This is a genomic window from Pseudomonas sp. NY8896 (genome assembly GCF_039634505.1).
The window spans coordinates 6,589,469-6,645,400 of the sequence record NZ_CP132350.1 but is presented as its reverse complement, the minus strand read 5'-3'; the positions used below and the strand labels follow the sequence as shown (position 1 = coordinate 6,645,400).

General features: G+C 62.9%; 51 protein-coding genes and 2 pseudogenes (1 of these 53 running past the window's edge). 31 read left to right on the top strand and 22 right to left on the bottom strand.

Going from position 1 to position 55,932, the window contains the following annotated elements; all coding sequences use genetic code 11:
• Nucleotides 1-67: 67 nt before the first annotated feature.
• Both Q9451_RS30065 and Q9451_RS30060 read left to right on the top strand, forming a co-directional pair.
• Nucleotides 68-700: a 2OG-Fe(II) oxygenase gene (locus Q9451_RS30065; protein ID WP_041166805.1), complete on the top strand. Its 633-nt coding sequence runs from the start codon at nt 68-70 to the stop codon at nt 698-700.
• The gene (locus tag Q9451_RS30060) at nt 687-1,190 is read left to right on the top strand and encodes a DUF523 domain-containing protein (RefSeq protein WP_012274705.1); all 504 of its coding nucleotides are present in this window, start codon (nt 687-689) and stop codon (nt 1,188-1,190) included. The genes Q9451_RS30065 and Q9451_RS30060 overlap by 14 nt, the downstream gene beginning before the upstream one ends.
• A gap of 61 nt (nt 1,191-1,251) precedes the next feature.
• On the opposite strand, the gene Q9451_RS30055 is transcribed toward Q9451_RS30060, so the two are convergent.
• Nucleotides 1,252-1,743, bottom strand: coding sequence for a transporter substrate-binding domain-containing protein (locus tag Q9451_RS30055; protein ID WP_012274704.1), 492 nt, complete (start codon nt 1,741-1,743; stop codon nt 1,252-1,254).
• 223 nt (nt 1,744-1,966) lie between these two features.
• On the opposite strand from Q9451_RS30055, the gene Q9451_RS30050 reads away from it, so the two are divergent.
• Entirely contained in the window at nt 1,967-2,443 is a 477-nt protein-coding gene (locus tag Q9451_RS30050; RefSeq protein ID WP_012274703.1) for a DUF4399 domain-containing protein, read from the top strand.
• Nucleotides 2,444-2,489: 46 nt separating this feature from the next.
• On the opposite strand, the gene serA is transcribed toward Q9451_RS30050, so the two are convergent.
• Nucleotides 2,490-3,719: a phosphoglycerate dehydrogenase gene (gene serA / locus Q9451_RS30045; RefSeq protein WP_012274702.1), complete on the bottom strand. Its 1,230-nt coding sequence runs from the start codon at nt 3,717-3,719 to the stop codon at nt 2,490-2,492.
• 171 nt (nt 3,720-3,890) lie between these two features.
• Between serA and Q9451_RS30040 the strand changes: the two genes are divergently transcribed.
• From Q9451_RS30040 to Q9451_RS30025, 4 genes are all read left to right on the top strand, one after another.
• Nucleotides 3,891-5,288: an FAD-binding oxidoreductase gene (locus Q9451_RS30040; RefSeq protein ID WP_012274701.1), complete on the top strand. Its 1,398-nt coding sequence runs from the start codon at nt 3,891-3,893 to the stop codon at nt 5,286-5,288.
• A gap of 21 nt (nt 5,289-5,309) precedes the next feature.
• Complete coding sequence (locus Q9451_RS30035) at nt 5,310-5,975, top strand: fumarylacetoacetate hydrolase family protein (RefSeq protein ID WP_012274700.1); 666 nt, start codon at nt 5,310-5,312, stop codon at nt 5,973-5,975.
• A gap of 181 nt (nt 5,976-6,156) precedes the next feature.
• Nucleotides 6,157-7,074 carry an SdiA-regulated domain-containing protein gene (locus Q9451_RS30030; protein ID WP_012274699.1) on the top strand — a complete coding sequence of 306 codons (918 nt, stop codon included), beginning with the start codon at nt 6,157-6,159 and terminating at the stop codon, nt 7,072-7,074.
• A gap of 90 nt (nt 7,075-7,164) precedes the next feature.
• Complete coding sequence (locus Q9451_RS30025; RefSeq protein ID WP_012274698.1) at nt 7,165-8,067, top strand: SdiA-regulated domain-containing protein; 903 nt, start codon at nt 7,165-7,167, stop codon at nt 8,065-8,067.
• A gap of 115 nt (nt 8,068-8,182) precedes the next feature.
• Here Q9451_RS30025 and rpiA read toward each other — a convergent pair whose 3' ends face one another.
• Nucleotides 8,183-8,857 (bottom strand): ribose-5-phosphate isomerase RpiA, encoded by a 675-nt coding sequence (rpiA, locus tag Q9451_RS30020; RefSeq protein ID WP_012274697.1) that lies wholly within the window; start codon nt 8,855-8,857, stop codon nt 8,183-8,185.
• 133 nt (nt 8,858-8,990) lie between these two features.
• Here rpiA and ilvA point away from each other — a divergent pair, with 133 nt between their 5' ends.
• Nucleotides 8,991-10,505 (top strand): threonine ammonia-lyase, biosynthetic, encoded by a 1,515-nt coding sequence (gene ilvA, locus Q9451_RS30015; RefSeq protein ID WP_345960835.1) that lies wholly within the window; start codon nt 8,991-8,993, stop codon nt 10,503-10,505.
• A 38-nt stretch (nt 10,506-10,543) separates the two neighbouring features.
• Nucleotides 10,544-10,969, top strand: coding sequence for a DUF2269 domain-containing protein (locus Q9451_RS30010; protein ID WP_012274695.1), 426 nt, complete (start codon nt 10,544-10,546; stop codon nt 10,967-10,969).
• 116 nt (nt 10,970-11,085) lie between these two features.
• Here Q9451_RS30010 and Q9451_RS30005 read toward each other — a convergent pair whose 3' ends face one another.
• Nucleotides 11,086-11,742 (bottom strand): HAD family hydrolase, encoded by a 657-nt coding sequence (locus tag Q9451_RS30005; RefSeq protein ID WP_012274694.1) that lies wholly within the window; start codon nt 11,740-11,742, stop codon nt 11,086-11,088.
• A 141-nt stretch (nt 11,743-11,883) separates the two neighbouring features.
• On the opposite strand from Q9451_RS30005, the gene Q9451_RS30000 reads away from it, so the two are divergent.
• Nucleotides 11,884-12,363, top strand: coding sequence for an RNA pyrophosphohydrolase (locus tag Q9451_RS30000; protein ID WP_003249017.1), 480 nt, complete (start codon nt 11,884-11,886; stop codon nt 12,361-12,363).
• Between the two features lie 22 nt (nt 12,364-12,385).
• Nucleotides 12,386-14,665: a phosphoenolpyruvate--protein phosphotransferase gene (ptsP, locus tag Q9451_RS29995; protein ID WP_012274693.1), complete on the top strand. Its 2,280-nt coding sequence runs from the start codon at nt 12,386-12,388 to the stop codon at nt 14,663-14,665.
• A 32-nt stretch (nt 14,666-14,697) separates the two neighbouring features.
• Here ptsP and Q9451_RS29990 read toward each other — a convergent pair whose 3' ends face one another.
• Nucleotides 14,698-15,444: an NRDE family protein gene (locus Q9451_RS29990; protein ID WP_071984744.1), complete on the bottom strand. Its 747-nt coding sequence runs from the start codon at nt 15,442-15,444 to the stop codon at nt 14,698-14,700.
• 129 nt (nt 15,445-15,573) lie between these two features.
• Here Q9451_RS29990 and Q9451_RS29985 point away from each other — a divergent pair, with 129 nt between their 5' ends.
• From Q9451_RS29985 to Q9451_RS29975, 3 genes are read left to right on the top strand one after another with little or no spacing between them, the layout of a single operon-like run.
• Nucleotides 15,574-16,356 (top strand): sulfite exporter TauE/SafE family protein, encoded by a 783-nt coding sequence (locus Q9451_RS29985; RefSeq protein WP_012274691.1) that lies wholly within the window; start codon nt 15,574-15,576, stop codon nt 16,354-16,356.
• A gap of 16 nt (nt 16,357-16,372) precedes the next feature.
• Nucleotides 16,373-17,179, top strand: coding sequence for a prolipoprotein diacylglyceryl transferase (lgt, locus tag Q9451_RS29980; protein WP_003249027.1), 807 nt, complete (start codon nt 16,373-16,375; stop codon nt 17,177-17,179).
• Between the two features lie 51 nt (nt 17,180-17,230).
• A complete protein-coding gene (locus Q9451_RS29975) occupies nt 17,231-18,202 on the top strand; it encodes a thymidylate synthase (RefSeq protein ID WP_012274690.1) in 972 nt (323 codons plus the stop codon).
• A 42-nt stretch (nt 18,203-18,244) separates the two neighbouring features.
• On the opposite strand, the gene cadR is transcribed toward Q9451_RS29975, so the two are convergent.
• Nucleotides 18,245-18,688: a cadmium resistance transcriptional regulator CadR gene (gene cadR / locus Q9451_RS29970; protein ID WP_012274689.1), complete on the bottom strand. Its 444-nt coding sequence runs from the start codon at nt 18,686-18,688 to the stop codon at nt 18,245-18,247.
• Nucleotides 18,689-18,770: 82 nt separating this feature from the next.
• Between cadR and Q9451_RS29965 the strand changes: the two genes are divergently transcribed.
• From Q9451_RS29965 to Q9451_RS29940, 6 genes are all read left to right on the top strand, one after another.
• Nucleotides 18,771-21,023: a heavy metal translocating P-type ATPase gene (locus Q9451_RS29965; RefSeq protein WP_012274688.1), complete on the top strand. Its 2,253-nt coding sequence runs from the start codon at nt 18,771-18,773 to the stop codon at nt 21,021-21,023.
• Nucleotides 21,024-21,032: 9 nt separating this feature from the next.
• A complete protein-coding gene (locus Q9451_RS29960) occupies nt 21,033-21,902 on the top strand; it encodes a LysR family transcriptional regulator (RefSeq protein ID WP_012274687.1) in 870 nt (289 codons plus the stop codon).
• A 234-nt stretch (nt 21,903-22,136) separates the two neighbouring features.
• Nucleotides 22,137-23,195, top strand: coding sequence for a putative 2-aminoethylphosphonate ABC transporter ATP-binding protein (locus Q9451_RS29955; protein ID WP_012274686.1), 1,059 nt, complete (start codon nt 22,137-22,139; stop codon nt 23,193-23,195).
• A 1-nt stretch (nt 23,196) separates the two neighbouring features.
• A complete protein-coding gene (locus Q9451_RS29950) occupies nt 23,197-24,921 on the top strand; it encodes a putative 2-aminoethylphosphonate ABC transporter permease subunit (RefSeq protein WP_012274685.1) in 1,725 nt (574 codons plus the stop codon).
• A gap of 18 nt (nt 24,922-24,939) precedes the next feature.
• On the top strand, nt 24,940-25,965 hold the full coding sequence (locus Q9451_RS29945; protein ID WP_012274684.1) for a putative 2-aminoethylphosphonate ABC transporter substrate-binding protein: 1,026 nt from the start codon (nt 24,940-24,942) through the stop codon (nt 25,963-25,965).
• Nucleotides 25,966-26,039: 74 nt separating this feature from the next.
• A complete protein-coding gene (locus Q9451_RS29940) occupies nt 26,040-26,588 on the top strand; it encodes a phosphonate degradation HD-domain oxygenase (RefSeq protein WP_012274683.1) in 549 nt (182 codons plus the stop codon).
• Nucleotides 26,589-26,605: 17 nt separating this feature from the next.
• On the opposite strand, the gene Q9451_RS29935 is transcribed toward Q9451_RS29940, so the two are convergent.
• Both Q9451_RS29935 and Q9451_RS29930 read right to left on the bottom strand, forming a co-directional pair.
• Nucleotides 26,606-27,970, bottom strand: coding sequence for a GTPase/DUF3482 domain-containing protein (locus Q9451_RS29935; RefSeq protein ID WP_012274682.1), 1,365 nt, complete (start codon nt 27,968-27,970; stop codon nt 26,606-26,608).
• Nucleotides 27,963-29,354, bottom strand: a complete 1,392-nt coding sequence (locus Q9451_RS29930) for a DUF2868 domain-containing protein (protein ID WP_012274681.1) — start codon at nt 29,352-29,354, stop codon at nt 27,963-27,965. Before Q9451_RS29930 ends, Q9451_RS29935 begins: the two co-directional genes overlap by 8 nt.
• Nucleotides 29,355-29,408: 54 nt before the next feature.
• Between Q9451_RS29930 and Q9451_RS29925 the strand changes: the two genes are divergently transcribed.
• Nucleotides 29,409-29,924 (top strand): dihydrofolate reductase, encoded by a 516-nt coding sequence (locus tag Q9451_RS29925; RefSeq protein WP_012274680.1) that lies wholly within the window; start codon nt 29,409-29,411, stop codon nt 29,922-29,924.
• Nucleotides 29,925-29,959: 35 nt separating this feature from the next.
• On the opposite strand, the gene Q9451_RS29920 is transcribed toward Q9451_RS29925, so the two are convergent.
• Nucleotides 29,960-31,351, bottom strand: coding sequence for an L-cystine transporter (locus tag Q9451_RS29920; RefSeq protein ID WP_012274679.1), 1,392 nt, complete (start codon nt 31,349-31,351; stop codon nt 29,960-29,962).
• A 244-nt stretch (nt 31,352-31,595) separates the two neighbouring features.
• On the opposite strand from Q9451_RS29920, the gene Q9451_RS29915 reads away from it, so the two are divergent.
• The 3 genes and pseudogenes from Q9451_RS29915 (at nt 31,596) to Q9451_RS29905 (ending at nt 34,424) form a co-directional block, all read left to right on the top strand.
• Nucleotides 31,596-32,651: a phosphorylcholine phosphatase gene (locus Q9451_RS29915; RefSeq protein WP_012274678.1), complete on the top strand. Its 1,056-nt coding sequence runs from the start codon at nt 31,596-31,598 to the stop codon at nt 32,649-32,651.
• A gap of 166 nt (nt 32,652-32,817) precedes the next feature.
• Nucleotides 32,818-33,336 (top strand): annotated as a pseudogene (locus Q9451_RS29910) (DUF4433 domain-containing protein); the annotation flags it as partial.
• Nucleotides 33,336-34,424, top strand: a pseudogene (locus Q9451_RS29905) (macro domain-containing protein). The pseudogenes Q9451_RS29910 and Q9451_RS29905, both read left to right, overlap by 1 nt.
• Nucleotides 34,425-34,485: 61 nt before the next feature.
• On the opposite strand, the gene ilvD reads toward Q9451_RS29905, so the two are convergent.
• Entirely contained in the window at nt 34,486-36,327 is a 1,842-nt protein-coding gene (ilvD, locus tag Q9451_RS29900) for a dihydroxy-acid dehydratase (RefSeq protein WP_012274676.1), read from the bottom strand.
• A 271-nt stretch (nt 36,328-36,598) separates the two neighbouring features.
• Nucleotides 36,599-37,795 (bottom strand): class I SAM-dependent rRNA methyltransferase, encoded by a 1,197-nt coding sequence (locus tag Q9451_RS29895; protein ID WP_012274675.1) that lies wholly within the window; start codon nt 37,793-37,795, stop codon nt 36,599-36,601.
• Between the two features lie 182 nt (nt 37,796-37,977).
• Between Q9451_RS29895 and Q9451_RS29890 the strand changes: the two genes are divergently transcribed.
• A complete protein-coding gene (locus tag Q9451_RS29890) occupies nt 37,978-38,796 on the top strand; it encodes an HDOD domain-containing protein (protein ID WP_171577246.1) in 819 nt (272 codons plus the stop codon).
• A gap of 3 nt (nt 38,797-38,799) precedes the next feature.
• The gene (mutM, locus tag Q9451_RS29885; protein WP_012274673.1) at nt 38,800-39,612 is read left to right on the top strand and encodes a bifunctional DNA-formamidopyrimidine glycosylase/DNA-(apurinic or apyrimidinic site) lyase; all 813 of its coding nucleotides are present in this window, start codon (nt 38,800-38,802) and stop codon (nt 39,610-39,612) included.
• Nucleotides 39,613-39,760: 148 nt separating this feature from the next.
• On the opposite strand, the gene Q9451_RS29880 is transcribed toward mutM, so the two are convergent.
• The 5 genes from Q9451_RS29880 to Q9451_RS29860 form a co-directional block, all read right to left on the bottom strand.
• Nucleotides 39,761-40,012 (bottom strand): YfhL family 4Fe-4S dicluster ferredoxin, encoded by a 252-nt coding sequence (locus Q9451_RS29880; protein WP_009683359.1) that lies wholly within the window; start codon nt 40,010-40,012, stop codon nt 39,761-39,763.
• A 107-nt stretch (nt 40,013-40,119) separates the two neighbouring features.
• Nucleotides 40,120-40,599, bottom strand: a complete 480-nt coding sequence (gene coaD / locus Q9451_RS29875) for a pantetheine-phosphate adenylyltransferase (protein ID WP_012274672.1) — start codon at nt 40,597-40,599, stop codon at nt 40,120-40,122.
• Nucleotides 40,600-40,711: 112 nt separating this feature from the next.
• A complete protein-coding gene (locus Q9451_RS29870) occupies nt 40,712-42,310 on the bottom strand; it encodes a GMC family oxidoreductase (protein WP_012274671.1) in 1,599 nt (532 codons plus the stop codon).
• A 20-nt stretch (nt 42,311-42,330) separates the two neighbouring features.
• Entirely contained in the window at nt 42,331-42,816 is a 486-nt protein-coding gene (locus Q9451_RS29865) for a hypothetical protein (protein ID WP_012274670.1), read from the bottom strand.
• A 10-nt stretch (nt 42,817-42,826) separates the two neighbouring features.
• Nucleotides 42,827-44,257, bottom strand: a complete 1,431-nt coding sequence (locus Q9451_RS29860) for a coniferyl aldehyde dehydrogenase (RefSeq protein WP_012274669.1) — start codon at nt 44,255-44,257, stop codon at nt 42,827-42,829.
• Nucleotides 44,258-44,408: 151 nt separating this feature from the next.
• Here Q9451_RS29860 and Q9451_RS29855 point away from each other — a divergent pair, with 151 nt between their 5' ends.
• Nucleotides 44,409-45,074: a TetR/AcrR family transcriptional regulator gene (locus Q9451_RS29855; RefSeq protein WP_012274668.1), complete on the top strand. Its 666-nt coding sequence runs from the start codon at nt 44,409-44,411 to the stop codon at nt 45,072-45,074.
• Nucleotides 45,075-45,109: 35 nt separating this feature from the next.
• Nucleotides 45,110-45,964 carry a sulfurtransferase gene (locus Q9451_RS29850; protein ID WP_012274667.1) on the top strand — a complete coding sequence of 285 codons (855 nt, stop codon included), beginning with the start codon at nt 45,110-45,112 and terminating at the stop codon, nt 45,962-45,964.
• Nucleotides 45,965-45,976: 12 nt separating this feature from the next.
• Here Q9451_RS29850 and Q9451_RS29845 read toward each other — a convergent pair whose 3' ends face one another.
• From Q9451_RS29845 to Q9451_RS29820, 6 genes are all read right to left on the bottom strand, one after another.
• On the bottom strand, nt 45,977-46,969 hold the full coding sequence (locus tag Q9451_RS29845) for a hydrolase (protein WP_012274666.1): 993 nt from the start codon (nt 46,967-46,969) through the stop codon (nt 45,977-45,979).
• Nucleotides 46,970-47,029: 60 nt separating this feature from the next.
• On the bottom strand, nt 47,030-48,403 hold the full coding sequence (locus tag Q9451_RS29840; protein WP_012274665.1) for a pitrilysin family protein: 1,374 nt from the start codon (nt 48,401-48,403) through the stop codon (nt 47,030-47,032).
• The gene (locus tag Q9451_RS29835; RefSeq protein ID WP_012274664.1) at nt 48,396-49,697 is read right to left on the bottom strand and encodes a pitrilysin family protein; all 1,302 of its coding nucleotides are present in this window, start codon (nt 49,695-49,697) and stop codon (nt 48,396-48,398) included. Before Q9451_RS29835 ends, Q9451_RS29840 begins: the two co-directional genes overlap by 8 nt.
• Nucleotides 49,698-49,789: 92 nt before the next feature.
• The gene (gene rsmD, locus Q9451_RS29830) at nt 49,790-50,392 is read right to left on the bottom strand and encodes a 16S rRNA (guanine(966)-N(2))-methyltransferase RsmD (protein WP_012274663.1); all 603 of its coding nucleotides are present in this window, start codon (nt 50,390-50,392) and stop codon (nt 49,790-49,792) included.
• Entirely contained in the window at nt 50,392-51,882 is a 1,491-nt protein-coding gene (locus Q9451_RS29825) for a pitrilysin family protein (RefSeq protein WP_012274662.1), read from the bottom strand. Before Q9451_RS29825 ends, rsmD begins: the two co-directional genes overlap by 1 nt.
• Nucleotides 51,875-53,230, bottom strand: coding sequence for a pitrilysin family protein (locus tag Q9451_RS29820; RefSeq protein WP_012274661.1), 1,356 nt, complete (start codon nt 53,228-53,230; stop codon nt 51,875-51,877). The genes Q9451_RS29825 and Q9451_RS29820 overlap by 8 nt, the downstream gene beginning before the upstream one ends.
• 231 nt (nt 53,231-53,461) lie before the next feature.
• Between Q9451_RS29820 and ftsY the strand changes: the two genes are divergently transcribed.
• The 3 genes in view from ftsY to ftsX are tightly spaced (at most 2 nt apart) and all read left to right on the top strand, a layout consistent with a single transcriptional unit that may run on beyond the window.
• Complete coding sequence (ftsY, locus tag Q9451_RS29815) at nt 53,462-54,994, top strand: signal recognition particle-docking protein FtsY (RefSeq protein ID WP_012274660.1); 1,533 nt, start codon at nt 53,462-53,464, stop codon at nt 54,992-54,994.
• Nucleotides 54,995-54,996: 2 nt separating this feature from the next.
• A complete protein-coding gene (gene ftsE / locus Q9451_RS29810) occupies nt 54,997-55,668 on the top strand; it encodes a cell division ATP-binding protein FtsE (protein ID WP_012274659.1) in 672 nt (223 codons plus the stop codon).
• Nucleotides 55,665-55,932 carry the start of a permease-like cell division protein FtsX gene (ftsX, locus tag Q9451_RS29805; protein WP_012274658.1) on the top strand. The gene runs 758 nt beyond the window's last position, so the window shows 268 of its 1,026 coding nt (coding positions 1-268); its start codon is at nt 55,665-55,667; its stop codon lies beyond the right edge, outside the window. The genes ftsE and ftsX overlap by 4 nt, the downstream gene beginning before the upstream one ends.

Below are 55,932 nucleotides of genomic sequence, written 5' to 3'. Positions count from 1 at the left end.
GTTTGTCGAGATATGCGCGTGTTTCTCGGCCAAGTGGCGCTGTGCGGCGACAGGGCGAATGGATATGATGCGCGCCATGCACATCTCCCCTGAACACCCGATGGTTACGGCCGTCGTCGACGATCTGGCCACCCAAGGCTGGTCCCAGCAGGCGCTCTTTCTGCCTGCCGAACTGGTGCGCGCGCTGGCGGCCGAGTGCCGACGCCGTGATGCCGAAGGCGAACTCAACCCTGCGGGGGTTGGGCGTGGTGCTACCCAGGAGGTGCGCGAAGCCATACGCGGCGACCAGATCCAGTGGATCGACCCGGGGCAGGCCGAGGCCTGCGACCAGTACCTGGCGGCCATGGACCAACTGCGGCTGGCGATCAACCAGGGCCTGTTCCTGGGCCTGGAAGACTTCGAATGCCATTTTGCCTTGTACCCACCGGGGGCGTTCTATCGCCGGCACCTGGACCGTTTTCGCGACGATGACCGGCGCATGGTCTCGGCGGTGCTGTACCTGAACGAGGGGTGGCAGTCGGAGGACGGCGGCCAGTTGCGCATGTTCCTGGCCGAGGGTGTCGAGCACGATGTGGAGCCAGTGGCGGGTTGCCTGGTGATATTCCTGTCCGGCGAAGTGCCCCACGAGGTGTTGCCGGCCAGGCGTGAGCGGTTGTCGTTGACCGGCTGGTTCAGGCGGCGTGGCAATGACCCGTTCTGATGTGGCCAAGGTGCTGGTCAGCGCCTGCCTGTTGGGGCAGCCGGTGCGCTATGACGGCCGGGCCAGTGGGCACCCGGGCCTGTTGCAGCAGTGGCAGGCCGAAGGGCGCGTTGTGGCTTTGTGCCCGGAGGTAGCCGGTGGCTTGCCGACCCCGCGCCCGCCAGCGGAGATACCAGGCGGGCAGGGCGGGGCGGTGCTCGATGGCGGCGCGCAGGTGCTCACAGTGACGGGCAGCGATGTCAGTGCCGAGTTTCTGGCTGGGGCGCAGCTGGCGCTGGAACTGGCGCAGCGGCATGGCATCCGCGTGGCGGTGTTGAAGGCGGGTAGCCCTTCGTGTGGTAACCGGTTGACCTATGACGGCACGTTCAGCGGTGTGAAGGTAGCGGGGGAAGGGGTGACCACGGCGCTGTTGCGGCGGGCTGGGGTGCAGGTGTTCAGCGAATTGGAGCTGGAGCAGGCGGCGCAGGCGCTGGCTGAACTGTCACTGTAAGCCTGTACCGGCCTCCTCGCGTGTTCACCCACGAAGAGGCCGGTACAGGCAGCAATAAATCTTACTGCCCGGCCGCAGTCTCCTGCACGCCCTTGAACCACTTCTGCTCCAGCTCGGCAGTGCGTCCGCTTTCTTTCAAGCGCTGCAACGCATTGTTCACCGCGCTTTCGAACGCCGGATTGTCCTTCTGGAACGGGATCACCAGCTTTTTTTCGCCAATCGGAAGGCTTACATCGAGCGGGCCGTCGTCGCCCTTGAGCGCATCGGTCGATGGCGTGAGCGCGATGTCGTACTTGCCGCTCTCGACACCCGTCAGCACTTCTGTTGCAGGGGCCTCGACGAACTCGGCGCGCAAGTCCAGCTCCCTGGCCAGGTCCTGGCCAAATTCGATGTCGAAACCCGTCAGGTGGTCGTCTTGTTTGAATGCGTACGGCGAATTATCAGCCTGTACGGCAATGCGCAGTTCGCCCCGGTCGGCGATTTCGTCGATCAGCTCCGCCTGGGCCAATGGACTGATCAGTACTGCCAGCAGTACCCCTATGGTCGAACGCATGAATGCCCCTTTTCTTTTAGCAGATTGAATACTGTCGCCACGGCTTTCTTCCTCGCCGTGATCGAACGCAGCCTATGACCTTGAAGCCTCGGCATTGTTTAACCCTGACCGAAATATTTCTGTCAGACAATGTGAACACCTTGGCGAATAATTCAACTAATGTGAACTACCGCCGCCGTCGGATCCCAGGCTGCGGTCAATAAGTGAATCACAGGAGAAGTGAATGAACAGCCTAATTTCGCGTGCTGCCGTTGCCGGTCTGTTGATGGGCGCGTCGGTGTTCGCCAGTGCCGCGGACGCCCTGAAGAGCCAGGAGCCGCCCAAGGATGCCAAGGTCTTCATCGTTTCCCCCGCCGATGGCGCTACGGTCGACAAGACCTTCACCGTCAAGTTCGGCATCGAGGGTATGGCCCTCAAGCCTGCGGGTGATCAGACCCCGCACACCGGGCACCACCACCTGCTGGTGGATGTGGACAAAGAGCCAGTGGCTGACATGCCGCTGCCGACCAGCCTGATGCCGGAGGCTGGCACCGCACTGCCGGCGGGCCCGCAGGTGCTGCACTTCGGCAAGGCGCAGACCGAAACCAGCATTACCCTGACGCCGGGCAAGCACACCTTGCAACTGATCCTGGGGGACCAGTATCACGTGCCGTTCAAGCCAAGCGTGGAATCGAAGAAGATCACGGTTGAAGTGAAATAAAAAAAGGGAGGCCCAAGGGCCTCCCTTTTTCATGCAGCAAGCAAACTTAGAACAGCACGCGGGAACGGATGGTGCCCTTGACCTGTTGCAGTTTTTCTTGCGCAAGGTCCGAGTACTCGGCGTCAACGTCGATTACCACGTAACCGACTTTCTCGTTGGTCTGCAGGAACTGACCGGAGATGTTGATGCCGTTCTCGGCGAAGACCTTGTTGATCTCGCTGAGTACGCCGGGAATGTTTTCGTGAATGTGCAGCAGGCGGTGCTTGCCTGGGTGCGCCGGCAGGGCCACTTCCGGGAAGTTGACCGAAGATACCGAAGTACCGTTGTCGCTGTACTTGACCAGCTTCTCGGCCACTTCCAGGCCGATGTTGGCCTGGGCTTCGGCGGTGGAACCACCGATGTGCGGGGTCAGGATCACGTTGTCCAGGCCGCGCAGCGGGCTTTCGAACTCTTCGTCGTTGGAGCGCGGCTCGATCGGGAACACGTCGATGGCGGCGCCGATCAGGTGCTTGTCCTTGATGGCAGCGGCCAGGTGGTCCAGTTCGACCACGGTGCCACGGGCGGCGTTGATCAGGATCGCGCCTTTTTTCATCGCGCGGATCTCCTTCTCGCCGATCATCCACTGGGTGGACGGCAGCTCAGGCACGTGCAGCGAGACGATGTCGGCCAGGCCCAGCAGCTCGTTCAGGCTGGTAACCTGCACGGCGTTGCCCAGTGGCAGTTTGGTCAGCGGGTCGTAGAAGTACACCTGCATGCCCAGGTTTTCGGCCAGGACCGACAGCTGGGTACCGATCGAGCCGTAGCCGACGATGCCCAGTTTCTTGCCACGGATTTCGAACGAGTTGGCCGCACTCTTGATCCAGCCACCACGGTGGCAGGAAGCGTTTTTCTCTGGGATGCCGCGCAGCAGCAGGATGGCCTCGGCCAGTACCAGCTCGGCGACCGAACGGGTGTTGGAGTATGGCGCGTTGAACACGGCGATACCGCGCTGGCGGGCAGCTTCCAGGTCAACCTGGTTGGTGCCGATGCAGAAGCAGCCAACAGCGACCAGTTTCTTGGCGCAGTCGAAGATCTCTTCGGTAAGCTGGGTGCGTGAACGGATGCCGATAAAGTGGGCATCGGCGATCTTTTCCTTCAGCTCGGCTTCCGGCAACGAACCAGTGAGGTATTCGATGTTGGTGTAGCCGGCAGCCTTGAGGGTATCGACTGCGTTCTGGTGCACACCTTCAAGAAGAAGGAACCGGATCTTGCTCTTGTCGAGAGAAGTCTTGCTCATCTGCGTAAACCTGTATCCCGGAGAAAAAATGGCGAGGGGTGATGCCAGGCGCGAGGGCAGCCTTAGCATGAACAGCGGGAGGGCTATGCTAGCATACGCGACACAATCTGAGCTTATCCCGACAGGTGAAGAGTACTCAGGGTGACTATGAATAAGTCGAGAGTTCCAGCGATGACCCACCCCGCTGTTATTGAAGAACTGATGACCCTTGTCGACCCTGGCAAGGTCCTGACCGACGCGGCTTCCCTCGAAGCCTATGGCAAGGACTGGACCAAGCATTATCCGCCGGCGCCCAGCGCCATCGTCTTTCCCAAGACGGTCGAGCAGGTGCAGGCCATTGTGCGCTGGGCCAATGCGCACCAGGTGGCGCTGGTGCCGTCTGGCGGGCGCACTGGGCTTTCTGCCGGCGCTGTGGCGGCCAATGGCGAGGTTGTCGTTTCCTTCGATTACATGAACCAGATTCTCGGCTTCAATGCCTTCGACCGCACCGTGGTCTGCCAGCCAGGGGTCATCACCCGGCAATTGCAGGCCTACGCCGAAGAGCAGGGCCTGTATTACCCGGTGGACTTCGCTTCCAGCGGTTCTAGCCAGGTTGGCGGCAACATCGGCACCAATGCCGGCGGGATCAAGGTGATTCGCTACGGCATGACCCGCAATTGGGTCGCAGGGCTGAAAGTGGTCACCGGCAAGGGCGAGTTGCTGGAACTGAACAAAGACCTGATCAAGAACGCCACCGGCTACGACCTGCGCCAGCTGTTCATCGGTGCCGAAGGCACGTTGGGTTTCGTGGTCGAGGCCACCATGCGCCTGGACCGGGCGCCGCGCAACCTTACCGCGATGGTGCTGGGTACACCGGACTTCGACTCGATCATGCCGGTGCTGCACGCCTTCCAGGGCAAGCTGGACCTGACCGCCTTCGAGTTCTTCTCAGACAAGGGCTTGGCCAAGATCCTGGCGCGCGGCGATGTGCCGGCGCCGTTCGAGACCGATTGCCCGTTCTACGCACTGCTGGAGTTCGAGGCCAGCACCGAAGCGGTGGCCAACGAAGCCTTGGCCACCTTTGAGCACTGCGTCGAGCAGGGTTGGGTGCTGGATGGGGTGATGAGCCAGAGCGAAACCCAGCTGAAAAACCTGTGGAAGCTGCGCGAGTACCTGTCTGAAACCATCTCGCACTGGACCCCGTACAAGAACGACATTTCCGTCACCGTGTCGAAAGTGCCCGCGTTCCTGCGCGAAATCGACGCCATCGTCGCGGAGCATTACCCCGATTATGAAGTGGTGTGGTACGGCCATATCGGCGACGGCAACCTGCACCTGAACATCCTCAAGCCCGAGCACATGAGCAAAGACGACTTCTTCGCCTCGTGCACCAAGGTCAACAAGTGGGTGTTCGATATCGTCAAACGCTACAACGGCTCGATCTCCGCCGAGCATGGCGTGGGTATGACCAAGCGCGACTACCTGGGCTACAGCCGCTCGCCGGAAGAAATCGCCTGCATGAAGGCAATAAAGGCCGTGTTCGACCCTAACGGCATCATGAATCCGGGTAAGATCTTCGCTCCCGTATAAAAAGCAGTAGAGGAGTCGGCCATGAGTTACCAGCACCAGTACGTAGACGGCACGCGCATTCACTTCCCGCTGGGCAAGGTGGTGTGCATCGGCCGTAACTATGCCGAGCATGCCAAGGAACTGGACAACCCGATCCCCACCGAACCGCTGCTGTTCATCAAGCCAGGCAGCTGTGTGGTGCCGGCCGAAGGCGGCTTCAAGATCCCGGCCGAGCGGGGTTCGGTGCACTACGAGGCCGAAATTGCCGTGCTGCTGGGCAAGCCGCTGTCGGCCCACCCGAGCGAGGAAGAGGTGCTGGATGCCATTTCCGGCTACGCCCCGGCGCTGGACCTGACCCTGCGCGACGTGCAGGCCAAACTGAAAGAGAAGGGCCTGCCGTGGGAACTGGCCAAGTGCTTTGACGGGGCCTGCGTACTGCCGCCGTTCGTCTCGGCCGCCAGTTTCGAGGATGTCACCGACATCCCGGTGCGCCTGACCGTCAACGGCGAAGTGCGTCAGGACGGCAACAGCGCGATGATGCTGAACCCGATCGTGCCGATGATCCAGTACATGGCGGCGCATTTTTCGCTGCAGGCGGGGGATGTGATCCTCACCGGTACCCCGGCGGGTGTGGGGCCGTTCAATGTCGGTGACGAGCTGGTGCTGGAGCTGCCGGGTGTCAGCCGCTTCGAAAGCCGAGTGTTCTGACTCGAAACCGTGTTGCCTTCTTCGCGGGTAAACCCGCTCCCACAGGTACTGCACAAGGCTTGAGAGCTGTGCAGTACCTGTGGGAGCGGGTTTACCCGCGAAGAGGCCGGACCTGTTTACCGATTTTTCACACCCGATCAGGATAATGCGCGCACCCACGCCCATTTCCCAGGAACCGCGCATGCCATCACCCTCCGCCCCGGCAACACCCAAGCGTCGCTTCTTTCTGCGCTGGCCCTTCGGCCTGGCTGTGGCGGCGGTGATCGGTTATGGCGTATCGGTAGCCATGCACTGGGATGACCGTGGTGCGCTGTGGGTAAAGGAGAGCTTCGAAAGCACCGCCGAGCGCAGCGAAAGCGTGTGGCTGCCGGACTATCAGGTGGACATCGACGCCAAACCGCTACCGGGCATGGACGATGACGAAGCCTCGGACGTGGCCTTCAACCCGCATACCCGTACCCTGTTCGCGGTCATGGGCAAGAACCCGATCCTGGTCGAGTTGAGCCTGGAGGGCGATGTTCTGCGCAAGATCCCGCTCAACGGCTGGAGCAACCCGGAGGGTGTCGCCGTGCTGGAAGACGGCAACCTGGCCATTACCGACGAGCGTCTGCACGACCTGACCGTGGTCAAGGTGGACGCGCAGACCACGGCACTGAACCACGGCGACTTCCAGAGCCACGACCTGGGCCAGTCGGTGAAAAGCAACAAGGGTTTCGAGGCCATCGCCTGGGACCCGCTGCGTCAGCGCTTGATCATCGGCGAGGAGCGCCCACCCAAGCTGTACACCTGGAACACCGATGGTCGCAGCCCGCTCCAGGGTGAGAAGCAGCCGCTGCCCAGCGAAGAGCTCGACTTGCGCAACCTCTCTGCCCTGGGCGTTGACCCACGCACCGGCCACTTGCTGGTGCTGTCGGCCGATTCCAACATGCTGCTGGAGCTGGACGAGCAGGGCCAGCAAGTCAGTTTCATGACCCTGCTGGGCGGCTTCAACGGGCTTGAAGACACCATCCCGCGGGCTGAAGGGGTGGCCATGGACGATAAGGGCAACCTGTACATGGTCAGCGAGCCGGCGCTGTTCTATCGCTTCAAGAAGAACTGACAACACCATCAGATTTGCCTGATGCTGGCATTAAGCTTCGTTTCAGCCATTAATGATTAGATTCGCCACCCCTGTGTCGAGTCTGCTCTTATGCGCCGTTTTGTTCGCCTGTTCCTTGTTCTGGTTGCCCTTGGCCTGCTCATGCTTGGCTGGGCCGGGCAGGAGTTTCGCCTGTTCGAGCGTGGCTGGTTCAACCTGAAGACCTGGTGGCAGCCTGCCGAGCGGAGCATTGGCCTGGACCGCTACCGGGTAGTGCTGGAAGCGCAGCCGGTCGAAGGGCTGGATGATGACATTTCGGCGCTAACCTACGACCCCGACCGCAAAACCCTTTTCACCGTCACCAATGCCCGTTCGGAGCTGATCGAGCTGTCGCTGGACGGCCGCATCCTGCGCCGCGTGCCGCTGACCGGCTTCGGCGACCCGGAGGCTGTGGAGTACGTTGGGCCAAACAGTTATGTGATTACCGACGAGCGTCAGCAACGGCTGATTCGCGTAAGGCTGGAAGACGACACGATGTTCCTCGATGCCGGTGACGCTGAACAGCTCAGCCTGGGCATTGGCCTGAACGGCAACAAGGGATTCGAGGGCCTGGCATACGATTCGGCGGGCAAGCGGCTGTTCGTGGCCAAGGAGCGCGACCCGATGCTGATCTATGAGGTGCATGGCTTCCCGCATGACAACCCGGAAAAGCCCTACGCCGTGCATGTGGTACAGGACCGCAAGCGCGATTCACGGCTGTTTGTAAGGGACCTGTCGAGTTTGCAGTTCGATGAGCGCAGCGGGCACTTGCTGGCGCTGTCGGACGAGTCGCGGCTGGTGCTGGAGCTGGATGTAGAAGGCAGGCCGCTGAGTACCTTGTCGCTGCGCAAGGGGTCGCAGGGGTTGCAGGCGACGGTACCGCAGGCGGAGGGGATTGCGATGGATGAGGTGGGGACCATTTACCTGGTCAGTGAGCCGAACCTGTTTTATGTGTTCAAGCAGGTAACGGAGTGAGCAGGTGGGGCTGCTTTGCAGCCCATCGCGACACAAGGCCGCTCCTACAGGAGATGGCGTACCCCTGTAGGAGCGGCCTTGTGTCGCGATACGAGGGCAAAGCCCCCGCCGAAGCTTACTCGGCCTTCAGGCTCTTCACACCTTCAGAGGTGCCCAGCAGCAGCAGGTCCGCCGGTCGCGCCGCGAACAGGCCGTTGGTGACCACGCCAACGATGGCGTTGATCTGCGCTTCCAGCTCCACCGGGTTGGTGATCTGCAGGTTGTGCACGTCGAGGATCACGTTGCCGTTGTCGGTGACCACGCCTTCGCGGTACACCGGGTCGCCGCCCAGCTTGACCAGCTGGCGCGCCACGTGGCTGCGGGCCATCGGGATCACTTCAACCGGCAGCGGGAAGGCGCCCAGCACGGGCACCAGCTTGCTACCGTCGGCGATGCAGATGAAGGTCTTGGCCACGGCCGCGACGATCTTCTCGCGGGTCAGGGCTGCGCCGCCGCCCTTGATCAGGTTCAGGTGCGCGTCGCTTTCGTCGGCGCCGTCCACGTAGAACTCAAGCTCGCTGACGCTGTTCAGCTCGTACACCGGGATGCCATGGCCCTTCAGGCGCTGGGCAGTGGCTTCGGAGCTGGCGACTGCGCCGTCGAAGGCGGTCTTGTGCTGAGCCAGGGCGTCGATGAAGAAGTTGGCGGTCGAACCGGTACCGACGCCGACAACGCTCTTTTCATCCAGCTTGGGCAGAATGAAGTCGACAGCGGCCTGGGCGACGGCCTGTTTGAGTTGGTCCTGGGTCATGCGGGCTCCGAAAGGGGCAGGGCGGTTTCAAAGTTGCCTAGTATAACGGCTCGCACGGCTTTGCTGTGGTCGCCCGACGTAGCGCTGGGGTAGACTCCCAGCCCTTGTCCCGCGGCCCAGTGATGCATTCCCGATGCTCGAACAGTACGTCAAGAAGATCCTCACCTCGCGCGTCTATGACGTTGCCGTCGAAACCCCGTTGCAGAGCGCCGGGCAACTGAGCAAGCGGCTGGGCAACCAGATTTTGCTCAAGCGCGAAGACCTGCAGCCGGTGTTCTCGTTCAAGATCCGCGGGGCGTACAACAAGCTGGCCCAGCTGAGCCCAGAGGAACTGGCCCGTGGCGTGGTCACCGCCTCGGCCGGCAACCACGCCCAGGGCCTGGCCCTGGCTGCGCGCGAAATGGGCATCAAGGCCACCATCGTGATGCCCAAGACCACCCCGGAAATCAAGGTCGAGGGCGTGCGCTCACGGGGCGGCAAGGTGGTGTTGCATGGCGACTCGTTCCCCGAGGCGCTGGCCTATTCGCTGAAACTGGTCGACGAAAAGGGCTTTGTCTATGTTCACCCTTACGACGACCCGCACACCATCGCCGGTCAGGGCACCGTGGCCATGGAAATCCTGCGCCAGCACCCTGGCCAGCTGGACGCGATCTTCGTGCCGGTGGGTGGCGGTGGCCTGATCGCCGGTATTGCCGCCTACGTGAAGTACCTGCGCCCGGAAATCAAGGTAATCGGCGTCGAGCCGGATGACTCCAACTGCCTACAGGCGGCCATGGCCGCCGGTGAGCGCGTGGTGCTGCCGCAGGTCGGGCTGTTCGCCGACGGTGTGGCGGTGGCCCAGATTGGCCAGCACACCTTCGATATCTGCCGCCACAATGTGGACGAAGTCGTCACCGTCAGCACAGACGAGATTTGCGCAGCAATCAAGGATATCTACGACGATACCCGCTCGATCACCGAACCTGCCGGCGCCTTGGGCGTTGCGGGCATCAAGAAGTACGTCGAGCTGTATGGCGTGACCGGGCAGACGCTGGTGGCTATCGACTCTGGTGCCAACGTCAACTTCGACCGCCTGCGCCATGTGGCCGAGCGTGCCGAGTTGGGTGAAAAGCGTGAGGCGATCATCGCCGTGACCATTCCCGAGCGACCGGGCAGCTTCAAGGCCTTCTGCGAGGCCATTGGCAAGCGCCAGATCACCGAGTTCAACTACCGCAAGCACACCTCGGACGAAGCGCATATCTTCGTGGGCGTGCAGACCCACCCGGAAAACGACCCGCGTGCAGCGCTGGTGCAGCAACTGACCGAGCAGGGCTTCCCAGTTACCGACCTGACCGACAACGAGCTTGCCAAGTTGCATATCCGCCATATGGTGGGTGGCCATTCGGCCGGTGCCAGTGACGAAATGGTACTGCGCTTCGAGTTTCCCGAGCGGCCAGGGGCGCTGTTCAACTTCCTCAACAAGTTGGGCGGGCGCTGGAACATCTCGATGTTCCACTACCGCAACCATGGCGCAGCTGACGGGCGTGTGGTGGCAGGCCTGCAGGTGCCGGAGGATGAGCGCCACCTGGTACCGGCGGCGCTGGCCAAGATCGGCTACCCGTACTGGGACGAGACCGAAAACCCCGCTTACAAGCTGTTCCTGGGCTGAGCGGCTAAGCTTGGCTTATCGCTCAAGGATGTGAAGACATGGAACACCTGACCACCCTCAAGACCTTGCACATCATTGCCACCGCACTGCTGCTTTTGGGCGCCTTGGGCTTGGCGGCCTGGACCGTTCGCGCCCGCCGTCAGGGTGATGCCGAGGCTTATGCAAAGCTGCTGCGCCGGCCGTTGGTATTTGTCTGGCTGGTGATGGGCCTGTGCCTGGTGAGCATGCCGCTTACCGGTTGGTGGCTGGTGCATCTGGTGGGCTGGCCGCTGGGGCAGACCTGGGTGCTGGCGTCCAGCGTCATCTATACCTTTGGCGCGTTTGCCGTGTGGTGGCTGCTGGTACGGCTGAACCGGCTGCGCAAGGCCGAAGTGGTAGGGCTGCGGTTTACCCTGGCGCTGGCGGTGTTCAGCGGGGTGTGCTTCCTGTCCATTGCCGGGCTGATGGGTGCCAAGCCAGTTTGAGGCCAGAGGAGGGCTTCGCCCTCCATCGCGACGCAAGGCCGCTCCTACAGGGGAACGCGTATTCCTGTAGGAGCGGCCTTGTGTCGCGATAGGGCCGCAAAGCGGCCCCGGCAATCTCAATCCCTTAGCGAAACCACCGGCCACCCATGCTTCTCGGCCTCGGCCCGCAGGTTCGGGTCCGGGTCCACCGCCACTGCATGCGTCACCTGCTGCAACAGCGGCAAATCGTTCATCGAGTCGCTATAGAAGTAGCTGTCCTCCAGGTCGAAGCCATTCTCCAGCATCCACCGCTCCAGCCGCGTCACCTTGCCTTCACGGAAACACGGTATATCGGTACTACGCCCGGTATAGCGACCGTCGCGCATCTCGCACTCGGTTGCCAGCAGCACGCGAATGCCAAGACGCCGTGCAATTGGCGCGGTGACGAAGCGGTTGGTAGCGGTAATGATCACCAACTGGTCGCCCGCCTCGCGGTGCTGCTGCAGCAGGGCCAGGGCCTTGGGCAGGATGATCGGTTCGATGCAGTCGCGCATGAAGTCGCGGTGCCATTCGTCGAGCTGGGCCACGGGCGTTGCCGCCAGGATCTCCATGGAAAAGGCCAGGTAGGCCTGCAGGTCCAGGGTGCCGTTGAGGTAGTCCTGGTAGAAACCATCGTTGCGTTGCTTGTAGGCGAGTGGGTCGAGGATGCCACGCTCGCAAAGGTAGTCACCCCAGGCATGGTCGCTGTCGCCACCGAGGAGGGTATTGTCCAGGTCGAATAAAGCCAGGCGCATCGCGGTCACTCGCATCAGCCACAGGGTAGGCCCGCAGAATACGGAGTTTTCACGCTGCTGCACATAAGCTTGGCGGGCGCGTTGCTGCGCTCGCAAGCTTTGTGGAACAATGCGGGGACATGCGTTTGCGAGGTTGCTGCCGTGATCGACCCGGATGGTTTTCGCCCCAATGTCGGGATCATTCTTACGAATGATGCCGGGCAGGTGCTATGGGCTCGACGGATCAACCAGGATGCCTGGCAGTTCCCCCAGGGTGGTATCAACCCTGACGAGACGCCTGAAGATGCCCTGTACCGCGAGCTGAACGAAGAAGTTGGCCTTGAACGCGACGATGTGGAAATTCTTGCCTGCACCCGTGGCTGGTTGCGTTATCGTTTACCGCAGCGACTGGTACGTACCCACAGCCAGCCGCTGTGCATCGGCCAGAAGCAGAAGTGGTTCCTGCTGCGCCTGGTCAGCAACGAACAACGGGTGCGGATGGACCTGACCGGCAAGCCGGAATTCGACGGCTGGCGCTGGGTGAGCTATTGGTATCCGCTGGGCCAGGTTGTGACATTCAAGCGCGAGGTGTACCGACGCGCCCTGAAAGAGCTAGCACCGCGTCTACTGACGCGCGACTGACGACGGAGTTCGACCCCGAGCCATGCTCAATACGCTGCGCAAGATCGTCCAGGAAGTAAACTCCGCCAAAGATCTCAAGTCGGCGTTGGGGATCATTGTCTTGCGCGTCAAGGAAGCCATGGGCAGCCAAGTCTGCTCGGTCTACCTGCTCGACCCGGAAACCAACCGCTTCGTGCTGATGGCTACCGAAGGCCTGAACAAGCGCTCCATCGGCAAGGTCAGCATGGCCCCCAACGAAGGCCTGGTTGGCCTGGTGGGTACCCGGGAAGAGCCGCTGAACCTGGAAAACGCCGCCGACCACCCGCGTTACCGCTACTTTGCCGAAACCGGCGAAGAGAAATTCGCCTCCTTCCTGGGTGCACCGATCATCCACCACCGCCGTGTGGTCGGGGTATTGGTCATTCAGCAAAAGGAGCGCCGCCAGTTCGACGAGGGCGAGGAAGCCTTCCTGGTCACCATGAGCGCCCAGCTCGCCGGGGTAATCGCCCATGCCGAAGCCACGGGCTCGATCCGTGGCCTGGGTCGCCAGGGCAAGGGTATTCAGGAAGCGCGCTTCGTGGGTGTGCCTGGCTCGCCTGGCGCTGCCGTGGGGCGCGCGGTGGTGATGTTGCCGCCGGCCGACCTGGAAGTGGTGCCGGACAAGACTGTCGATGACATCGACGCTGAACTGAAGCTGTTCCAGAACGCCCTTGAAGGCGTGCGCGACGACATGCGCAAGCTGTCGGCCAAGCTGGCCACCCAGCTGCGCCCGGAAGAGCGCGCGCTGTTCGATGTGTACCTGATGATGCTTGAAGATGCAGCCCTGGGCGGTGAGGTGACCGAGGTCATCAAGACCGGCCAATGGGCTCAGGGCGCGCTGCGCCAGGTGGTTGGCGAGCACGTCAACCGCTTCGAGCTGATGGACGATGACTACCTGCGCGAGCGCGCCTCCGACGTCAAGGACCTTGGCCGGCGCCTGCTGGCCTACCTGCAGGAAGCCCGCTCGCAATCGCTGGTGTATGCCGACAACACCATCCTGGTCAGTGAAGAGCTGACGCCGGCCATGCTCGGTGAAGTGCCGGAAGGCAAGCTGGTAGGCCTGGTCTCGGTGCTGGGTTCGGGCAACTCTCACGTTGCCATCCTCGCTCGCGCCATGGGCATTCCCACGGTCATGGGCCTGGTGGACCTGCCGTACTCCAAAGTCGATGGCATTGAACTGATCGTCGACGGTTACAAGGGCGAGGTGTTCACCAACCCCAGCGAAGTGCTGCGCAAGCAGTACAGCGAAGTGGTCGAGGAAGAGCGTCAGCTGGCCCAGGGCCTGGATGCCCTGCGCGAACTGCCATGCGTTACCCCCGATGGCCATCGCATGCCGCTGTGGGTCAACACTGGCCTGCTCGCCGACGTGGCCCGTGCACAGCAACGCGGCGCCGAAGGGGTCGGCCTGTACCGCACTGAAGTGCCGTTCATGATCAACCAGCGCTTCCCCAGCGAGAAAGAGCAGCTGGCCATTTACCGTGAGCAACTGGCGGCCTTCCACCCGCTGCCGGTGACCATGCGTACCCTCGACATTGGGGGTGACAAGGCGCTGTCGTACTTCCCGATCAAGGAAGAAAACCCCTTCCTGGGTTGGCGCGGCATCCGCGTCACCCTCGACCACCCGGAAATCTTCCTGGTACAAACCCGCGCCATGCTCAAGGCCAGCGAGGGCCTGAACAACCTGCGCATCCTGCTACCGATGATTTCCGGCATTCACGAGCTGGAAGAGGCGCTGCACCTGATTCACCGCGCCTGGGGCGAAGTGCGTGACGAAGGCACCGACGTGCCGATGCCGCCGGTGGGTGTGATGGTGGAAATCCCGGCAGCGGTGTACCAGACCAAGGAGCTGGCGCGGCAGGTGGACTTCCTGTCGGTCGGTTCCAACGACCTGACCCAGTACCTGCTGGCGGTTGACCGCAACAACCCGAGGGTCGCCGACCTTTACGACTACCTGCACCCGGCGGTGCTGCAGGCGTTGAACACGGTTGTGCGCGACGCCCATGGCGAAGGCAAGCCAGTGAGCATCTGTGGTGAGATGGCCGGTGACCCAGCGGCGGCGATACTGTTGATGGCCATGGGCTTCGACAGCCTGTCGATGAACGCCACCAACCTGCCGAAGGTGAAGTGGATGCTGCGTCAGGTGAACATGAGCAAGGCCACGGAACTGCTGGCCGAGGCCCTGAGCCATGACAACCCGCAGGTTATCCACAGCTCGCTGCAGTTGGCACTGAAGAACCTTGGGTTGGCGCGGATGATTGGGCCTGGGGCCAATAAAACCCTGTGAAATTCGGGGGCCGCCCACCGGCCCCATGGCCCTCAGACCGTAAGCTCAACTTCCCCCAAGTGCCCACCAAAAGGCCCGAAGCTGCGCTCAACCAGTCGTCTTTTGCCCTGATCATCCACAATCAGCACCGTACTTGCCCGCGTCCCATAATTCTGGCTGGCAATAAACACACTCGACAGCAACTTCTCGGTCGCTACTCCCACGCCCGTCTCGGGTAGGTCACCCTCAGCCGCAGGCTCGTTATCTGCCAGCAACGCCAGCAACCGATGCGGCTCGGGCGCTTCCAGCAGGCCCTCCAGCCCGCTACGTGCCTTCACCAGCTTCGGCCATGGCGTATCCAGCCCGGCATTGGATAACCCGTACACCCCGGCATGCAGCAGGCGCGGCGTGGCTTCCCGAGCATTCAGATATCCCAGCTGCTGGCCATCACCCACCAGCAGGTTGAACCCCGAATACTGCCCACTTCGGCTGGCCACCTGGCCCAGGTAAGCCTCGACACCCATTTCACCCTGCAGGTACGCCGCCACCAGCTCACCCCGCGAGCGTGGCCCCAGCGCCTGGCCCGGGTCGCGGATGTTGGTCAGCGCGGCAAAGCGCCCCTGTGGGCCCACGCCCAGCCAGGTACCACCGGCTTCCAGGTCTCGCCCGGCGTGTACGCCGGGCGCATCGTCCCAGGCTGCCAGGGGCTGGGTGGGGCGGGCATAGAATTCGTCGCGGTTGGCCGCCACGATCAGCGGCAGGGCGTGCCCCGGCCGCCAGGCAAATACGATCAGGCACATCGGTTGGGCCTCTGTGTTTTCTGCCACTGTACCCACAGCAGCATGGCCGATCCATCCTGTCACAGAGTTCACTAGAGCCCCGAGCCCGGCTTCCGTTACCATGCCGGATTGATTTCTCGGGGACGCCGAATGGAATTCGTGCTCTATCTGCTGTTGGGCGCCTGTGCTGGTGTGCTGGCCGGGCTGTTCGGCGTGGGCGGTGGCATCATCATCGTGCCGGTGCTGGTGTTCAGCTTCACCTTGCAGGGCTTCGATGCCTCGGTGTTGACCCATCTGGCAGTCGGCACGTCACTGGCAACCATCGTATTCACTTCGATCAACGCTGTGCTCGAGCACCACCGCAAGGGTGCCGTGCAATGGCCGATTTTCGCCTGGATGACCCTCGGCATCCTGCTGGGGGCCGGCGTCGGTGCCAAGACCGCCTCGTTGATCCAAGGCCCGTTGCTGCAAAAGATCATCGGTGTGTTTGCCCTGGTCATCGCCGCGCAGATGGCACTGGGCCTCAAACCCAAGGCCAGCCGTGGCATCCCCGGTAAACCTGCATTGGTTGGGGCCGGTGGGGTGATCGGCTGGGCTTCGGCCATCTTCGGCATCGGCGGTGGTTCGCTGACCGTGCCGTTCCTGACCTGGCGCAGCCTGCCGATGCAGCAGGCGGTGGCCACGTCCTCGGCCTGTGGCCTGCCGATCGCCCTGGCCAGTGCCCTGAGCTTCATGCTGCTGGGTTGGCACGAAGAGCACCTGCCGGCCCATAGCCTGGGTTACGTGTACCTGCCGGCGATGATCGGCATTGCCGTGACCAGCATGTTTTTCGCCCGCTTTGGCGCGCGTCTGGCGCACAAGCTGTCGCCCCGTTTGTTGAAACGCCTGTTCGCAGCGCTGCTGTTCTGTGTCGGCCTCAGCTTTTTGATTTGAATCGAGAGGAAGTTCCATGCTGCCTTACCCGCAGATAGACCCCGTGGCCCTGGCCATCGGGCCGCTGAAAATCCATTGGTACGGTCTGATGTACCTGATCGGCATCGGCGGTGCCTGGCTGCTGGCCTCGCGCCGGCTGAACCGCTTCGATCCCACCTGGAGCCGCGAGAAGCTTTCCGACCTGGTGTTCTGGCTGTCGATGGGTGTGATTGTCGGCGGGCGCCTGGGCTATGTGCTGTTCTACGACCTGCACGCCTACCTGGCCAACCCGACGCTGATCTTCGAGGTGTGGAAGGGCGGCATGTCGTTCCACGGTGGTTTCATCGGCGTGATGTTGGCGGCCTTGTGGTTCGGCAAGCGCAACAACAAGTCGTTCTTCGAACTGATGGACTTCGTTGCCCCGCTGGTGCCGATCGGCCTGGGTGCCGGGCGTATCGGCAACTTCATCAACGCCGAGCTGTGGGGCAAACCCACCGACGTGCCATGGGCGATGATCTTCCCGCCGTTCAGCGACCCAGCCCAGCTGCCACGCCACCCGTCGCAGCTGTACCAGTTCGCCCTGGAGGGCGTGGCACTGTTCGTCATCCTCTGGCTGTTCTCGCGCAAGCCGCGGCCGACCATGGCGGTATCGGGCATGTTCGCGCTGTTCTACGGCATCTTCCGCTTCATCGTCGAATTCGTGCGGGTGCCGGATGCCCAGCTGGGCTATATCGCCTGGGGCTGGCTGACCATGGGTCAGATTCTGTGCGTGCCGATGATCCTGGCTGGCCTTGGCCTGATCTGGTGGGCTTATAATCGCAAGCCTACGGCGAAACCCGCCTGATTAATCCCACGGCAGGGGCGATCCCCCTGCCGTTTTTGCTACAGGTAAGCCATGAAACAGTATCTGGACCTGGTCCGCGACGTCATCGAAAACGGCACGATGCAGGGCAACCGCACCGGCATTCGCACCATCAGCCTGCCGGGCGCCATGCTGCGTTTCGACCTGCAAAAGGGCTTTCCGGCCATCACCACGCGCAAACTGGCGTTCAAGTCGGCAATCGGCGAAATGGTCGGTTTTCTGCGGGGCGTGAAAAACGCAGGTGAATTCCGCGAGCTGGGCTGCAAGGTCTGGGACCAGAACGCCAACGAAAACGCTCAGTGGCTGGCCAACCCGTTCCGCCAGGGCCATGACGACCTGGGCGAGATCTACGGCGTGCAATGGCGCCAATGGCCAGGCTACAAGCGCATCCCGCTGAGCAACTCGGCCGCCATCGAAATGGCCGAAAAGGCAGGCTTCCGCCGTATTGCCCAGGACGAAGAGGACGGCGTCGCCTTCGTCATCCTGTACAAGGCCATCGACCAGGTGCGCCAGTGCCTGGACACCATCGCCAACGACCCGGGCAGCCGCCGCATCCTGTTCCACGGCTGGAACTGCGCGCAGCTGGACGAAATGGCCCTGCCGCCGTGCCACCTGCTGTACCAGTTCCACCCAAATGTCGAGACCAAGGAAATTTCCCTGACCCTCTACATCCGCTCCAACGACCTGGGCCTGGGCACACCGTTCAACCTCACCGAAGGCGCGGCGTTGCTGTCGCTGTTCGGCCGCCTGACCGGTTACACCCCGCGCTGGTTCACCTACTTCATCGGTGATGCCCATGTGTATGAAAACCACCTGGACATGCTGCATGAGCAGCTCAAGCGCGAGCCGCTGGAGGCGCCGAAACTGGTGATCAGCGACCGCGTGCCGGCGTTTGCCGAGACGGGTAAGTACGAGCCGGAGTGGCTGGAGAAGATCGAACCGAGTGATTTCTGGTTGGAAGGTTATGAGCACCATGCGCCGATGACAGCGCCGATGGCGGTGTGATTTTCTAGATTGCCGGGGGGGCGCAAAGCGCCCCCGGCGATCTCAATGCCCGTGGCTGCGCCCCACATGCGAATGCTCGGTATCCGGTACCGATACCGCCCCGTTCGTCTCCAATCGCTGCAAAATCGCGCACTCACTCCCTTGCGCATTGCAGCGCCGCCGCAGCTCTACCAGCTGTTCCTGCAACGCCACCAAACCGTCGATACGCGCCTGCACATGCTCGATATGCTCGTCGATCAGCGCGTTGACACTGCCGCACGAGTCATCCGGGCTGTCGCGTAGGCGTAGCAGGCTGCGAATTTCGTCCAGGGTCATGTCCAGGGTGCGGCAGTTACGGATGAAGGTCAGCCGCTCGACGTGAGCCTGGGTATACAGCCGGTAGTTGCCGTCACTGCGCGCAGGCTCCGGCAGCAGGTTTTCCCGCTCGTAGTAGCGAATGGTTTCCACCGCACAGTCGGTGGCTTTGGCCAGTTCTCCGATTTTCATCACGAATCTCCAGCAATAGGCTTGACCCTATAGTGGCTACAGGGTGTTCACTTGGCAACAGGCTCACTTTAAGGATGACCCCATGAACCAGCCTGTCAGCCACGACCACAAGCACTCGCACGATCACGCCCATGGCGATGACGACCACGGCCATGCTGCCCACGGCCACAGCTGCTGCGGCTCCAAAGCCGCGCCATCGCTGGTGCAACTGAGCGAAACGGCCAGTGCCCAGGCGCAGCTCAGCCGTTTTCGCATCGACGCCATGGACTGCCCCACCGAGCAGACGCTGATCCAGGACAAACTGGGCAAGCTGGCCGGAATCGAGCAGCTGGAATTCAACCTGATCAACCGCGTGCTTGGCGTGCGCCATACCTTGAACGGTACGGCTGAAATCGAGCGGGCCATCGACAGCCTGGGCATGAAGGCCGAGCCGATTGCTGCCGAGGACGACGGCACCACCAGCGTGGCACAACCGGCCAAGACCCGCTGGTGGCCGCTGGCACTGTCGGGTATTGCTGCGATTACCGCCGAAATCGTGCACTTCGCTGCGCTGGCCCCGGAATGGGTGGTAGCGGGGCTGGCGCTGTTGGCGATCCTCGGCTGCGGCCTGGGTACCTACAAGAAGGGCTGGATCGCCCTGAAAAACCGCAACCTCAACATCAATGCCTTGATGAGCATTGCCGTGACCGGTGCGGTGCTGATCGGCCAGTGGCCGGAAGCAGCCATGGTGATGGTGCTGTTCACGGTTGCCGAGCTGATCGAAGCGCGCTCGCTGGACCGTGCGCGCAATGCCATCGGCGGGTTGATGCAGTTGGCCCCGGACATGGCCACGGTGCAGCAGGCCGATGGCCTGTGGCGCGAGCTGGACGTGCGTGAAGTGGCCATCGGTGCGTTGGTGCGGGTGCGCCCCGGCGAACGCATCGGCCTGGACGGTGAAGTGACCAGTGGGCAGTCCAGCGTCGATCAGGCACCGATCACCGGTGAAAGCCTGCCTGTAGAGAAGGCAGTGGGCGACAAACTGTTCGCCGGTACCATCAACCAGGCGGGAGCATTGGAGTTCCGCGTTACCGCTGCTGCCGGGCAGTCTACCCTGGCGCGGATCATCAAGGCCGTGGAGGAGGCACAAGGCGCGCGGGCACCTACCCAGCGCTTCGTCGACCGTTTTTCGCGCATCTATACCCCGGTGGTGTTCGCCATTGCCCTGGCCGTGGCGGTGATCCCGCCGTTGTTCATGGCCGGTGCCTGGTTCGACTGGGTCTACCGTGCTCTGGTATTGCTGGTGGTTGCGTGCCCCTGCGCATTGGTGATCTCGACCCCGGTGACCATCGTCAGCGGCCTGGCGGCTGCCGCGCGCAAAGGCATCCTGATCAAGGGCGGCGTCTATCTGGAGGGCGGCCGCCACCTGGACTTCCTGGCCCTGGACAAGACCGGCACCATCACCCACGGCAAACCGGTACAGACTGACGCCGAAGTGCTGGCGCCGCAGTTCGAAGCCCGCGCTCAAGCCCTGGCCGCCAGCCTGGGCGAGCGCTCGGACCACCCGGTGTCCCGCGCTATCGCTCAGTTCGGCAAGGCGCAAGGGCTGGCTCTAAGTGAAGTGGATGACTTCGCCGCCCTGGGCGGGCGCGGTGTGCGTGGCACCATCGACGGTGAGGTCTACCACTTGGGCAACCACCGCCTGGTCGAAGAGCTGGGCCTGTGCTCGCCAGCGCTGGAAGCCAAACTGGATGCGCTGGAGCGTCAGGGCAAGACCGTGGTGCTGCTGCTCGACCGTTCCGGGCCATTGGCGCTGTTTGCCGTTGCCGACACCGTGAAGGACAGCAGCCGCCAGGCTATCGCCGAGCTGCATGAACTGGGTATCAAGACTGTCATGCTGACCGGTGACAATCCGCATACCGCCCAGGCCATCGCCGCTGTGGTGGGCATCGACCGCGCCGAGGGTAACCTGCTGCCAGCCGACAAGCTGAAAACCATCGAGGCCTTGTACGCAGAAGGCCACCGGGTGGGCATGGTCGGTGATGGTATCAACGACGCGCCAGCTCTGGCCCGCGCCGAGATCGGTTTTGCCATGGCCGCCGCTGGTACCGACACCGCCATCGAGACCGCCGACGTAGCGCTGATGGACGACGACTTGCGGAAAATTCCGGCCTTCGTCAGGCTGTCGCGCCAAAGCGCGGCGATCCTCATGCAGAACATCGTTCTGGCGTTGGGCATCAAGGCGATATTCCTGGCCATCACCTTTGCTGGCATGGCGACCATGTGGATGGCGGTGTTCGCCGACATGGGCGTGAGCCTGCTGGTGGTGTTCAACGGCTTGCGCCTGTTGCGCAAATAGAGGACGTGCATGCTGAGTTCGGAGCTGAAAGCCTTTTACATGGTGGCCCGTCTGGGCAGCATCACCCTGGCGGCGAAGAAGCTTGGGCTCAGCCAGCCCACGGTAACCACGCAGATCCGCAACCTGGAAGGCCAGTACGCCGTGGAGCTGTTCTACCGTGGCGGTCGGCGCCTGGTGCTGAGCGAGGAGGGCGTGCGCCTGTTGCCGATGGTCAAGGCATTGCTGCAGCAGGAGGCCGACATCGAGTTCGAGCTGCGCAACAGCGGCCAGGCGCAGGGCAGCCTGCGCATCGCAGCCACGGCGCCTTACTACATCCTTGACCTGGTGAAAATCTACCGCGAACGGCTGCCTCAGGTAGAAGTGGCGGTGGAGATCGGCAACTCGCAGCAGGTGCTGGAAATGCTCGAAGACTACCGGGTGGATATCGCCGCGTCTTCGCAACTGGTGGAGGATGCGCGGTTGGTGCGGCGGGTACTGGGGACTGATCCGCTGGTGGTGGCGGTGCACCGCAACCACCCATTGGCCCATCGCCAGTCGGTGTCCATCGAGGGGGTAGCCGGGCATTGCCTGCTGATGCGCGAGAAGGGCTCGACCACGCGCAAGCTAACCGAACAGATGATGCAGGAGGCCGGAGTCAAGGCCGGCGCCTTGCTGGAAATCGGCAGCCGCGAGTCGATTCGCGAGGCGGTGCTGCGCAACATCGGCATCAGCGTGATTGCCCGCCATGAGGTGCCGCACAACCCTGAGCTGCGGGTGCTGGCGCTGGAGAATGCGCCGGTGATGCATGAGTATTTGTATTGCCTGAAGGAGCGTCGCCAGGCCCGTTTGCCGGCTGCCTTTCTTGGGGTGGCGCAGGAAGTGGCTGGCTCACACTTCTGATTCAGGAGTACACAGGCACTGTAGGAGCGGCCTTGTGTCGCGATGGGCTGCGCAGCAGCCCCGGGGTTTCAGCTCCGCCGCATGAATTGCCGGGGCTGCTGCGCAGCCCATCGCGACACAAGGCCGCTCCTACAAAATCTGCCTATATCACTATCATCGACTTTTGCCCAAACGCCACAGAACCTTCGCACAGCCTTCCTAGCATGGCCCCCATCTCTTCGATGAGGCCCTGCCATGAACCACACCACCCCCGGCGCACAAATGACCGTGCGCAACATCCACAAGCGCTTCGGTGCCTTCACGGCGCTGAACGATGTCTCGCTGGACATCGCCGCCGGCGAACTGGTGTGCCTGCTTGGCCCGTCCGGTTGCGGCAAGACCACGCTGTTGCGTTGCATTGCCGGCCTGGAGCGCCAGGACCGCGGTACGCTGTACATCGGCGAACGCGATATTTCCGAGCTGCCGCCCCAGGCCCGTGACTACGGCATCCTGTTCCAGTCCTACGCGCTGTTTCCCAACCTCACCGTCGAAGCCAACATCGCCTACGGCCTGACCGGCAGTGGCCGCGAGCAGGCCCGTCAGCGTGTGGCCGAAATGCTCGAGCTGGTGGGCCTTGCCGGCAGCGAGAAAAAGTACCCCGGCCAGCTTTCCGGTGGCCAGCAGCAACGTGTGGCCCTGGCCCGCGCGTTGGCACCGTCGCCTTCCTTGTTGCTGCTCGACGAACCGATGTCGGCGCTGGACGCGCGGGTGCGCGAGCACCTGTGCACCGAGCTGCGCCAGCTGCAACGCCAGCTGGGCATCACCACCTTGATGGTGACCCACAACCAGGACGAGGCCATGTTGATGGCCGACCGCATTGCGGTAATGAACAACGGCCAGGTCGAGCAGTACGCCACCCCGCAGGAAATCTACGACCAGCCGGCCACGCCGTTCGTCGCCGAGTTCGTCGGCCAGGGTAATTGGCTGCCGTTTCAGCGCAGCAGCGACAGCCATGCCCAGGTCGGCGGCATGAACATGCGCCTGGCGCCGGGTTCGGCCCAGGCCAGCAGCGGTCGGCTGTTCTGCCGCCCAGAGGCGATCACGGTCAACCCGGTGGTACACGAAGAAAACCTGTTCCCGGCCATGGTTCGCGAAATCACCTTCCTCGGTAATCGCTGTCGCATGAGCTTTGAACTCAAGGCCTTGCCAGGCCATGCCTTGCTGGCTGAACTGGCCCCCGAAGCCATGCCGCGCCTGGGTTCGCAGGACATCTGGGTGGCACTGCCGCCGCAGAGCCTGCAGGTGTTTGCCTGAGATGGCCGCGCCAATGTCCCTGCCACTGGGCCAGGCCAAAGCCGCGCCGCGTGCTGGCGTCGCCCTGGGTGACCGGTTGTTCGTCGTCGGCGGCAAGAGCCTGCTGCTGATCCTGTTGGTGCTGGCCGTGCTGATGCCGCTGCTGGCGATCTTCTGGCGTGGTTTCAGCGGTGAAGCAAGCCAAGGCGGCGGATTGCTGGCGGCCCGTGAACTGTTCGCCAGCGACAACTTCCACTGGTTGCTGGGCAACAGCCTGTCGGTGGCCTTGACGGTTGCGGCCATCGTGGTGCCGCTGGCCTACCTGTTCGCCTATGCCCTGCAACGCACGCTGATTCCGGCCAAGGGCCTGTGGCGGGGGATTTCGCTACTGCCGCTGTTGGCACCGTCGATGCTGCCGGCCATCGCCCTGGTCTACTTGTTCGGCAACCAGGGGCTGCTGCGCGGGTTGCTCAGCGACAACATCTACGGTTTCTGGGGCATCGTGCTGGGCGAGGCTATCTACACCTTCCCGCATGCGCTGATGATCCTGCTGTCGGCGCTGTCGCTGGCCGATGCTCGCCTGTTCGATGCAGCTTCCAGCATGGGTGCCGGCTCGTGGCGGGCGTTCACCAGCATTACCTGGCCGGCCACACGCCAGGCGGTGTTCGCGGCGTTGTGCCTGGTATTCACCCTGACCATCACCGACTTCGGTGTGCCGGTAGTGGTCGGTGGCGACTATCAGGTGCTGGCACTGGAAGCCTACAAGGCGGTGGTCGGCCAGCAACAGTTTGGCCGTGGCGCGTTGATCGGCATGGTGCTGCTGTTGCCGGCGCTGTTCAGCTTTACCGTCGACGCCTGGCTGCGCCGGCGCCAGGGCGAGGCCATGAGCGGCCGTGCCCAGGTGTTCGTACCCAAGCCATCGCGTGGCCGCGATGCCTGCTTCCTGGCCATCGTGCTGCTGGTGTGCGCGGCATTGTTGCTGGTGATCGGTATGGCGGTGTATTCCTCGCTAGTCACCTTCTGGCCATACAACCTCTCGTTGTCACTGCGTCATTACCTGTTCGACGACACCGCAGGTGGCGGCTGGCTGGCCTACCGCAACAGCGTGACCATGGCCATCGGCACCGCGCTGATCGGCAGCATCGTGATCTTCACCGGTGCCTACCTGATGGAGAAAACCCAGGGGCAACGCCTGCTCAACCAGGCGCTGCGCCTGCTCAGCTTCATCCCCATGGCCGTGCCGGGCCTGGTGCTGGGCCTGGGCTACGTTTTCTTCTTCAACCTCAACGGCAACCCGCTGCATGTGCTGTACGGCGGCATGGGGCTGCTGGTGGTGTGCACCATCGCCCATTACCTGACCACCGCGCAGATGACCGCCACCACCGCCCTGCGTCAGCTCGACGGCGAGTTCGAAGCCGCTGCGTTGTCGCTGAAGGCGCCGCTGTACAAGCACTTCCTGCGGGTGACCGTGCCAATCTGCCTGCCGGCGTTGCTGGACATCATCCGCTACCTGTTCGTCTCGGCGATGACCACCGTGTCGGCGGCGATCTTCCTGTACAGCCCCGACACCATTCTGGCTGCCGTTGCCGTGCTGAACATGGACGACGCCGGCAACGTTGGCGGTGCCGCCGCCATGTCCACCCTGATTTTGCTGACCAGTGCCGGCGCTTCGCTGCTGCTGGCCGCAGCCTCACGCGGCCTGCTGCGCCGCTCCCAAGCCTGGCGCCAACGCGCCGCGACCGTCTGACCTGTAAGGAACCTACCCATGTACAAGCACCTTGCACTTGCCGCTGCTGTTTGCGCCGTGTTCAGCCTGCAGGCTTCGGCCGCCAATACCCAGCTGACGGTCTACACCGCGCTGGAAGCCGAGCAATTGAAGAGCTACAAACAAGCCTTCGAAAAAGCCAACCCGGATATCGAGATAAAGTGGGTGCGTGATTCCACCGGCATCATCACCGCCAAGCTGCTGGCCGAGAAAGACCGCCCGCAAGCCGACGCGGTTTGGGGCCTGGCGGCGTCCAGCCTGGCGATTCTCGACCAGAACGGCATGCTTGAAGCCTATGCACCGAAAGACCTGGGCAAGATCTCCGGCAACTACCGGGACGCTGCCAACCCTCCGGCTTGGGTGGGTATGGATGTGTGGGCCGCGACCATCTGCTTCAATACCATCGAGGCCGAGAAGCAGGGCCTGAGCAAACCGGTGAGCTGGCAGGACCTGACCAAGCCCGAGTACAAGGGCAAGATCGTCATGCCCAACCCGGCCTCGTCCGGCACCGGTTTCCTTGACGTGAGTGCCTGGTTGCAGACCTTCGGTGAACCGCAAGGCTGGGCCTACATGGACGCGCTGCACCAGAACATCGGCCAGTACGTTCATTCCGGCTCCAAACCGTGCAAGCTGGCAGCGGCAGGCGAGTTCCCGATCGGTATTTCGTTCGAATACCCGGCCGTGCAGCTCAAGCGCCAGGGCGCCCCCCTGGACATCGTGCTGCCGAAGGAAGGCCTGGGTTGGGAGATCGAGGCGACTGCAGTGATCAAGGGCTCGCCCAAGGCGAATGCGGCCAAGCGCCTGGCTGATTTCTCGGCAAGCCCGGCGGCCATGGAGCTGTACAAGGAAAACTTCGCCGTGCTGGCCGCGCCAGGCATTGCCAAGCCGCAGACCGAGTTGCCGGCAGACTATGAGCAGCGCCTGATCAAGAACGACTTTGCCTGGGCTTCGAAAAACCGGGATGAAATCCTGACCGAATGGCGCAAGCGCTATGACGGCAAGTCGGAGAAGGTGGCCCAGCAGTAACCTGTACCGGCCTCTTTGCGGGCACGCCCGCGAAGAGGTCACCGCCGCTATCAAGCCAGGACTACTAGATACCGATGCCTACTCCAGCCCAGATCATCGATAGCACCTTTGCCCTGTACGCGCGCCATGGCAGCGACGACTACATCGGCGAAGCCATCACCCAGCTCGAGCACATGTCCCAAGCCGCGCAACTGGCCATGGCCGAAGGCTTCGACGATGAAGTGGTGCTGGCGGCGTTCTTCCACGACATCGGCCATCTGTGTGGTGGTGACGCCAGCATGGGCGGTTACGGCGTGGTCAGCCATGAACGCATCGGCGCCGAATATTTGCGCCGTTGTGGTTTTGGCGAGCGCATGGCGCGGCTGGTGCAGTATCACGTGGAGGCCAAGCGTTACCTGACTTTGCGGCAAGCGGGGTATTACCAGCGGTTGAGTGAAGCGAGCAGGCGCACCCTGGAGTATCAGGGCGGCATGATGAGCGAGGCCGAGGCGGATGCGTTCGAGCGGGATCCGCTGTTCGAGGTCAGCCTGCGGATGCGGGAATGGGATGAAATGGCCAAGGAAATTGGAATGCCAGTGGTTGATCTGGAGGGATTGAAGCAGAAGGCGCTGGCACTCCTTTGAAAGATGGGCCTGGTTACTCAGATCTGAGTAACCAGCGCCTCAAGCTGTTCTTGCCGTTCAGCCTGGTTCAACTTCGCCCCAGGATTGAGCGTGGACCACTGGGGGTGCGCTCGTGCTTTCACCAGTGCCTCCGGCAACTTGCCCTCGCGCCAGGCTTTCTCATCCACCTCACCCAGACGAATACTGTCCTGTGCCGCATGCCCGCGGCTCTCCAGCGCCATCATCAACTGCTGCTGACGCAGAGCCAGCAAGCGCAACACGGTATCGTCCACGGTCAGCTCGCGTTTGCCCTTGAGCTTGCCCATCAACCGCGAACCATAGTTGCGCGCCGTCTGTAGCGCGCCGCCGGCAATCGCCCCAGCCAACGCCGCCGCACCCAAGGTAAGGCCGCCGACCAGTAGATCCACCCCAGCGCCCGCTGCCGCACCCGCTGCCACACCGCTGCCCAGGCGCACGCCCAGCAACTTCAGGGTTTCGGGGTTGAACAGGTCATCGCCCCAGCGGCCATCGAGCAACGGCAGGTCGCTGGCATGGGCATCCTCGCGGCGGAATGCGTACAGCTTGAGCAAGGCTTCAACGCAACGCTGCTCACGTTGGCGTATGTCTTGACGCAGGGCTTCCATCGCCCGGGCTTCGGCCGCCGGTTCGGCTTCGACGCTGCGCCGGCAGGCGGCGCAGTCCAGCAGCAGTTCGGCAATCAGCCGCTTGCCACTGTGCCGGCGGGCCAGGCGTTGCGCTTGCTGGTCGTCGATCAGCCGCTGCAGGGCTGGGCGGGCGTCCTCCAGCAGTAGGGCAAGGCTCTCGTACAAACGGCGCTCGCCATCCTCGGGCGGGGCCACGCTGTCGAACCGCACCAACGCGTGAAGGCCAAGCCGGGCAAGGGCTTCACGCCATTGCGGCTCGCGGTGCTGGTGGCTGGCGACGAAGTTGAGCACCGGCAGCAACGGCTTGCCGCAGCTGGCGAGTACTTCCAGTTCGTCGCGGTATTTGGCCAGCACCGGCTCGCGCGCATCGATCACATACAGGCCGGCATTGCTGGCCTGCAGTTGACGCAGCACTTTGGCTTCTTGCTCGAAACGCTGGCGCGCTTCGCTGCCCTGCAGAAAACGCTCCAGGCGGGCCGGGCCGTCCAGACGCTCGCCAGGGCGCTCCAAGCGTTCGAGGTAGTCGAGCAGGGCGATGGCATCTTCCAGGCCTGGGGTGTCGTACAGCTCCAGCAAGGGTTCGCCGTCCACCGACAGCCGCGCACCCTCGACATGGCGAGTGGTGCTGGGGCGATGGGATACCTCACCAAAGCCCACGTCGCGGGTCAGGGTGCGCAGCAACGAAGTCTTGCCGACGTTGGTGTGGCCGACCACGGCCAGTTTAAGTGGCTCAGTCATGGCCATGCTCCAGCCAGGTCAAAGGCGAGGTGTCGGCGTGTGCCAGGCCAAGGCGGTCGAGGGCTTCGTGCCAGTCGCCCAGGCGCCGAGCATCCAGGGCCTGGCCGGGGGCGGCCTGGAGCAGCCAGATGCGCGTTGCGCCGGCATTGCGCGCCAGTTCTGCAAGCAACGCCAGGCTGCCGCGGTCGGGTGAGCGGCGTGGGTCGCAGGCAATGGCGAGGCGTGCCGGGGGGAAGCGGCTGAGTTGCTCGAGCAGGCGGTTGCGCGATTCACGGCTGTCGAGCACGCCGGCATCGATCACGTTTTTCGGCAGGGCGGGTGGCCAGGGGCGCTGGTCGTCCAGCTCCAGGCCGACCAGCAGGGCACCGCTGCTACCGCTTTCCAACTGGCCTGCGGCAAATTGCGGCAAGGCTTCGGGGGCGGCGTCCTGTACGCCGATTCGCTCGCTACGCGGCATCAGTGCTTCACGCAACTGCGCATAGCCGGGCAGGCTCAGGTCCAGCGCCAGGCGTTCGCGGCCCTGGCGCCAGCGCCACAGGCACAACCCGGCCAGCAGCAGGCGCGGCAGCAGGCCATACACCAACACCACGCCGAGCAGCCAACTGGCCCAAGCCTGGCGTGCCAGCTCCAGGGCAGGCTGGCTGTCGCCGCTGGCGCGAATCATGGCCTCATCGGGCACGGCGAAGCCCAGCAACGAGGGCAGGGCGCCCAGCGCCTGGGTCAGGTGAATGAACGGGTCGGCGGCAAGCAGGGTGGTTTCCCAGACAAAGCCGTAGCGCCGGGTGGCCAGCAAGGCCAGCAGCATGCCCAGGGCGGTGAGCATCGCCAGCAGCCATAGGCCATGCACCAACAGGCCGAGCAGCCAGCGGTTGAGGCGCTGGCGCTGCAGCAGCACCAGCAACGCCGGCGCCAGGTGCGCGGCCTTGGCATCGCGGGCGAAGCGTTCGCTCAACCACAGCCACAAGCGGCCCAGCCCCGCGCCATGTTCGCCGCTCAGGGCAAAACCGATGGCCCAGCCCAGCAACATCAACAGGTTCAGCCCAAGCAGGCTGCCCAAGGCCCAGAATACGTTAACCGGTCGCTGCCCGTCGCCCAGGGCGGCCAATGCCAGGCCGGCACCGCTGAGCACGGCCATCAGCAGCAAGGCCAGCAGCGCCAGGCGCGCGCCTTGCTTCCAGTGGCGCAGGGCGGCGCTCATGCCGTCGCGTTCGGCCAGAAACAGCGCCCGATTTTCGATGCGCGTCGCCAGGTCGCCGCCGAGCTGGCGAGCATGGCGATTGGCTTCCTGGTCATCCAGCAGGCCGGCGTGTTCCTCGCGCAGGCGTACCGCTTCGGTGAGCCAGCGCTTGTCCAGTGGCGTGGGTGCAGTCACAAGGTCTTCCATTGCACAGGTCAAGGCAGAAGCATAACCCACACGCCCGGTGCTATCCTCGCTGGCATGAATACATCACTCCCCCTCAGCCTGATCGCGGCTTACGCCGAGAACCGCGTGATCGGCATCGACAACTCCATGCCCTGGCATTTGCCGGGGGACTTCAGGTACTTCAAGGCCACCACCCTGGGCAAGCCGATCATCATGGGGCGCAAGACCTGGGATTCGCTGGGCCGGCCGCTGCCTGGGCGGTTGAATATCGTGGTCAGTCGCCAGGCTGGGCTTGAACTGGTGGGTGCCGAGGTGTTCGCCTCGCTTGAAGAAGCGCTGGTGCGGGCCGAACAGTGGGCGCGCGAGCAGGGCGTTGAGGAACTGATGCTGATTGGCGGGGCGCAGTTGTATGGCCAGGCGCTGGAGAAAGGGCTGGTCAGCCGCATGTACCTGACGCGGGTGGAAATGGCGCCGGAAGGGGATGCCTGGTTCCCGGAGTTCGATCAGGGGCAGTGGAAGCGGGCGTCGAGCGAGGCACAGGCTGAGGAAGGCAAGCCGGCTTATCACTTCGAGGTTTGGGACAAGGTTTGAAATTGCCGGGGGCGCAACGCGCCCCCGGCAAACTGTCAGGTATGGCTCAGTTCGGCATGCTCATCGCCCGCCAGCACATCCTTGTCGGTCTCTTTCAACAGCTGGCTGGTCACCACGCCGGCCGTCATCGAACCATTCACGTTCAACGCCGTACGCCCCATGTCGATCAGCGGCTCCACCGAAATCAGCAACGCCACCAATTCCACCGGCAAGCCCATGGCCGGTAGTACGATCAGCGCGGCAAAGGTGGCACCGCCGCCCACGCCAGCAACCCCAGCCGAACTCAACGTGACAATGGCTACCAGAGTAGCGATCCACAGCGGGTCGAAGGTATCGATGCCCACCGCTGGCGCCACCATCACCGCCAGCATTGCGGGATAGAGGCCGGCGCAGCCGTTCTGGCCAATGGTGGTGCCGAACGATGCGCTGAAGCTGGCGATCGACTGCGGCACACCCAGGCGGCGGGTTTGCGCTTCGATGTTCAGCGGAATGCTGGCGGCGCTGGAGCGGCTGGTAAAGGCGAAGGTCAGTACTGGCCACACCTTGCGGAAGAAGCGCAGTGGGCTCACGCCAGTGGCGGCGAGGATGATGCCGTGTACCACGAACATCAGCGCCAGGCCTAGGTACGACACCACCACGAAGCTGCCCAGCTTGAGGATGTCTTCCATGTTGGAGCTGGCCACCACCTTGGTCATCAACGCCAGCACGCCATACGGGGTCAGCTTCATCACCACCCGCACCAGGCGCATCACCCAGGCCTGCAGGGTATCGATGGCCGACAGCGCGCGTTCGCCCTTCTCGGCATCTTCCTTGATCAGTTGTAGCGCCGCCAGGCCGATGAACACGGCGAAGATTACCACGCTGATGATCGAAGTCGGCTTTGCACGCGCCAGGTCACCCACCGGGTTGCTGGGGATGAACGACAGCAGCAGTTGCGGGATGTTGAGGTCGGCGACCTTGCCGGCATAGTCGCTGTGGATAACTTGCATGCGTGCGCTTTCCTGGGCACCGGCCACCAGGCCCTCGGCGCTGAGGCCGAACAGGTTGGTCAGCACGATGCCGATCAGCGCGGCAATGGCGGTGGTCAGCAGCAGGGTGCCGATGCTCAGCACGCTGATGCGGCCCAGCGAAGAGGCATTGTGCAGGCGTGCCACGGCGCTTAGGATCGAGGCGAAGATCAGCGGCATGACGATCATCTGCAGCAGGCCGACGTAGCCGTTGCCGACCAGGTCAAGCCAGGCGATGGTGGCCTTGAGCACGGGGTGGCCCGCGCCATAGATCGTGTGCAACACGAGGCCGAAGACTACGCCCAGCACCAGGCCCAGCAGTACTTTCTTGGCCAGGCTCCAGTCGGTGCGGCGGGTTTGTGCCAGGCCCAGCAACAGGGCCAGGAACGCCAGCAGGTTAAGAGACAGCGGCAGGTTCATTGAAGCTCCAGCATAAAAAGCAAAGGAAGCATCGCCTCTTGTGAGCGATTGCGAACGGAAATGCTAACAGCCTGAAAACAAACGAATTTATACCCAAATGGAATGTGCATAGTCGTTTATGGAATAACGGCGTGTCGCGGATTGCAATGAACACGGCGTTTGCAGCTGTCTGGAGGTCGTTATCGAGGGTTGTCGTTAGGGATTGTTGCACTAGCGTTTCTGGGTCATTTCAGGAGATTCGTACATGAAGCGCGCCCCGAAAGCCGTGGCCCTCGGCCTGTCCCTGCTGTTCAGTATCGAAACCTTCGCCACCGAGCTCAAGCACTGGCCTGCCGAGGCCGCCAAGCAGCTCGACAGCATGATCGCCGCCAATGCCAACAAGGGTAACTACGCGGTGTTCGACATGGACAACACCAGTTACCGCTATGACCTGGAAGAAGCCTTGCTGCCGTTCATGGAAAACAAGGGCCTGCTGAGCCGCGAGAAGCTCGACCCGTCGTTGAAGCTGATGCCATTCAAGGACACCGCCGAGCACAAGGAAAGCCTGTTCAGCTACTACTACCGCCTGTGTGAAGTCGACGACATGGTCTGCTACCCGTGGGTGGCCCAGGTGTTCTCCGGTTTTACCCTGAAGGAATTGAAGGTGCAGGTGGATGAGCTGATGGCCTCCACCAAGCCAATCCCCAGCACGTATTACGAAGGCGACCAGGTCAAGGCCATCGAGGTGCAGCCGCCCAAGGTGTTCAAGGGCCAGGCCGAGCTGTACAACAAGTTGATGGAGAACGGCATCGAGGTGTACGTGATTTCGGCGGCCTCCGAAGAGCTGGTGCGCATGGTCGCCTCGGACCCCAAGTACGGTTACAACGTGAAACCGCAGAACGTGATTGGCGTCAGCCTGCTGCTCAAGGACCGCGCCAGCGGCCAACTGACCACCGCGCGCAAGCAGATCGGCGCCGGGCACTACGATGCCAAGGCTAACGAGGGCCTGGAGCTGACGCCCTACCTGTGGACCCCGGCCACCTGGATGGCGGGCAAGCAGGCGGCGATCCTGACCTATATCGATGAATGGAAGAAACCGGTGCTGGTGGGCGGCGACACGCCGACCAGCGATGGCTACATGCAGTTTCACGGGGTGGATGTGGGCAAAGGTGGCATCCACTTGTGGATAAACCGCAAGGCCAAGTACATGGACCAACTGAACGGGATGATTGCGAAGAATGCGGCGGCGCAGGCCAAGGAAGGGTTGCCGGTGACGGCGGACAAGAACTGGGTGATCGTGACGCCGGAGCAAATTCAGTAAGGGTTAGGTTTATTTGAGCCGGCTGCGCCCTGGCAGATGTGGATCCAATGACTATGTTTGATGGCATATGGATATCATTTTTGCCAGAGGTTGCCAGTGGCTATTCGAGATCAGCAGTTCATCTACCACCTAACAAGTATCGACAATGTCCCTTCCATCCAGTGCTTACATTGGAATCGGGAACCCAGAGCTGATCAGCAAGCGAGCGCAACGCCACGTGCCCATAGAGCCCAATGGGACGCTGGCAGATTATGTGCCGTTTTACTTCACCCCATTCTCCGTGATGATGAAGAACATCCATTCGGGGTGGGGCGTTTCTCAGCGGCGGAATGAAGAGATCGTGATTCTTGTCTCCAGCCTGTACCATGCGCAGTCGCTGGGTCTGCGGTTTATCTTCACGGACGCACATGCCTACCCGCATTGGGCCGGTTACTACAGCGACCTTACGCAGCTCGACAAAATAGATTGGGAGGTTTTGCAGCGCAGGGACTTCAAGCGTGACCCTGATGACCCCCGAAAAATGGAGCGCTATCAGGCTGAGGCCCTTATCCATGGACATGTCCCGGTCGCTGGCCTTCTGGGAATAGTCTGCTACAACGAAGCTTTGAAGCGTCGTATCGACAAGGAGGTTCAGCAACGTCAGCTGAATCTTGCCGTATATGCTCGCCCTGGGTGGTACTTCTGATGATTCGCTTTATGCAAGGTAACCTGCTGGAGGCAAAAGCCGAAGCGCTGGTTAATACAGTCAACACAGTAGGGGTGATGGGGAAAGGCATTGCGCTGATGTTCAAGGAGCGTTTTGCCGAAAACTATCGCCTGTATGCTGCTGCCTGCAAAGCGAAAGAAGTCGTTACCGGGAAGATGTTTGTTACTGAGGTGCGTGAGCTGGATGGTCCGCGCTGGATTGTGAATTTTCCCACCAAGCGGCATTGGCGCTCACCTTCGCAAATCGGCTGGATCGTCGATGGTCTCCATGATTTGCGGAACTTCATCCTCGAGAACCAAGTAGCATCGATTGCAGTCCCGCCACTTGGCGCTGGCAACGGAGGGTTGCCTTGGGCTGCGGTACGAGAACAGATTGAGAGTGTTCTAGGTGATCTGGATGCGGATATTCTCGTTTTCGAGCCTACGGCAAATTATCAGAACGTTTCCAAGCGCAGTGGTGTTGAGAATTTAACCCCGGCTCGAGCCTTGATCGCAGAGCTGGTGCGCCGCTACTGGGTGCTGGGAATGGAGTGCAGCTTGCTCGAAGTCCAGAAGCTTGCCTGGTTTCTGGAGCGATCAATCGAGCGGTTCACGCCAGGTTCCAACCCATTGGAGTTGAAGTTTGTCGCTCATAAGTATGGTCCTTACGCCAACCGGCTTGAACATCTGCTAGATAATCTGGATGGCAGCTATTAGCACTGCGGAAAGCGGATCAGCGATGCAGGCCCTCTGGACGTGATCTGGTTTGATGAGGGGCGCAAGTCATTTGTACAGGCGTATTTGAACAGTGAAGCCAAGGCCTATTTGCCGGCGTTGGAGTTCACTGCCGAATTGATTGATGGTTTCGAGTCTCCGTTTGGTATGGAGCTACTGGCCACCGTTGATTGGCTATTACATGAAGAGGGTGTTGAGCCGACGATTCGCGCAATTCGCGAACATCTGAAAAGTTGGTCTGGAGGGGCAGGTGCCGCTGCTCGAAAAAGCAAATTGTTCGATGACGAGTCACTTGGAATCGCTCTCCAAAAGCTGTCAATGTTTCAAACGGACCCCGTCACCTCGCTTCATTGACCGTCAATGAGCAATAAAAAGAACCGGCGCTCAAGGCGCCGGTTTTTATGCAGCCAGAGCTTCAGAGCCCTTCCAGCATCGCCTTGTTACGCACAGCACCCTTGTCGGCACTGGTCGCCAGCAGGGCATAGGCCTTCAGCGCGGTGGTCACCTTGCGTGGGCGTACTTCCGCAGGCTTCCAGCCCTTCTTGTCCTGTTCGACGCGGCGCTCGGCCAGTTCTTCATCGCTGACCAGCAGGTTGATCGAACGGTTGGGGATGTCGATCAACACCTTGTCGCCGTCGCGCACCAGGCCGATGGCGCCGCCAGCAGCGGCTTCCGGCGAGGCGTGGCCGATCGACAGGCCCGAGGTGCCGCCCGAGAAGCGGCCGTCGGTGAGCAGGGCGCAAGCCTTGCCCAGGCCTTTGGACTTCAGGTACGAGGTCGGGTACAGCATTTCCTGCATGCCTGGGCCGCCTTTCGGGCCTTCGTAGCGGATGATCACGATGTCGCCCGCCTTCACCTCGTCGGCAAGAATGCCGCGCACCGCGCTGTCCTGGCTCTCGAAGATTTTGGCATTGCCTTCGAATACGTGGATCGATTCGTCTACGCCAGCGGTTTTCACCACGCAGCCATCCAGGGCGATGTTGCCGTACAGCACGGCCAGGCCGCCCTCTTGCGAGTAGGCGTGCTCGAAGCTGCGGATGCAGCCGTTTTCACGGTCGTCGTCGAGGGTTTCCCAACGGGTCGACTGGCTGAACGCGGTCTGCGTCGGGATACCGGCAGGGCCGGCCTTGAAGAAGGTGTGCACGGCTTCGTCATCGGTCTGGGTGATGTCCCATTTGGCGATGGCTTCTTCCATGCTGCGGCTGTGCACGGTCGGCAGGTCGGTGTGCAGCAGGCCGCCACGGGCCAGCGAACCGAGGATGCTGAAGATGCCGCCGGCGCGGTGCACGTCTTCCATGTGGTACTTCTGGATGTTCGGCGCCACTTTGCACAGCTGCGGCACTTTGCGCGACAGGCGATCGATGTCACGCAGATCGAATTCGACTTCGCCTTCCTGGGCTGCGGCCAGCAGGTGCAGGATGGTGTTGGTCGAACCGCCCATGGCGATGTCGAGCATCATGGCGTTTTCGAACGCCTTGAAGTTGGCGATGCTGCGTGGCAGTACCGACTCGTCGTTCTCGCCGTAGTAGCGTTTGCACAGCTCGACGATGGTGCGGCCGGCGGTGAGGAACAGCTGCTCGCGGTCGGCGTGGGTGGCCAGGGTCGAGCCGTTGCCCGGCAGGGCCAGGCCCAGGGCTTCGGTCAGGCAGTTCATCGAGTTGGCGGTGAACATGCCGGAGCACGAACCGCAGGTCGGGCAGGCGCTGCGCTCGTATTCGGCGACTTTTTCATCGGAAGCCGAGGAGTCGGCAGCGATCACCATGGCATCGACCAGGTCCAGGCCGTGGCTGGCCAGCTTGGTCTTGCCGGCTTCCATCGGGCCACCGGACACGAAGATCACCGGGATGTTCAGGCGCAGGGCGGCCATCAGCATGCCGGGGGTGATCTTGTCGCAGTTGGAGATACAGACGATGGCGTCGGCGCAGTGGGCGTTGACCATGTATTCCACGGCGTCGGCAATGATCTCGCGGCTTGGCAGCGAGTACAGCATGCCGTCGTGGCCCATGGCGATGCCGTCATCGACCGCGATGGTGTTGAATTCCTTGGCCACGCCACCGGCGCGTTCGATTTCGCGGGCAACCAGCTGGCCCAGGTCCTTCAGGTGCACGTGGCCCGGGACGAACTGGGTGAACGAGTTGGCGATGGCGATGATCGGTTTCTTGAAGTCTTCGTCCTTCATCCCGGTGGCGCGCCACAGGGCACGGGCGCCGGCCATGTTGCGGCCTTGGGTGGAAGTCTTGGAACGATAATCAGGCATGAAACACTCCTGGCGGCTTAATCAGGTCACAAATAGGGGAGTGAGCTTCTCTTGTCCTTTGCGCCGCAGGCCGGTTGCCACTGGCACGGATGGGGCCGAAGACCGCGCGGGATCGCCGCGTGCTTGGCCAGAGCTCATAAACCCGCCGGGGATGACTGGCGATGAATAGGCCGATTCTACACCGCTGGCGCGGCGAGGGAATGCGCATGTGGATGGTTGGCGGGGGGATTGCGGCAGGAAAGGGCCGCTGGGCGGCCCTTTTTAGCAGATATCAGCTGTTGGGCAGCAACCGGCAGGTGATGCTCTTGATGTAGCGGGTTTCGGCGATGGCCGGGTGCACCGGGTGGTCCGGGCCCTGGCCGCCGCGTTCGAGCAGTTGCAGGTTGCGGTCCAGGTGGCGGGCGCTGGTCAGCAGGATGTTGTTCAGATCGTCCTCGGGCAAGTGCATCGAGCACGAGGCGCTGACCAGGATGCCGTCCTTGTTCAGCATGCGCATGGCCTGTTCATTCAGGCGACGGTAGGCCGCTTCGCCGTTTTTCAGGTCCTTCTTGCGCTTGATGAAGGCGGGTGGGTCGGCAATGATCACGTCGAAGCGTTCTTCGGCAGCCTTGAGCTCGCGCAGGGCTTCGAACACGTCGCCTTCGATGCAGGTCAGCTTCTCGCTGATGCCGTTGAGTGCGGCGTTACGCTCCACGCCATCCAGGGCAAACCCCGAAGCATCGACGCAGAACACTTCGCTGGCGCCGAAGGCGCCGGCCTGCACACCCCAGCCACCGATGTAGCTGAACAGGTCGAGTACACGCTTGCCTTTCACGTACGGAGCCAGGCGCGCACGGTTCATGCGGTGGTCGTAGAACCAGCCGGTTTTCTGGCCTTCGCGCACCGGGGCTTCGAACTTGACGCCGTTCTCTTCCAGCGGCACCCAGTCCGGTACTTCGCCGTAGACGGTCTCGACGTAGCGCTGCAGGCCTTCGGCATCACGCGCAGCGGAGTCGTTCTTGAACAGGATGCCGCTGGGCTTGAGCACCTGCACCAGGGCGGCGATCACGTCGTCCTTGTGCGCTTCCATGGTAGCCGAGGCCAATTGCACCACCAGGATATCGAAGAAGCGGTCGACCACCAGGCCCGGCAGCAGGTCGGAGTCGCCATAGACCAGGCGGTAGCAGGGCTGGTCGAACAGGCGCTCGCGCAGCGACAGGGCAACGTTCAGGCGGTGGACCAGCAGCGACTTGTCCAGCGGCAGCTTGATGTCGCGCGACAGCAGGCGGGCGCAGATCAGGTTGTTCGGGCTCAGCGCGACGATGCCCAGCGGCTTGCCGTTGGCGGCCTCGAGAATGGCCTGCTGACCGGCCTGAAAGCCTTGCAGTGGGGTCGCGCTGACATCGACTTCGTTGCTGTAGACCCACAGGTGGCCGGCGCGCAGGCGGCGGTCGGCATTGGCTTTGAGGCGAAGGCTGGGCAGGGACATGACGTCGCTCCGGGAAAAAAGAGCGGGAGTATAACCTGTTGGCCTTTCGATCGGTGCAGGCCTCGACAAAGGGCGGCAAGGCTGCGCCTGCCGGGTTAGAATCCCCCGTCCTAAACGAGTGTGCACGTATGTCCCAAGAACTCAGCGCCGAACAGATCCAGCAAGCCTTGCAAGGCATCACCATCCCGCCGCAACCGCAGATCATGGTCGACCTGCAGTTCGAGCAGTACATGCCTGACCCGGACCTGGAAACCATCGCCAAGCTGATTTCCCAGGACCCGGGCCTCTCTGGCGCCTTGCTCAAACTGGTCAATTCCCCGCATTTCGGCCTGTCCAACAAGATCGGCTCGATCCAGCGCGCGGTGAACCTGCTGGGTAGCCGTTCGATCATCAACCTGATCAACGCCCAGTCGATCAAGGGCGAGATGTGCGACGAAACCATCGTTACCCTCAACCGCTTCTGGGACACCGCCCAGGATGTGGCGATGACCTGCCTGACGCTGGCCAAGCGAACCGGTATCCAGGCAGCGGACGAGGCCTACACCCTTGGTTTGTTCCATGATTGTGGCGTGCCGCTGATGCTCAAGCGCTTTCCCAATTACATGGATGTGCTGGAAGAGGCATACGCCAAGGCCGACGAAGCAACGCGCGTGGTCGACACCGAAAACCGCACGTTCAACACCAACCATTCGGTGGTTGGCTATTTCACCGCCAAGTCCTGGCGTTTGCCCGAGCACCTCAGCGGGGCCATCGCCAACCACCACAACGCCCTGGCTGTGTTCCGCGACGACACCTCGCGCAATACCCAGAGCCAGCTGAAGAACCTGCTGGCGGTACTGAAGATGGCCGAGCACATTTGCGCGTCCTACCGGGTACTGGGCAACCAGGCGGTGGACCACGAATGGAATGTAGTCGGCCCACTGGTGCTCGATTACATTGGCTTGTCGGAATACGATTTCGAAAACCTCAAGCAGAACATTCGCGAGCTGGGCGGGCACTGACACATGCCGGAATTGCCAGAAGTAGAAACCACCCGGCGCGGTATCGCACCGCACCTGGAAGGCCAACGCGTCAGCCGTGTGGTGGTGCGTGACCGGCGCCTGCGCTGGCCGATTCCGGAAGACCTCGATGTGCGCCTGTCAGGGCAGCGTATCGTCAGCGTCGAACGACGCGCCAAGTACCTGTTGATCAATGCCGAGGTCGGTACGCTGATCAGCCACCTGGGCATGTCGGGCAACCTGCGTCTGGTCGAGTTGGGCTTGCCGGCGGCCAAGCATGAGCACGTCGACATCGAGCTGGAGTCGGGGCTGATGCTGCGCTACACCGACCCGCGCCGCTTTGGTGCCATGTTGTGGAGCCTGGACCCGCTCAACCACGAACTGCTGCTGCGCCTGGGGCCGGAGCCGCTGACCGACCTGTTCGACGGTGAGCGCCTGTTCCAGCTGTCCCGCGGGCGATCGATGGCGGTCAAACCGTTCATCATGGACAACGCGGTGGTGGTGGGGGTGGGCAACATCTACGCCACCGAGGCACTGTTCGCTGCGGGTATCGACCCACGTCGGGAGGCGGGCGGGATTTCCCGCGCGCGCTATTTGAAGCTGGCGATCGAGATCAAGCGGGTGCTGGCGGCGGCAATCGAGCAGGGCGGTACTACCCTGCGCGACTTTATCGGTGGCGATGGGCAGCCGGGGTACTTCCAGCAGGAATTGTTCGTCTACGGGCGGGGCGGGCAGCCGTGCAAGGTGTGCGGCACGGCGCTGCGCGAGGTGAAGCTGGGGCAACGGGCGAGCGTGTACTGCCCGCGCTGCCAGCGCTAAGCCTTACATGTAGGAGCGGCCTTGTGTCGCGATGGGGTGCGAAGCGCCCCCAAAAATTTCAGCTCTGCTGCAGAAATTGCCGGGGCCGCTGCGCGGCCCATCGCGACACAAGGCCGCTCCTACAGGGACCCAGCAGGCTTGAGGGGGCTCAGGCTTTGCCGGTAATGCGGCGATACTTGGCCATCAGCTGTTCTTCGGTTTCCGGGTGCGCTTCATCCAGTGGGATGCAGTCGACCGGGCACACCTGCTGGCACTGCGGCTCGTCGTAGTGGCCCACGCACTGGGTGCACAGGTTAGGGTCGATCACGTAGATCTCTTCGCCTTGGGAGATAGCCTCGTTCGGGCACTCGGGTTCGCAGACGTCGCAGTTGATGCAATCGTCGGTGATGATCAGGGACATGGGGACTCCGGCCGGGGCGCTTCGCCCGGGCATGTTCAACGCAATGGGCACAATTGTGCCGCATTCGCGCCCGCAGTGCACGCGGGCGCGACAATCAGGCGTCAGGCTTACTTCTTGAAGCGTTCAGTCAGCGCGTCGGCCACCACCGGGTGGACGAACTTGGTGATATCACCGCCCAGCGCCGCAATTTCCCGGACCAGGGTCGAGGAGATGAACGAATAACGTTCCGATGGCGTCAGGAACAGGCTCTCCACATCGGGGGCCAGTTGCCGGTTCATGTTCGCCAACTGGAACTCGTACTCGAAGTCGGACACCGCACGCAGGCCACGCAGGAAGACGTTGGCGCCCTGTTCCTTGGCGAAATGCGCCAACAGGGAAGAAAAGCCGATGACTTCGACATTGGGCAGGTGCTTGGTGACCTCACGGGCGAGCGCCACCCGTTGTTCCAGCGGGAACAGCGGGTTTTTCTTGGGGCTGGCCGCCACCGCGATGATGACGTGGTCGAACAAGCGCGAGGCGCGCTCGACCAGGTCGCCATGGCCTTTGGTAATGGGGTCGAAAGTACCCGGGTACAACACTCGGTTCATCGCGTCATCCTGGCTGGAGTGCGTTGGGGAGTCGGATGGTAGCGCAGCGACGGCGCCTCGGCCAAGTCATGCGGCCGGCTGATGGCACTATAGACAGCGGGCGTATTCGTTGTCATGCGCTGTGTGCCAGGCGGGCGACCAGCGCTTCGCTGAGCTTGGCGCTGATGGCATACACCGACAGCTGTGGGTTGGCACCGATGCTGGTGGGGAACAGCGAGCCGTCGTGAATCGACAGGTTTTCCAGCTGGTGATGACGGCCCAGGCTGTCGCACACCGCCTGGCGCGGGTCTTCGCCGAGGGCACAGCCTCCCATCACATGGGCGCTGCCCAGGCGCGTGCGGAAGGGCTCCAGGCGCAGCGTATCGATCATGGCCAGGGCCTGCTCCAGGTTGGATGCGGCGCTGGCGTCGCTGTGCACGGGGGTTACCTGAATGGCGCCAGCGGCGAACTGGACTTGCGCCATGCTGCGGTAGGCCCGGCGCAAGCCGTCACGCAGGTAGTCGGTGACCGGGTAATCGAGCACGGGCGAGCCATCCCCGCGCAGTTCCACCGCCCCACCTTGGCTTTCGGGGTGAAAGCCGTCGCGCAGCAGCGCCAGCATCACATGGGTATGCGGCAGCTCGGCCATGCGCTGGGCATTCTCGTGGCCGTACCCGCCCAGCAGGGTGCTGGCCAGGGCCGGGTGCAGCGGCGGTACTTCCAGCTTGTAGCCAACCGGGCCGTCCGCACCGCCTTGCCACTGGAAGTGGTCGCTGTAGATCGACTGCGGGGCGCCATAGTAGGGGTCGATACGCTCGCTGAAGCGTGCCGCGCTGAAGTTGACCAGGTGCAGGAAGGTGCGCTTGCCCAGGCGGCCATGCGGGTCGGGCGCGGCAGAGCGCAGCAGCAGGGCCGGGCTGTTGATGCCACCCCCGGCGAGCAGGTAATGGCGTGCCCGCACGCTGACCTGCTTGCCGGTGGGCTGTATGCCTTGGGCGTCCAGGGCCTGGCAGGTCAGGCTCTGGACGCGCGCTCCGTTGTGCGTGAAACGCTCGGCCCGGGCCAGGTACAGCAGCTCACCGCCTTGCTCGAGGGTGGCAGGAATACGGGTTACCAGCATCGATTGCTTGGCGTTTACCGGGCAGCCCATGCCGCAGTAGCCCAGGTTCCAGCAACCGCGCACATTGCGCGGGATCACCGCCCAGCGGTAGCCGAGCTGTTCGCAGCCACGGCGCAGTACGTCATTATTGGCATTTGGCGGCAAAGCCCAGGGCGTTATGCCCAGCTCCTGCTCCATGCGCTCGAACCAGGGGCGCAGCTCCTCCTCGCCCAAGCCGCTCACGCCGTGGGCCGAAGCCCAATGCGTCAGGGTTTGCGGCGGGGTACGAAAGCTCGAGGTCCAGTTCACCAGTGTGGTACCGCCCACGGCGCGGCCCTGCAGGATGGTAATGGCGCCATCCTTGCTCATGCGCCCCAGGCCTTCCTGGTACAGGCTGGCGTAGGCTTCGCTCTCCAGCAGGTGGAAATCGCTGCTGGTCTTCAGCGGGCCTTCTTCGATCAGCAGTACCTTGAAACCGGCAGCACTGAGCATCTGCGCGCTGGTGGCACCACCGGCGCCACTGCCGATCACGGCAATGTCGGCCTCCAGGCTCAGATCGTGCTCCAGGCGTGAGGCGTCGTGGGTGATCCAGCCGCGTTCGAGGCCTTGGCGAAACGGGTCGGGTACAGGCATTGGCGATGCTCTTGTTGTTTTCAGATTTTCGGTGGCCCTGGGTAACCGCAGGCGGCCCAGGATTCGGGGCGTTCGTACCAGGCCATCTGCAGCAGTTGCAGCAACGAGGCGTGCCCCATGCGCAGCAGGTTCAGCGAGCTGTCCTGCCAGCGCTGCAGGAAGGCTGTGACCTGCCGGGGGTCAGCTTGCCCCCAACTGCCCCAGATACCGGTCAGCGGGCCGCGAGTCAGCGGCAGGCTGAGTACGTCGAACAATTGCCGGGTCAGCTTGAGCATTTCCGGCGACAGCGCCGCCAGCTTGTGGTCGAGGCTACGCAACACCAGCGTCTCGGTGGCTTGTGCACCGGCCAGTACCACAGGGATCAGCGCACGCAGCAGTGGCAGGTCATCGTCGCGCAGGGCTTGATAGCCGGTCGCGGCTGTTTGCGCGCTACAGCCAATCAGGCTGGCGCTTGCCAGAAAGGCGCTGGCGCCAAGGCTCAAGCGCAGCAGGTCGCGGCGTTGCATAGGCTGGCCCTCAGCGGATGAAAAGCTTGTAGACCAGGCGCTGCAAGGCTTTGCCATAAGGCGGGTAGATCAGCCGGGCGGCGTTGATGCGTTGTTTGGCCAGTACCGCCTTGGCTTTGCTGAAGGTCAGGAAGCCTTCATGGCCGTGGTAATGGCCCATGCCTGAAGGGCCGATGCCGCCGAATGGCAGGTCGTCCTGAGCCACGTGCAACAAGGTGTCGTTCAGGCATACACCACCGGAATGGCTGTACTGCAGGACATGCTGCTGTTCGCTGCGATCGTAGCCGAAGTAGTACAGCGCCAGTGGTCGCGGGCGCTGGTTGATGTAGGCGAGCGCGTCATCGAGGGTGGAATAAGGCACCAGCGGCAGCAGCGGGCCGAAGATTTCATCCTGCATCACCTGCATGCTGTCGTTCACCTTGGTCAGCAGGTGTGGCGGCAGGCGTCGGCCTTGGCGCGGTTCGTCGGGGTACAGGTCCACCACCTGCGCCCCCTTGCTGCGAGCATCATCCAGCAGATGCTCCAGGCGCTGGAGCTGCCGTGGGTTGATGATGGCGCTGTAGTCTGGGTTGTCGGCGATGCGTGGGTACATGCGCCTTACGACGTTGCGGTAGGCATCGACGAAATCGTTCAGACGCTCGCGTGGCACCAGCACGTAGTCGGGGGCGACGCAGGTCTGGCCGGCGTTGAGCGTCTTGCCGAAGGCAATGCGCTCGGCGGCAACCTCCAGCGGTACATTGGCCGAAACGATGGCGGGAGACTTGCCGCCCAGTTCCAGGGTCACCGGCGTCAAGTTTTGTGCGGCAGCCAGCATGACCTGGCGGCCGATGCTGGTGGCGCCGGTGAACAGCAGGTGATCGAAGGGCAGGCGAGCGAACGCCTGGCCCACTTCGACTTCGCCAAGGACCACGCTGACCAGGTCCTCGGGGAATACCCGTTGCAGCAGTGCTTTAAGGGCCAGGCCAGTGGCCGGGGTCGCTTCGCTAAGCTTGAGCATGACCCGGTTGCCGGCGGCAAGGGCGCAGGTCAGTGGGCCGATGGCGAGGAACAACGGGTAGTTCCACGGCACGATGATGCCAACCACGCCCAAGGGCTGGTACAGCACCCGCGCGCTGGCCGGTTGGAACGCCAGGCCCACAGCCCGCTTGGCCGGGCGCATCCAGCGCCGCAGGTGGCGTTCGGCGTGACGGATGCCTTGCACCGACGGTAGTAACTCGGCCAGCAAGGTCTCATCGGCACTGCGCCCGCCGAAGTCGGCATCGATCGCCTTGATCAACTGCTGTTGGTCTGCAAGCAGCGCTTCGCAAAGGCTTTTCAGCCACTGCCGCCGCTGCGCCGCAGGGGGCATGGGGTTGCCGGCAAAGGCCTTGCGCTGAGCGGCGAACGTGGCGTCGAGGTTGGTGTCGGAATACACAGCAGGCAAGGCAATGGGCGAGGTCAAGGCGGTCTCCCGGCTGAGCTTGAAATCTCTAGAGCCTATACTCTAATTTGTACCATGGTGCGACTATTTTCACAGCACAGAACGGTGCACCCGTGAGGTGAATCGCCGTAAGATGGCCCTTTATCGAAAGCCCGCGAACTGGAAGCTGAGCATGGCCCCGCGCATGAAGACCCGAGAGCGCATCGTGCAGAACAGCCTGGAGCTGTTCAACCTGCAGGGCGAACGCAGCGTCAGTACCAACCACATCGCCGCGCACATGGAAATCTCGCCCGGCAACCTGTATTACCACTTCCCCAACAAGCAGGCGATCATTGCCCTGTTGTTCAGCCAGTACGAAGCGCTGGTGGACAGCTTCCTGCGCCCGCCGCAAGGGCGCGCGGCCACCGTGGAGGACAAGCGCTTCTACCTCAAGGCCTTGCTGGCGGCGATGTGGAACTACCGCTTCCTGCACCGAGACCTTGAGCACCTGCTGGACAGCGATGCCGAACTGGCCGCCCGTTATCGGCGTTTTTCCGAGCGTTGCCTGCGCCAGGGCCAGGCGATCTACCGCGGTTTCGTCGAGGCGGGCATCCTGGCCATGGCGCCGGCGCAGATCGAATCGCTGACCATCAACGCCTGGATCGTGCTGACATCGTGGGTCCGTTTTCTCAGCACCACGCGTGAACATTCCGCGCACCTGGGTGAAGAAGCCTTCAGGCGCGGCGTTTATCAGGTGCTGGTGCTGGAACTCGGCTTTGTCACTGACAGCGCCCGCACTGCCGTGGACGCGCTGTGCCAGGAATTCCATGTACCGTTCAACCAGGCCCTGGAGCATTAGCCCAGGGCACGAGTGCCATCGATCAGGAGATTGTCATGCCCCTTGCGCAATTGATCACCCCGCAGCAGTTGGCCGAGCGTCTGGACTCGCCCAAGTTGGTGATCCTCGACTGCCGCTTTGCCCTCGAAGATGTGGACTATGGCCAACGCAGCTATGCCCAGGGGCATATTGCCGGGGCGCATTTTGCCGACCTGGACCGCGACCTCAGCGGGCCGGTGAGCAAAGGGCGTACCGGGCGCCACCCCTTGCCCGATGCGCAGCGGCTGGTCGCGCGCCTGCGTGAGTGGGGGCTGGACAATGACAGCGAGGTGGTGCTGTACGACGACGGCCCTGGCGCTTTTGCTGCCCGTGCGTGGTGGCTGCTGGCCTGGCTGGGCAAGCGCAGTGGTGTGGCGATCCTCGACGGTGGCTTGAAGGCCTGGCATGCGGCGCACCTGCCGCTGAGCCTGGACCCTGCGCCCAAGCGTGAAGGCACCTTCAGTGGTGAACCTGACGCGAAACTGTTGATCGATGCCGAGCACCTGGGCAAGCGCCTGGGCAGTACCGACCTGACCTTGATCGATGCGCGTGCGTTACCGCGTTTTCGCGGCGAGGTGGAACCGATCGACCCGGTGGCAGGGCATATTCCCGGGGCCCTGTGCGCAGCGTTTACCGACAACCTGGGGGCTGATGGGCGCTTTTTGCCGGCGGACCAGCTCAAGCAGCGCTTTGCCGAAAAGCTCGCTGGGCGGGCACCGGAGCAGTTGGTGTCTTACTGCGGGTCTGGGGTAACGGCTTGCCATAACCTGTTTGCGATGGCATTGGCGGGGTACCCGCTGGGCAAGCTGTACGCCGGGTCGTGGAGCGAGTGGATCAATGATCCTAAGCATGGTGTAGCCACCGGCGAGTAAGCGCTCAACGCTTCATTGGCCGTCCACCAGCCATTGCGGAATCCGCCGCTCCAGGTAGTACCCCGGATTTCGCAGGCTGCCATCGACAAAGCCCACATGGCCACCGCGGCTGTGCAGTTCGAAGCGGCTCTGTGGTGCCAGTTCACGGGCGGTTGGCAGGCTATGGCCGGACACGAATGGGTCGTCGCTTGAATGGATGATCAGCGTAGGCGTGCGGTTCTGGCCAAGGAAATAATGACTCGATGAGCGGCGATAGTAGTCATGCGCGTCGCGAAAGCCGTTGAGCGGTGCCGTGACTTTGCCGTCGAAGTCCCAGAATGTGCGCAAGTGGGTCAGTTGGCCCAGGCGTTCCAGTGCCGCCAGTCGCTCATGCTGGCCCTGGTCGTGGAAGTGCCGCTGCTTGAGCTGAACATAGGCCCGCATCTCGCGCATGAAATGCGCCTGATACACCTTGGAGAACCCCTGGCCGATACGGTCGGCGCAGTGGTCCAGGCGAAATGGCACCGACACTGCAACCGCGGCTTCCAGTTGGCTGGCAACGCCGCTCTCGCCCAGGTATTTCAACAGCACGTTGCCACCCAGCGAGTAACCCACCGCATACAGCGGTGCCAACGGGCGTTGGGCGCGCAGGTGGCTGATGATTTCCGCCAGGTCTTCGCTGGCGCCGGAATGGTAGCTGCGCGGCAACAGGTTGGGCTCGCCTGAGCAACCACGCCAGTTCACCGCCACGCTGGCCCAGCCGCGACCTTGCAACGCTTGCTGCAAGCCTTTCACGTAAGGCGAGTGAGACGAGCCGGTCAACCCATGCAGCACGAGCACCAGTGGCGCATGGGGCTGGTGCGGGCCGTGCCAGTCCAGGTCGATGAAGTCGCCGTCGGCCAGCCACAGCCGCTCGCGGTTGCGCTGTAGTTCAGGCAGCTTGCGCCACAGTGGCCCCCACAGCGTTTGCAGATGGGGATTGGACAGGCCGATGGCCGGACGGAAGGTGGCGCTGAGGCTGGGCATGCTGGGCGACTCGTGATGTGCCTGCCTAGAGTGCCATGAAACAGCGCCACAGTACCTGCGCTATTGGTCGAGATCTGGCAGAGGCTGCTGGTCGGCCGATGGGCCGACGCTGACCAGTACCTTTTCGGCCAGGTGCAGCCTGCGCCGCATGACGGCGCAGACATCGGCCGGTGTCAGCGCGCGGAGACGTTCGACGTAGGTGTCGAGATGATCGGCGGGCTGGCGCTGATCGGTTATGACGGTCAGCAAGGCTGCCATGCTCTCGTTCTGCGCTACAGCGCGCAATAACTGCCCTGCCAACTTTATCCGTGCCAGTTGCAGCTCGGCCTGGGTTGGCCCTTGCTCGATGAAGTCGCTTAGCACGGCTTCAACCAGACGAGCAGAACTTTCCACATACATCGGAGCAATTTCCCAGGTGATGGTGAACAGGCCGCCAGCACTCATGGGTTTCACATCGGTAGCGATGCCGTAGGTCAAGCCGCGACGTTGGCGCAGTTCCCTCATCAAGCGAGATTCGATACCGGCTCCCAGCACTTCGCTGGCCAACACCAAGGCCGGGTACTCCGGATCATTGGCTGGCACATTCATGGGTAGCGCAAGCAGGACGGCACTGCTGGTACCGGACTGCTCGACGTTGATCGTTGCACGGGTCGCTGGTGGAACGATGGGGAGTTCAGTGGCGCTCCAGCCTTGGGGCAATGCCTGGCTGATGCGTTGTGAAATTGCTTGGGCGTGCGCCAGGGAAAGGTCCCCAACCACCACCATCTCCAGGTTGCTGGCGCAATAACCACGCTGATGAAAACGCTTCAAGTCGGCAGGGGCGATGCCTTCGATACCTTCGCGGGTGCTCCCGAGTGGGTTGCCATAGGGGTGGCTGTGGAACAAATGCCGGTAGGCCTCGCTTATCATTCTGAAAGAGGGCTGTCGCTCGCGAGTTGCGTTGTTCAGGATCAGTTGCTGCTTCATGTTCTCCAGGGCCGAAGGCGGGAACGTGGGGCATGCGACAAGGTCAATGAGCAGCTCCAACGCCGGCTCAAGCAGCGCGCTCGCGCTGAGGCTACGCAGGCTCAGGGTCGCGTGCTCCAGGCGTACCTGCTTGTCCACGATCGCGCCCAGGCGCTCTAGCTGATCGGCCTGCTCGGTGGCGGTGAAATGCTGGCTACCCTCATCGAGCATGTACAACGTCAGGGCCGCCAAGCCGGGTTGCACGGTGTCCTGGGCCGTGCCGGCCTTGAACCGCAAAATGATGTCCACGATCGGCAGCCCGCGGGCCTCGACGAATTTCACCCCTGCACCGCCTTCGGTGGTCCAGGCATGCACAGGCGTTTGAAGGGATTCGAACTGTTCCAGGTCAAGCTCTTGGGCTGAGACCAGGTTGCCAGGAATGCTGTTGGCTGCAGCGAGCTGCTGCGCCCCTGCGTCTGGATTATTCATCGGCACTTTCCTTGTGATGCATGAAGGTGATTGCTGTGCGCGCCTCGGTGAGGAATGCATGCGCGGTCTCTGCGACCTGCTCGGCTGTCACGGCTTCGATGGCTTGACGCTCATCCTCCAGCGCAACCGGGTCCAGGCCGCAGGTGGCCTGCATGCCAATGAAATGTGCCTGTTTTGCGATGTCATCGCGTTCGAACACCTGCCGGGCTATCAAGCGCGCTTTGGCGCGCTTGAGGTCTGCGGTGGCCGGTATCGACTGGCGGAACGTTTCGATTTCGAGCGTAAGCCTTTCGGCGGCGGCCTCCGGCGTTACCTGCGGGCTGCAGAACGCGTAAAGGGTCAACAGGCTGTCACCGCGCCGCCAGGGTTCATATCTCGACGTCAAACTTTGCAGAAGCGGTTCATTCAGCACCAGGTTGCGCTGCAGGATGCTGGCATAGCCTTGGGCAAGCATTTCGGGAAGCAAACGCAGTGCATAGGCTTGGCTGCTAGAGCTGGCGGTGCATTGGCTGGGGAGGTTGAAACTGATGATCACGGCTGTGTTCAGACCTTGCAAATGCAGGGTCTGGCAGCGCCGGACCTGCCCAGAGGGCGTAGTAGGTACTTGCTGTACAGGCAGGCGATGAGCGGGGATCGCTGCAAAGTGCCGCGCCACCAGCGTTTGCAGCTGTGGCAGGGTAACGTTGCCGGCCACCGCGAGCGTAGCATTGTTGGGGTGGTACCAGGTTTGGTACCAGGTGCGTGCGGCAGCCAGGGTCATATGGCCGAGATCGGTAGCGTGGCCGATCACCGGGGTGCCATAACCGTTGTTGCCATAGGCCAGCAACAGGTGATGTTCCATTGCCAGTGCCAAAGGGTTGTTGTCGACATCCTCTCGTCGTTCTGCCATGACCACTGCCAGCTCTCGAGCGAAAGGAGAAGCGCTGAGCGTGGCGCTGGCCATGATGTCGGCCATTGCCTCCAGGGCGATTTCCAGGCGACTGGCAGGCAGTGTCAGTGGAAAGACGGTAGCCTCGGCGCCGGTGAACGCATTCGGCTCTCCTCCCAAAAGGGTCATCAGGGCTGAATACTGGCCAGCAGCCAGTTTGCTGCTGCCCTCGAACAGCAAGTGCTCCAGGGCATGGGAAAGGCCAGTGTGGCCTTCTGGCTCGTAGCTGGAGCCGACGTGATACCACAACTGCGCGCTGACCAGCGGCGCGCGGTGGTCTTCGCGTAGATAGACGCGCAGGCCATTGGCAAGGGTGAACGCACTTACCGAGCTTGCCGGCAAGGGTGGGGAGGGGCGTTCGGTCATGGTTGAAGTGCTCCTTCGGGAAACGAAGGCGCAGCTTCAACCAGAGCCTGGACGGGGTTGCGGTAACTAAATACACCCAACCCGTCAGGGGGTCAGCCCCGCTGCCAGAGTGCGTAGTGCACCTGGCCGGTCTTCTTCTCGCGGTGCAGGCGCCAGTTGCCGGGCAGTTGCAAGGTCGATGGTGCGGCTTCGCTCTCGGTGTACACCCATGCCTGCTCGTTCAGCCACTGGTTCTGTTCCAGCAGGTCACAGGTATTGGCCAGCAGGTCCTGATGGAACGGCGGGTCGAGGAACACCACATCGAATTGCTGCTTGGCCTGGCCTTGCAGGTAGCGCAGGGCGTCGGTTTGCAGAATTTGCCCGCGCGGGCAGCGCAGGATCTCAAGGTTGTTCTTCAGGTTGGCGATGGCCGCCGGGTTGCTGTCCAGAGCCACAGCGTCCTCGGCCCCGCGTGACAGGGCTTCGAGCACCAGGGCGCCACTGCCGGTGAAGGCGTCCAGCACGTGGGCACCTTCGATGTAGGGTGCCAGCCAGTTGAATACGGTTTCCCGCACGCGGTCAGGCGTTGGCCGCAGGCCTTCCCCTTCCGGCACCGCCAGGCGGCGGCTGCGCCACTCGCCGGCGATGATGCGCAGGTGGCCCTGGCCCTTGCTTTGGCCCGCTTGCGGGCGGGCGGGAGGGGTGGATCTTGGCATTAGTGCTCCGGTACCCCGAGCGGTTGCTCGGAGGGCTTTTCAGTGGGTGCTGGCAGCGGTTTTTGTGGCACTTTCGGGCCAACGGTGACGATCACCAGTTTATCGGCTGACAGGTGTTTGTTCATGGCCGCCTTGACCTGTTCGACGGTGAGGGCCTGGGACTGCTGCATGAAGTCCTCCAGCCAGGTCAGCGGCAAGTTGTAAAAGCCGATTGCGCCCAGTTGGCCGACGATGCTGGCGTTGCTGGCATTGGACAGTGGGAAACTGCCGGCCAGCTCGCGCTTGGCATCGTCCAGCTCCTGCTGGGTAGGGCCATTCTTGAGGTAGTCGGCAAGAATGTCCTGCACCAGCTTGAGCGTGCCCTCGCTGAGTTCGGCGCGGGTTTGCAGGTTGATCATGAACGGGCCGCGTACCTGCATCGGGCTGAACACCGAGTAGACGCCGTAGGTCAGGCCACGTTTTTCACGCACCTCGCTCATCAGGCGGGTTCCGAAGGCGCCACCGCCGAGTATCTGGTTGCCCAGCGACAGGGCTGGCCAGTCCGGGTCCTGGCGGTCGATACCCAGCTCGGCCAGCATCAGGTGAGTCTGCTTGGACGGGAAGTCGATGTGGGTCAGGCCGGCTTTGGCATCAGCGGGCTGGGCCGGTGCGGGCAGCGCCGGGCCTTTGGGCAGGCCGGCGGATACCTGGGCAGCGATGGCTTCGGCTTCGGCACGGCTGAGGTCGCCAACCAGTGCGATCACCGCGTTGCCGCCGGTGTAGGCCTTGGCGTGGAAGGCACGCAGCTGTGCCAGGCTGATGGCCGTGATGCTTTCGGCGGTGCCGTCGCTTGGGTGAGCGTAGGGGTGGTCGCCATAAAGATTGCCGAACAGGGCCTTGCCGGCGATCTTGCCGGGGTTTTGCTTCTCGTATTCAAAACCGGCCAGCATCTGGTTCTTGATGCGTTTGAGCGCGTCTTCGGGGAACGTTGGCTTGCCCGCCACTTCGGTAAACAGCTTGAGGGCCGGCTCGCGCTTGTCCTTGGTGCTGAGGCTGCGCAACGAGGCCACGGCCATGTCCCGGTAAGAGCCGTTGCCAAAGTCCGCACCCAGGCCTTCGAAGCCTTCGGCGATGGCAGTCACGTCCTTGCCGGCCACGCCCTCGTTGAGCATGGCGTTGGTCAGCGCGGCCACGCCTGGTGTACCGCCGTCCTGGCTACTACCGGCAGCGAAGGTGACGCGCAAGTCGAACATGGGCAGTTCGCGTGCTTCGACGAACAGCACCCGGGCACCTTCGGCGGTGTTCCAGTGCTGGATGTTCAGTTGGCGTCGGCTGGGCGCCTTGCCATCCAGTTCGGCCAGCGATTGCAAGGTATTGGCCGGGCGGGCTGCACTGTTGTCGGCCTTGGCCACGTTATCGGCCATTGCCGGGGCGACCAGCACTGCCGCCAGCGCCAGGGCGCGAATGCCCGTGGCCAACAGGGTTGGGCGTGGTGCGCGGCGATTACTCATGAGCGGACTCCTCAGGCAGTACATGGGCAACGCTCAGGCGTTCGCGGGTGAAGTAGGTGCGCGCGGCGTTCTGGATGTCCTGCGGGGTGACGCGCTTGAGCTCGTCAAGCTCGCTGTCGATCAGTTTCCAGGACAAACCGACGGTTTCCAGCTGGCCAATGGTGGTGGCCTGGCTGCTGATGGAGTCGCGGTCGTAGACCAGGCCGGCGATGACCTGGGCGCGTACGCGCTCCAGTTCTTCGGCGCTGGGTGGTGTGGTCTTGAGTTCATCAAGCAACTGCCAGACGCCCTTTTCCACGTCTGCGAGGGTTTTCTGCTTCTGCACGTTCGGCGTGGCCGAGATCAGGAACAGGCTGTCGCCGCGCGTGAAGGCGTTGTAGCTGGACGACGCACCGGCCACCAGCTCCTGGCCACGCTCCAGGCGGGCCGGCAGGCGGGCGCTGTAGCCGCCGTCGAGCAGTGCCGAGATCAGGCGCAGGGCATGTACGGTGCGTGGGTCCTTGGCGGTGGGCAAACCAGGCACGTTGAAGCCGTAGATCAGGCTCGGCAACTGGGTACGTACGTGCAGGGTGAGCTGACGCTGGCCAGGCTCGGCAAGTTCCAGGGGCAGCTTGGCGGGCGGCACGGCGCGCTTGGGAATGCTGCCGAAGTACTTCTGCGCCAGGCCCTTGACCTCGTCGGCGGTGACATCGCCGACCACCACCAGGGTGGCGTTGTTGGGCGCATACCAGGATTCGTACCAGTGGCGCAGTTCCTCGACCTTCATGCGCTCCAGGTCGGCCATCCAGCCGATGGTCGGGGTGTGGTAGCCGCTGGCCGGGAAGGCCATGGCGCGGAACAGTTCGAACGCCTTGGAATTGGGCTGGTCGTCGGTGCGCAGGCGGCGTTCTTCCTTGATGACTTCGATTTCGCGGCTGAACTCGTCGGCTGGCAGGCGCAGGCTGGCCAGGCGATCGGCCTCCAGCTCCAGGGCTACGGGCAGGCGGTCGCGGGCCAGTACCTGGTAATAGGCGGTGTAGTCGTCGCTGGTGAAGGCGTTTTCATCGGCGCCGAGGTCACGCAGAATGCGCGAAGCTTCGCCGGGGCCGACCTTGGCGCTGCCCTTGAACATCATGTGTTCAAGCGCGTGGGACAAGCCGGTCTGGCCCGGGGTTTCGTAGCTGGAGCCGACCTTGTACCAGATCTGCGAGACCACCACCGGGGCGCGATGGTCTTCACGCACCACGACCTTCAGGCCATTGTCGAGGATGAATTCGTGGGTGGGTTGCACATCGGCGGCGAAGGCCGCGAGCGGCAGGCAGAGCGTGCCGAGCAACAGGCCAGCGGCGCGGCGGGCTAGAGCATTCATAAGGTGTTCAACCTGTTCGGCGGCCCGCAGGGTTTAGCGTCGACGGGCCAGGAGGTGCTAGGATACTGATCCGGTTGCCTGGCGACCATGCCTGTCGCCGTTCTGGCCCACAGGACACTAAGACAAAACGTTGCGCATGAACCAGCCGGCTTCAAGATAGTCTGTTCTGCGTAGAGAGAATTCCCGATGCGCCGTAGCTGGCCCATCGCTACCCTGAGATAGCCGTCCTCCATGTTTGGTTCCAACGACGACAAAAAAGCGCCGGCCGAAGCTGGCGAAAAGAAAGGCCTGTTCAGCTGGTTTCGCAAGAAGCCGCAGCAACCTGTCGCCGAACAGCCACAAGCCCCCGAGCCGCAGGCTGCAGAGCCGGTAGCGCCGCAGCCCGCCGTCGAGCGCCCTGAAGCTGCTCCAATGGAGCCGGTGGCTGCACAGGCCCCAGCGCCTGCAACTGAAGCCCCTCGAGCTGCCGAGCCAGCATTGGCCCCTGAGCCTGCAAATGCCCCAGTGGTAGCCCCGGTCCTTGAGTCTGCACCCGCCCCGGTGGTTGCCTCGGCCCCTGAGCCTGCCCTGTCCCCTGTGGACGCGGGGTTGCCTGCGAGTGCGCAGTCTGCCGCCCCGCAGGTCGAAACCCCTGCGCCCGTAGCTGTTCCTGCCACTCAAATCATCGAACCCCCTGTCAGCAACCTGGTCCTGCCCGTTGCCGAAGAGCCCGTCGCGCTCGTCCCTGACCTGGAGCCAAAGGCCCCGCCTGCGATCCCCGAGCGCCCGGTGGCAGAGCCCGTGCAGCCTGAGCCCGAGCCAGCCCCTGTCGCCGCCGCAACCGTTACCGAGCAAGCCAAGCCCGGCTTCTTCGCCCGGCTCAAACAGGGACTGTCCAAGACCAGCGCCAGTATCGGCGAGGGCATGGCCAGCCTGTTTCTTGGCAAGAAGGTCATCGACGACGACCTGCTCGACGAAATCGAAACGCGCCTGCTGACCGCCGACGTCGGCGTGGAAGCCACCTCGGCCATCGTCCAGAACCTGACCCAGAAGGTCGCGCGCAAGCAGCTGGCCGACGCCGATGCCCTGTACAAATCGTTGCAGGAAGAACTGGCCGCGCTGCTGCGCCCAGTCGAACAGCCGCTGAAAGTGCAGGCACAGAACAAACCCTATGTGATCCTCGTGGTTGGCGTGAACGGCGCCGGCAAGACCACCACCATCGGCAAACTGGCGAAGAAGCTGCAGCTGGACGGCAAGAAGGTGATGCTGGCTGCCGGTGATACCTTCCGTGCGGCGGCGGTCGAGCAGTTGCAGGTATGGGGCGAGCGTAACCAGATTCCGGTGATCGCTCAGCATACCGGTGCCGACTCCGCTTCGGTGATCTTCGACGCCGTGCAGGCTGCCAAGGCCCGTGGCGTCGACGTGCTGATCGCTGATACCGCCGGGCGCCTGCACACCAAAGACAACCTGATGGAAGAGCTGAAGAAGGTCCGCCGGGTCATCGGCAAGCTTGATGCCGAGGCGCCGCACGAGGTGTTGCTGGTGCTCGATGCCGGCACCGGCCAGAACGCCATCAGCCAAGCCAAGTACTTCAATCAGAGCGTCGAGCTGACCGGCCTGGCCCTGACCAAGCTGGACGGCACTGCCAAAGGCGGGGTGATCTTCGCCCTGGCCAAGCAGTTCAATATCCCAATCCGCTTCATCGGTGTCGGTGAAGGTATCGACGACCTGCGCACCTTTGAAGCCGAGCCGTTCGTCAAGGCTCTGTTCGCCGAGCGAGACTGACCATGATCCGATTCGAACAGGTTGCCAAGCGCTATCCCAACGGTCATGTGGGTTTGCATGAGCTGAGCTTCCGGGCGCGTCGGGGCGAGTTCCTGTTCGTGACCGGGCACTCGGGTGCTGGCAAGAGCACCTTGCTGCGCCTGTTGCTGGCCATGGAGCGCCCGACCAGCGGCAAGCTGATGCTGGCCGGCCAGGACCTGGGCCAGATCAGCAACGCGCAAATCCCGTTCCTGCGCCGGCAGATCGGCGTGGTGTTCCAGAACCACCAGTTGTTGTTCGACCGCACGGTGTTCAACAACATTGCCCTGCCGCTGCAGATTCTTGGCCTGTCCAAGGCCGAGATCGCCAAGCGTGTGGACTCGGCGCTGGAGCGTGTGTCGCTGTCCGACAAGGGCGAGCTGTTCCCGGCCGACCTGTCCACCGGGCAGCAGCAGCGGGTGGGCATCGCCCGTGCCATTGTCCACCAGCCCGCGCTGCTGCTGGCCGACGAACCCACCGGTAACCTCGACCCGCGCCTGGCTGCAGAGATCATGGGTGTATTCGAGGACATCAACCGCCTGGGCACCACGGTATTGATCGCCAGCCACGACCTGGCACTGATTGCGCGCATGCGCCACCGCATGCTCACCTTGCAGCGCGGCCGCTTGATCGGCGATGGGGAGGCCGGGCAATGAGCACTACACGAACGCCGAAAGTTTCCGAGCGGGTTGCGCCAAAGCCGGCCGACCCGCAACCGGCGAAGAAAAAGCGCGGCGAAGACGATGACGGACCGGATTTCCGCACGCTGCTGCATGCCTGGCTGGAAAGCCACCGCGCCAGCATGGCGGACAGCCTGCGTCGCCTGGGCAAGCAGCCGATCGGTAGCTTTTTCACCTGCCTGGTGATGGCTGTGGCGCTGAGCATGCCCATGGGCCTGTCGTTGCTGCTGAAGAACGTCG

Coding starts and splice junctions, on each gene's coding strand:
- ftsY (WP_012274660.1), top strand. CDS start 53,462: ATGTTTGGTTCCAACGACGACAAAAAAGCGCCGGCCGAAGCTGGCGAA.
- Q9451_RS29945 (WP_012274684.1), top strand. CDS start 24,940: ATGTACAAGCACCTTGCACTTGCCGCTGCTGTTTGCGCCGTGTTCAGC.
- coaD (WP_012274672.1), bottom strand. CDS start 40,599: ATGAACCGAGTGTTGTACCCGGGTACTTTCGACCCCATTACCAAAGGC.
- rpiA (WP_012274697.1), bottom strand. CDS start 8,857: ATGACCCAGGACCAACTCAAACAGGCCGTCGCCCAGGCCGCTGTCGAC.
- Q9451_RS29870 (WP_012274671.1), bottom strand. CDS start 42,310: ATGCCTGTACCCGACCCGTTTCGCCAAGGCCTCGAACGCGGCTGGATC.
- lgt (WP_003249027.1), top strand. CDS start 16,373: ATGCTGCCTTACCCGCAGATAGACCCCGTGGCCCTGGCCATCGGGCCG.
- Q9451_RS30055 (WP_012274704.1), bottom strand. CDS start 1,743: ATGCGTTCGACCATAGGGGTACTGCTGGCAGTACTGATCAGTCCATTG.
- Q9451_RS30030 (WP_012274699.1), top strand. CDS start 6,157: ATGCCATCACCCTCCGCCCCGGCAACACCCAAGCGTCGCTTCTTTCTG.
- Q9451_RS30065 (WP_041166805.1), top strand. CDS start 68: ATGCGCGCCATGCACATCTCCCCTGAACACCCGATGGTTACGGCCGTC.
- Q9451_RS29895 (WP_012274675.1), bottom strand. CDS start 37,795: ATGTCCCTGCCCAGCCTTCGCCTCAAAGCCAATGCCGACCGCCGCCTG.
- Q9451_RS30050 (WP_012274703.1), top strand. CDS start 1,967: ATGAACAGCCTAATTTCGCGTGCTGCCGTTGCCGGTCTGTTGATGGGC.
- Q9451_RS29845 (WP_012274666.1), bottom strand. CDS start 46,969: ATGCCCAGCCTCAGCGCCACCTTCCGTCCGGCCATCGGCCTGTCCAAT.
- Q9451_RS29935 (WP_012274682.1), bottom strand. CDS start 27,970: ATGACTGAGCCACTTAAACTGGCCGTGGTCGGCCACACCAACGTCGGC.
- Q9451_RS29920 (WP_012274679.1), bottom strand. CDS start 31,351: ATGAACCTGCCGCTGTCTCTTAACCTGCTGGCGTTCCTGGCCCTGTTG.
- ftsE (WP_012274659.1), top strand. CDS start 54,997: ATGATCCGATTCGAACAGGTTGCCAAGCGCTATCCCAACGGTCATGTG.
- ilvD (WP_012274676.1), bottom strand. CDS start 36,327: ATGCCTGATTATCGTTCCAAGACTTCCACCCAAGGCCGCAACATGGCC.
- Q9451_RS29825 (WP_012274662.1), bottom strand. CDS start 51,882: ATGAGTAATCGCCGCGCACCACGCCCAACCCTGTTGGCCACGGGCATT.
- Q9451_RS29850 (WP_012274667.1), top strand. CDS start 45,110: ATGCCCCTTGCGCAATTGATCACCCCGCAGCAGTTGGCCGAGCGTCTG.
- Q9451_RS29985 (WP_012274691.1), top strand. CDS start 15,574: ATGGAATTCGTGCTCTATCTGCTGTTGGGCGCCTGTGCTGGTGTGCTG.
- Q9451_RS29880 (WP_009683359.1), bottom strand. CDS start 40,012: ATGTCCCTGATCATCACCGACGATTGCATCAACTGCGACGTCTGCGAA.
- Q9451_RS29835 (WP_012274664.1), bottom strand. CDS start 49,697: ATGACCGAACGCCCCTCCCCACCCTTGCCGGCAAGCTCGGTAAGTGCG.
- Q9451_RS30060 (WP_012274705.1), top strand. CDS start 687: ATGACCCGTTCTGATGTGGCCAAGGTGCTGGTCAGCGCCTGCCTGTTG.
- Q9451_RS30035 (WP_012274700.1), top strand. CDS start 5,310: ATGAGTTACCAGCACCAGTACGTAGACGGCACGCGCATTCACTTCCCG.
- Q9451_RS29940 (WP_012274683.1), top strand. CDS start 26,040: ATGCCTACTCCAGCCCAGATCATCGATAGCACCTTTGCCCTGTACGCG.
- Q9451_RS29915 (WP_012274678.1), top strand. CDS start 31,596: ATGAAGCGCGCCCCGAAAGCCGTGGCCCTCGGCCTGTCCCTGCTGTTC.
- Q9451_RS29965 (WP_012274688.1), top strand. CDS start 18,771: ATGAACCAGCCTGTCAGCCACGACCACAAGCACTCGCACGATCACGCC.
- Q9451_RS29955 (WP_012274686.1), top strand. CDS start 22,137: ATGAACCACACCACCCCCGGCGCACAAATGACCGTGCGCAACATCCAC.
- Q9451_RS30010 (WP_012274695.1), top strand. CDS start 10,544: ATGGAACACCTGACCACCCTCAAGACCTTGCACATCATTGCCACCGCA.
- Q9451_RS29855 (WP_012274668.1), top strand. CDS start 44,409: ATGGCCCCGCGCATGAAGACCCGAGAGCGCATCGTGCAGAACAGCCTG.
- ilvA (WP_345960835.1), top strand. CDS start 8,991: ATGCTCGAACAGTACGTCAAGAAGATCCTCACCTCGCGCGTCTATGAC.
- Q9451_RS30025 (WP_012274698.1), top strand. CDS start 7,165: ATGCGCCGTTTTGTTCGCCTGTTCCTTGTTCTGGTTGCCCTTGGCCTG.
- Q9451_RS29865 (WP_012274670.1), bottom strand. CDS start 42,816: ATGCAACGCCGCGACCTGCTGCGCTTGAGCCTTGGCGCCAGCGCCTTT.
- Q9451_RS30040 (WP_012274701.1), top strand. CDS start 3,891: ATGACCCACCCCGCTGTTATTGAAGAACTGATGACCCTTGTCGACCCT.
- serA (WP_012274702.1), bottom strand. CDS start 3,719: ATGAGCAAGACTTCTCTCGACAAGAGCAAGATCCGGTTCCTTCTTCTT.
- cadR (WP_012274689.1), bottom strand. CDS start 18,688: ATGAAAATCGGAGAACTGGCCAAAGCCACCGACTGTGCGGTGGAAACC.
- mutM (WP_012274673.1), top strand. CDS start 38,800: ATGCCGGAATTGCCAGAAGTAGAAACCACCCGGCGCGGTATCGCACCG.
- Q9451_RS30005 (WP_012274694.1), bottom strand. CDS start 11,742: ATGCGCCTGGCTTTATTCGACCTGGACAATACCCTCCTCGGTGGCGAC.
- Q9451_RS29930 (WP_012274681.1), bottom strand. CDS start 29,354: ATGGAAGACCTTGTGACTGCACCCACGCCACTGGACAAGCGCTGGCTC.
- rsmD (WP_012274663.1), bottom strand. CDS start 50,392: ATGCCAAGATCCACCCCTCCCGCCCGCCCGCAAGCGGGCCAAAGCAAG.
- Q9451_RS29960 (WP_012274687.1), top strand. CDS start 21,033: ATGCTGAGTTCGGAGCTGAAAGCCTTTTACATGGTGGCCCGTCTGGGC.
- Q9451_RS29840 (WP_012274665.1), bottom strand. CDS start 48,403: ATGAATAATCCAGACGCAGGGGCGCAGCAGCTCGCTGCAGCCAACAGC.
- Q9451_RS29925 (WP_012274680.1), top strand. CDS start 29,409: ATGAATACATCACTCCCCCTCAGCCTGATCGCGGCTTACGCCGAGAAC.
- Q9451_RS29820 (WP_012274661.1), bottom strand. CDS start 53,230: ATGAATGCTCTAGCCCGCCGCGCCGCTGGCCTGTTGCTCGGCACGCTC.
- ptsP (WP_012274693.1), top strand. CDS start 12,386: ATGCTCAATACGCTGCGCAAGATCGTCCAGGAAGTAAACTCCGCCAAA.
- Q9451_RS29975 (WP_012274690.1), top strand. CDS start 17,231: ATGAAACAGTATCTGGACCTGGTCCGCGACGTCATCGAAAACGGCACG.
- Q9451_RS29950 (WP_012274685.1), top strand. CDS start 23,197: ATGGCCGCGCCAATGTCCCTGCCACTGGGCCAGGCCAAAGCCGCGCCG.
- Q9451_RS29990 (WP_071984744.1), bottom strand. CDS start 15,444: ATGTGCCTGATCGTATTTGCCTGGCGGCCGGGGCACGCCCTGCCGCTG.